Source organism: Acinetobacter silvestris (genome assembly GCF_002135235.1).
Lineage (GTDB): Bacteria > Pseudomonadota > Gammaproteobacteria > Pseudomonadales > Moraxellaceae > Acinetobacter > Acinetobacter silvestris.
This window is the reverse complement of sequence record NZ_NEGB01000004.1, coordinates 1-57,671: the sequence shown is the minus strand read 5'-3', so window position 1 is coordinate 57,671 and position 57,671 is coordinate 1. Positions and strand designations below refer to the sequence as shown.

37 protein-coding genes, 2 tRNA genes and 3 pseudogenes (1 of these 42 running past the window's edge) are annotated in these 57,671 nt (G+C 39.1%); 22 read left to right on the top strand and 20 right to left on the bottom strand.

Annotated elements, in window-relative coordinates:
- On the bottom strand, nucleotides 1–1,263 hold the 5' portion of the coding sequence (locus B9T28_RS08030; protein ID WP_086203472.1) for an FAD-dependent monooxygenase. Its footprint begins 264 nt before the window's first position; the window shows 1,263 of its 1,527 coding nt (coding positions 1–1,263); its start codon is at nucleotides 1,261–1,263; the stop codon falls past the left edge of the window.
- Nucleotides 1,264–1,695: 432 nt separating this feature from the next.
- Here B9T28_RS08030 and B9T28_RS08025 point away from each other — a divergent pair, with 432 nt between their 5' ends.
- Entirely contained in the window at nucleotides 1,696–2,055 is a 360-nt protein-coding gene (locus tag B9T28_RS08025; RefSeq protein ID WP_086203471.1) for a hypothetical protein, read from the top strand.
- Here B9T28_RS08025 and B9T28_RS08020 read toward each other — a convergent pair.
- The gene (locus tag B9T28_RS08020) at nucleotides 2,031–2,621 is read right to left on the bottom strand and encodes a GNAT family N-acetyltransferase (protein ID WP_086203470.1); all 591 of its coding nucleotides are present in this window, start codon (nucleotides 2,619–2,621) and stop codon (nucleotides 2,031–2,033) included. The two genes, B9T28_RS08025 and B9T28_RS08020, sit on opposite strands and share 25 nt — an antisense overlap.
- A gap of 591 nt (nucleotides 2,622–3,212) precedes the next feature.
- On the opposite strand from B9T28_RS08020, the gene B9T28_RS08015 reads away from it, so the two are divergent.
- The 4 genes from B9T28_RS08015 to gyrA all read left to right on the top strand — a co-directional run bounded on the left by B9T28_RS08015 (nucleotide 3,213) and on the right by gyrA (nucleotide 9,256).
- On the top strand, nucleotides 3,213–3,962 hold the full coding sequence (locus B9T28_RS08015) for an electron transfer flavoprotein subunit beta/FixA family protein (protein ID WP_086203469.1): 750 nt from the start codon (nucleotides 3,213–3,215) through the stop codon (nucleotides 3,960–3,962).
- 17 nt (nucleotides 3,963–3,979) lie between these two features.
- The gene (locus B9T28_RS08010) at nucleotides 3,980–4,912 is read left to right on the top strand and encodes an electron transfer flavoprotein subunit alpha/FixB family protein (protein ID WP_086203468.1); all 933 of its coding nucleotides are present in this window, start codon (nucleotides 3,980–3,982) and stop codon (nucleotides 4,910–4,912) included.
- A gap of 743 nt (nucleotides 4,913–5,655) precedes the next feature.
- Complete coding sequence (locus B9T28_RS15020; protein ID WP_252053562.1) at nucleotides 5,656–6,000, top strand: hypothetical protein; 345 nt, start codon at nucleotides 5,656–5,658, stop codon at nucleotides 5,998–6,000.
- Between the two features lie 247 nt (nucleotides 6,001–6,247).
- Nucleotides 6,248–9,256 carry a DNA gyrase subunit A gene (gene gyrA, locus B9T28_RS08000; protein WP_086203467.1) on the top strand — a complete coding sequence of 1,003 codons (3,009 nt, stop codon included), beginning with the start codon at nucleotides 6,248–6,250 and terminating at the stop codon, nucleotides 9,254–9,256.
- Between the two features lie 80 nt (nucleotides 9,257–9,336).
- Here gyrA and B9T28_RS15015 read toward each other — a convergent pair.
- The 6 genes and pseudogenes from B9T28_RS15015 to B9T28_RS07975 form a co-directional block, all read right to left on the bottom strand.
- Nucleotides 9,337–9,542: pseudogene (locus tag B9T28_RS15015) on the bottom strand (IS256 family transposase); the annotation flags it as partial.
- Nucleotides 9,543–9,723: 181 nt separating this feature from the next.
- The gene (gene gltP / locus B9T28_RS07995) at nucleotides 9,724–11,043 is read right to left on the bottom strand and encodes a glutamate/aspartate:proton symporter GltP (protein WP_086203466.1); all 1,320 of its coding nucleotides are present in this window, start codon (nucleotides 11,041–11,043) and stop codon (nucleotides 9,724–9,726) included.
- A gap of 234 nt (nucleotides 11,044–11,277) precedes the next feature.
- A complete protein-coding gene (locus B9T28_RS07990) occupies nucleotides 11,278–12,423 on the bottom strand; it encodes an ABC transporter permease (protein ID WP_086203465.1) in 1,146 nt (381 codons plus the stop codon).
- The gene (locus tag B9T28_RS07985) at nucleotides 12,420–13,550 is read right to left on the bottom strand and encodes an ABC transporter permease (protein ID WP_086203464.1); all 1,131 of its coding nucleotides are present in this window, start codon (nucleotides 13,548–13,550) and stop codon (nucleotides 12,420–12,422) included. Before B9T28_RS07985 ends, B9T28_RS07990 begins: the two co-directional genes overlap by 4 nt.
- Nucleotides 13,550–14,740 (bottom strand): HlyD family secretion protein, encoded by a 1,191-nt coding sequence (locus B9T28_RS07980; RefSeq protein WP_086203463.1) that lies wholly within the window; start codon nucleotides 14,738–14,740, stop codon nucleotides 13,550–13,552. Before B9T28_RS07980 ends, B9T28_RS07985 begins: the two co-directional genes overlap by 1 nt.
- Nucleotides 14,741–14,760: 20 nt before the next feature.
- On the bottom strand, nucleotides 14,761–16,251 hold the full coding sequence (locus tag B9T28_RS07975; protein WP_086203462.1) for a TolC family protein: 1,491 nt from the start codon (nucleotides 16,249–16,251) through the stop codon (nucleotides 14,761–14,763).
- Nucleotides 16,252–16,565: 314 nt separating this feature from the next.
- Here B9T28_RS07975 and serC point away from each other — a divergent pair, with 314 nt between their 5' ends.
- Nucleotides 16,566–17,648 carry a 3-phosphoserine/phosphohydroxythreonine transaminase gene (gene serC / locus B9T28_RS07970; RefSeq protein ID WP_086203461.1) on the top strand — a complete coding sequence of 361 codons (1,083 nt, stop codon included), beginning with the start codon at nucleotides 16,566–16,568 and terminating at the stop codon, nucleotides 17,646–17,648.
- A 710-nt stretch (nucleotides 17,649–18,358) separates the two neighbouring features.
- On the opposite strand, the gene B9T28_RS07965 is transcribed toward serC, so the two are convergent.
- The 4 genes from B9T28_RS07965 to pyrC all read right to left on the bottom strand — a co-directional run bounded on the left by B9T28_RS07965 (nucleotide 18,359) and on the right by pyrC (nucleotide 21,316).
- Entirely contained in the window at nucleotides 18,359–19,291 is a 933-nt protein-coding gene (locus B9T28_RS07965) for a hypothetical protein (RefSeq protein WP_086203460.1), read from the bottom strand.
- A 251-nt stretch (nucleotides 19,292–19,542) separates the two neighbouring features.
- Nucleotides 19,543–19,618: transfer RNA gene (locus B9T28_RS07960), tRNA-Glu, on the bottom strand.
- A 19-nt stretch (nucleotides 19,619–19,637) separates the two neighbouring features.
- Nucleotides 19,638–20,297: a ribonuclease T gene (gene rnt / locus B9T28_RS07955; protein WP_086203459.1), complete on the bottom strand. Its 660-nt coding sequence runs from the start codon at nucleotides 20,295–20,297 to the stop codon at nucleotides 19,638–19,640.
- Nucleotides 20,282–21,316: a dihydroorotase gene (gene pyrC, locus B9T28_RS07950; RefSeq protein ID WP_086203683.1), complete on the bottom strand. Its 1,035-nt coding sequence runs from the start codon at nucleotides 21,314–21,316 to the stop codon at nucleotides 20,282–20,284. The genes rnt and pyrC overlap by 16 nt, the downstream gene beginning before the upstream one ends.
- A 425-nt stretch (nucleotides 21,317–21,741) precedes the next feature.
- Here pyrC and B9T28_RS07945 point away from each other — a divergent pair, with 425 nt between their 5' ends.
- Complete coding sequence (locus B9T28_RS07945) at nucleotides 21,742–22,773, top strand: L,D-transpeptidase family protein (RefSeq protein WP_086203458.1); 1,032 nt, start codon at nucleotides 21,742–21,744, stop codon at nucleotides 22,771–22,773.
- Nucleotides 22,774–22,899: 126 nt separating this feature from the next.
- Here the strand turns inward: B9T28_RS07945 and argG are convergent, their stop codons facing one another.
- A complete protein-coding gene (argG, locus tag B9T28_RS07940; protein ID WP_086203457.1) occupies nucleotides 22,900–24,243 on the bottom strand; it encodes an argininosuccinate synthase in 1,344 nt (447 codons plus the stop codon).
- 739 nt (nucleotides 24,244–24,982) lie between these two features.
- Here argG and lldP point away from each other — a divergent pair.
- The 6 genes from lldP (at nucleotide 24,983) to B9T28_RS07910 (ending at nucleotide 32,988) form a co-directional block, all read left to right on the top strand.
- A complete protein-coding gene (gene lldP / locus B9T28_RS07935; RefSeq protein ID WP_171263481.1) occupies nucleotides 24,983–26,653 on the top strand; it encodes an L-lactate permease in 1,671 nt (556 codons plus the stop codon).
- A 22-nt stretch (nucleotides 26,654–26,675) separates the two neighbouring features.
- Entirely contained in the window at nucleotides 26,676–27,419 is a 744-nt protein-coding gene (lldR, locus tag B9T28_RS07930) for a transcriptional regulator LldR (RefSeq protein ID WP_086203455.1), read from the top strand.
- 2 nt (nucleotides 27,420–27,421) lie between these two features.
- Complete coding sequence (gene lldD, locus B9T28_RS07925; RefSeq protein WP_086203454.1) at nucleotides 27,422–28,576, top strand: FMN-dependent L-lactate dehydrogenase LldD; 1,155 nt, start codon at nucleotides 27,422–27,424, stop codon at nucleotides 28,574–28,576.
- Nucleotides 28,577–28,897: 321 nt separating this feature from the next.
- Complete coding sequence (gene dld / locus B9T28_RS07920; RefSeq protein ID WP_086203453.1) at nucleotides 28,898–30,601, top strand: D-lactate dehydrogenase; 1,704 nt, start codon at nucleotides 28,898–28,900, stop codon at nucleotides 30,599–30,601.
- A 176-nt stretch (nucleotides 30,602–30,777) separates the two neighbouring features.
- Nucleotides 30,778–32,811, top strand: coding sequence for an NADPH-dependent 2,4-dienoyl-CoA reductase (locus B9T28_RS07915; RefSeq protein WP_086203452.1), 2,034 nt, complete (start codon nucleotides 30,778–30,780; stop codon nucleotides 32,809–32,811).
- Nucleotides 32,812–32,898: 87 nt separating this feature from the next.
- Nucleotides 32,899–32,988: transfer RNA gene (locus B9T28_RS07910), tRNA-Ser, on the top strand.
- Between the two features lie 235 nt (nucleotides 32,989–33,223).
- On the opposite strand, the gene B9T28_RS07905 is transcribed toward B9T28_RS07910, so the two are convergent.
- Nucleotides 33,224–33,490: a hypothetical protein gene (locus B9T28_RS07905; RefSeq protein WP_086203451.1), complete on the bottom strand. Its 267-nt coding sequence runs from the start codon at nucleotides 33,488–33,490 to the stop codon at nucleotides 33,224–33,226.
- Nucleotides 33,491–33,560: 70 nt separating this feature from the next.
- On the opposite strand from B9T28_RS07905, the pseudogene B9T28_RS07900 reads away from it, so the two are divergent.
- Both B9T28_RS07900 and B9T28_RS07895 read left to right on the top strand, forming a co-directional pair.
- A pseudogene (locus tag B9T28_RS07900) lies at nucleotides 33,561–33,821 on the top strand (YqaJ viral recombinase family nuclease); the annotation flags it as partial.
- Nucleotides 33,822–34,023: 202 nt separating this feature from the next.
- Complete coding sequence (locus B9T28_RS07895) at nucleotides 34,024–34,959, top strand: recombination directionality factor (protein ID WP_086203450.1); 936 nt, start codon at nucleotides 34,024–34,026, stop codon at nucleotides 34,957–34,959.
- A 277-nt stretch (nucleotides 34,960–35,236) separates the two neighbouring features.
- Here B9T28_RS07895 and B9T28_RS07890 read toward each other — a convergent pair whose 3' ends face one another.
- From B9T28_RS07890 to B9T28_RS07875, 4 genes are all read right to left on the bottom strand, one after another.
- The gene (locus B9T28_RS07890) at nucleotides 35,237–36,085 is read right to left on the bottom strand and encodes a TauD/TfdA dioxygenase family protein (RefSeq protein WP_086203449.1); all 849 of its coding nucleotides are present in this window, start codon (nucleotides 36,083–36,085) and stop codon (nucleotides 35,237–35,239) included.
- A gap of 721 nt (nucleotides 36,086–36,806) precedes the next feature.
- Nucleotides 36,807–37,283: a 2,4'-dihydroxyacetophenone dioxygenase family protein gene (locus tag B9T28_RS07885; RefSeq protein ID WP_086203448.1), complete on the bottom strand. Its 477-nt coding sequence runs from the start codon at nucleotides 37,281–37,283 to the stop codon at nucleotides 36,807–36,809.
- 55 nt (nucleotides 37,284–37,338) lie between these two features.
- Nucleotides 37,339–38,298 carry a TauD/TfdA dioxygenase family protein gene (locus tag B9T28_RS07880; RefSeq protein WP_252053560.1) on the bottom strand — a complete coding sequence of 320 codons (960 nt, stop codon included), beginning with the start codon at nucleotides 38,296–38,298 and terminating at the stop codon, nucleotides 37,339–37,341.
- 267 nt (nucleotides 38,299–38,565) lie between these two features.
- The gene (locus B9T28_RS07875) at nucleotides 38,566–39,612 is read right to left on the bottom strand and encodes an AraC family transcriptional regulator (RefSeq protein WP_086203447.1); all 1,047 of its coding nucleotides are present in this window, start codon (nucleotides 39,610–39,612) and stop codon (nucleotides 38,566–38,568) included.
- A gap of 102 nt (nucleotides 39,613–39,714) precedes the next feature.
- Here B9T28_RS07875 and B9T28_RS07870 point away from each other — a divergent pair, with 102 nt between their 5' ends.
- The 6 genes and pseudogenes from B9T28_RS07870 to B9T28_RS07845 all read left to right on the top strand — a co-directional run bounded on the left by B9T28_RS07870 (nucleotide 39,715) and on the right by B9T28_RS07845 (nucleotide 47,593).
- Nucleotides 39,715–40,755: an alpha/beta fold hydrolase gene (locus B9T28_RS07870; RefSeq protein ID WP_086203446.1), complete on the top strand. Its 1,041-nt coding sequence runs from the start codon at nucleotides 39,715–39,717 to the stop codon at nucleotides 40,753–40,755.
- A gap of 257 nt (nucleotides 40,756–41,012) precedes the next feature.
- Nucleotides 41,013–42,641 carry a long-chain fatty acid--CoA ligase gene (locus B9T28_RS07865; RefSeq protein WP_086203445.1) on the top strand — a complete coding sequence of 543 codons (1,629 nt, stop codon included), beginning with the start codon at nucleotides 41,013–41,015 and terminating at the stop codon, nucleotides 42,639–42,641.
- Nucleotides 42,642–42,894: 253 nt separating this feature from the next.
- The gene (locus B9T28_RS07860) at nucleotides 42,895–44,193 is read left to right on the top strand and encodes an MFS transporter (protein ID WP_086203444.1); all 1,299 of its coding nucleotides are present in this window, start codon (nucleotides 42,895–42,897) and stop codon (nucleotides 44,191–44,193) included.
- A gap of 11 nt (nucleotides 44,194–44,204) precedes the next feature.
- A complete protein-coding gene (locus B9T28_RS07855; RefSeq protein WP_086203681.1) occupies nucleotides 44,205–44,519 on the top strand; it encodes a Rieske (2Fe-2S) protein in 315 nt (104 codons plus the stop codon).
- A complete protein-coding gene (locus B9T28_RS07850) occupies nucleotides 44,512–45,522 on the top strand; it encodes a YeiH family protein (RefSeq protein ID WP_086203443.1) in 1,011 nt (336 codons plus the stop codon). The genes B9T28_RS07855 and B9T28_RS07850 overlap by 8 nt, the downstream gene beginning before the upstream one ends.
- A 315-nt stretch (nucleotides 45,523–45,837) precedes the next feature.
- Nucleotides 45,838–47,593 (top strand): annotated as a pseudogene (locus B9T28_RS07845) (DUF1302 domain-containing protein).
- 97 nt (nucleotides 47,594–47,690) lie between these two features.
- On the opposite strand, the gene B9T28_RS07840 reads toward B9T28_RS07845, so the two are convergent.
- Entirely contained in the window at nucleotides 47,691–48,971 is a 1,281-nt protein-coding gene (locus B9T28_RS07840; protein ID WP_086203442.1) for a tyrosine-type recombinase/integrase, read from the bottom strand.
- Nucleotides 48,972–49,461: 490 nt separating this feature from the next.
- Nucleotides 49,462–52,182, bottom strand: a complete 2,721-nt coding sequence (locus B9T28_RS07835) for a M66 family metalloprotease (protein WP_086203441.1) — start codon at nucleotides 52,180–52,182, stop codon at nucleotides 49,462–49,464.
- Between the two features lie 560 nt (nucleotides 52,183–52,742).
- Here B9T28_RS07835 and B9T28_RS07830 point away from each other — a divergent pair.
- The coding region (locus B9T28_RS07830) for a GLUG motif-containing protein (RefSeq protein ID WP_143222606.1) at nucleotides 52,743–57,671 on the top strand (4,929 nt) is incomplete at its 3' end.

The following is a 57,671-nucleotide window of genomic DNA, read 5'->3' as shown; positions in this document are numbered from 1 at the left end:
ATTATTACTTTGTTCATATTCAATCCAAGGTAAGCGATCGCCACCTTGTAATTTACCTAAATTTTTTTGACTGAGTGGGCTGTGCCGATAATGAATACTCAGTTGTGAAATTAGGCGAAAAATGAACTGACTAAGGTGATGGTTGTTATATATTTTAGGGAGAATATACGGAATAATTTTAGTTCTGAACTGACTGAAAAAATAACCTTCTGCGGTCACCAGACTAAATATGCGATCGGTACTTTTCACCAATTTTTCGGCAAAAGCACGACGTTCAATCTGATAGCTGTCGAGTAATTGTTCCGAGGCTTGATTTTTAATGACAGCAGCTAATTTCCACGCCAAATTAATAGCATCGCCAATTCCAGTATTCATGCCTTGTGCTCCAGCTGGGCTATGCAAATGTGCTGCATCGCCCACTAAAAAGACACGACCAATACGATAATCAGACACGATACGGTGGTGTACTCGATAAGTCGAAAACCAGTTTACTTTTTCAATACTTAAGCCTAAATCTTGAATTGCAGTGTGGTGAATATCATTAAAGCTGATGTTTTGTAGAGATTCCACTTGATCTTCACGGATAATTCCAATCAGACGCGCTTGACCAAGTTCTCCATAGGAGAGAAGTAAAACAAAATCATGTTGATCGAAAGAGATATGCGCACCACCATCGACCGCAGCTCCTTTGACCACGACGTCGGCCACGTAAAAAACTTGTGAATAAGTTCCACCTGGGAAATTTAATCCAAGTTGGTGGCGAATAGGTGATTTACCACCATCACAAGCCGCAAGAAAATGGGCATGATAATTTTCTTTTCCTTGAGGTCCGATAATTTGTGCGCTGATATGATCAGGATAGTCGGAAAAACTGATGAGCTCAGTTGATCGCTCGACGATAACTCCTAATTTTTCTAAATGTCGAATTAAAATACGCTCATGTTGGTCTTGCGGATAGATTAAGAGAAATGGATAGGGCGTCAATTTTTGCCCTTGTTCTACCAGTTTTAAAATGCCACGTTTTTTACCATTGGCCCATAAATTGAGTTGTAAGTTGGCGTGACCCGCCTGAATGATTTCTTCAGCCAAATCCATTTGTTGATAGAGTTCCAAAGTATGTGCTTGTATACCCAGTGCTCTTGAATTGACGACTGGTGCTGCTGTTTTATCAATAATTCGGACTGGAATCCCTTGTTTGGTTAACCATAAAGCGAGGACTAATCCAGTAGGTCCTGCACCGACAATCAGAACATTATTTTTCATATTATTTTCCTGAAAGTGATGAATTTATTGATGAGCTAAGTATTTTGTTTTATGGGGTTTGAACGAACTGAATACTGTATTTTTAGAATAACTACTTTATTGTCTTGTTTTTGAAAAAAATTGTAGTGTTTATTTATACTCTCTATTGCAGCGTAAAATGATGTTTTTCAGCATATTTCTAGCGACATTATTATAAAAAATACTTAAAAACCTGATTGTATACAGTGGCATTTAATTAAATATCTGTATCTAAACGTTAGTATTCATGAGATTGGAACAATTTATGCTTATTTTTAGGGGGGATTAAGCTTAATGCTGAAAGGATTAAAGAACGTGGATTGCATTATAAGATCGTCGTATTTTATTATTGCAAGATAAAAATAGAATTAGGTCATTACAAAAATGACCAATGTATAGGTAAAAGTGAGTGTAATGAATAATATTAAGCAAAAATATGAACAATTAACTGAAGCACAAAAAGAAATTTTTCGTGGTTATGGGTTGAGACAAATTAAACATTTTGTGGAGCTTAGCTTACCCAAAATAGAGTCTTGTCTACCTGAACATAGCATTGTGTTAGGGCTGAATTTAGATGGACGGGTACAAGCTGTAAATCAACTGACACAGCAAATTTATCTTTGGATATCGGATCAGCAATGGCAGGAAGGGGGCGTTCAATTGAGTCAAATTGATTTAAAAGAAGATTTTATTCAAATTTGGAAAACCTTTGATTTAGAAAACCAAGATTTAATTGAATTAAGTCATATTCATCGTGATTTTTTAGGTGTGTAATGTCCATTTATATTTTTTAGTGTTGAAAATTGCTCATCATTAATTTTATAGAGTACATGTTGTTGTAATGGACTTTCATTATTCAATGCTGGATGATCAAAACTGTGTGAAAATTTCATGGCTAAACGTTGCATGACTTTTTTTGAAGGCTGGTTTTGTTTTGCAGTGAACGAGACTATTTCTTTAAGCTTTAATGTATGAAAAGCGAAATTTAAACAGGCATGAGCCGCTTCAGTTGCATAGCCTTGATGCCAAAATTCTGACGCGATGCGCCAACCAATTTCAACACAAGGTGAAAAGCTAAATTTATCGGGTTGAGCATTTAAGCCGACAAAACCAATAAATTGTCCTGTCGCTTTTAATTCTACTGCCCAAAAACCCCAACCATTTTGTGCGATGATTGTTTTAAAACGTTCGGCTAAGTCTATACTTTCCTCAGCAGTGAGCAGATTGGGGAAATAACGCATCACTTCGGAGTCAGCATTTAATTGTATAAACGTAGGTAGATCAGTTTTTTGCCATTGTCTAAGTAAAAGTCGAGAAGTTTTCAGTTGATAAATATGCATTTACAGCCTCTTTGCTATATCGTCATGAAATATTGAATGACGCAAACAGTAAATATAAAGCATCGGTGTGAATCGTGGCATTGCATAGATAAAAAATGCCAAAATTTATAACGAAGAGTAGCAACCATTAAAATAAAAAAGTTTGATTTTATCTATTCTTGAGCATTAATGCCTAGAAGGTCTTGAGAAATGGTTAAATTGTTGATCAGTTAGCGTCACTAGATTAAAATTTTTTCAATTATCTATCTTAAATGACATTTTTTTATGCAATACATTAGGTTTCATTATTAAAAATGCGAATAATGAGTTTATTTTTTAAGCCTTAAATAAAAAACCTGAACAAGGTTGAAAAATTATAAAAATCAATAATTAAATAGTTAAAGTTTTTATAGGGATTAAATAAATCTAACTTTGAATATTTTTTATGAACTGTCCGTTCAATGATTTTTGCACTTTTTTACTGCTGTTTCGATAATTGTGACTTGACCGAAATGCCAAACACATTGCAAGATAGGGCACCTAAAAATTTTAAAAGAAGAGTTATGATAACTTTTCTTAACTATTACTTTTGCTAAAACAGCCGAGGATTACATGAAGGCTCTTGTTGCTGTAAAACGTGTGGTTGATGCCAACGTTAAAGTTCGCGTTAAACCGGACAATAGTGGGGTAGACCTTACTAACGTTAAAATGTCAATCAACCCATTCTGTGAAATCGCAGTGGAAGAAGCAGTTCGCTTAAAAGAAAAAGGAACAGTTTCGGAAATCGTTGTGGTTTCTATCGGTCCTAAAGAAGCTCAGGAACAAATCCGTTCTTCTATGGCACTTGGTGCTGACCGCGGTATCTTAGTAGAAACTACTGATGAGATTGGAGCACTTGAAGTTGCTAAAATCTTAAAAGGTATTGTAGAACAAGAAAAACCAGAACTTATCCTTCTTGGTAAACAAGCAATTGATGATGATTCAAATCAAGTCGGTCAAATGCTTGGTGCTTTACTTGGTGCTGGTCAAGGTACATTTGCTTCTGTCGTGAATGTTACTGGTGATAAAGTTCAAGTGACGCGTGAAGTTGACGGTGGTTTACAAACTGTTGAATTGAATCTTCCTGCAATTATCACCACTGACTTACGTTTGAATGAGCCACGTTATGCTGCTCTTCCAAACATCATGAAAGCGCGTAAAAAACCGCTTGATGTTAAGTCTCCTGCGGATTATGGCGTTTCAGGTACAACTAAACTTAAAACAGTTAAAGTTGAGCCACCAGCAGAGCGTAAAGCTGGCGTACAAGTGAAATCTGTTGATGAGCTTGTTGAAAAACTTAAAAACGAAGCGAAAGTGATCTAATACAGAAGGATAAAATCATGAGTATTTTAGTTATCGCTGAGCACGACAATAAGACACTTAACGGTGCAACTTTAAACGTTGTTGCTGCAGCTCAAAAAATCGGTGGTGATATCACTGTATTAGTAGCTGGTTCTGGCGCTCAAGCAGTTGCTGACCAAGCGGCTAAAGTTGCGGGTGTAAGCAAAGTATTACTTGCTGACAATGCTGCTTATGCACATCAATTGGCTGAAAATGTTGCGGCTTTAGTTGCAGATTTAGGTAAAGGTTATTCACATATCCTTGCGACTACTACAACGACGGGTAAAAACGTACTTCCACGTGCGGCTGCACTTTTAGACGTAAGCATGATCTCTGACATCATTGCTGTTGAAAGCCCTAAAACTTTCAAACGTCCAATCTATGCAGGTAATGCAATTGCTACAGTTCAATCTGATGAAGCAATTGTAGTTGCAACTGTTCGTGGTACTGCATTTGATCCTGTAGCGGCTGAAGGTGGTTCTGCAGCGGTTGAAACTGTTGCTGACGTTCAAGATGCTGGCATCTCTAAATTTATTTCTGAAGAGATTGTTAAATCTGAACGTCCTGAATTAACAGCTGCGCGTATTGTTGTTTCTGGTGGTCGTGGTGTGGGTTCAGGTGAGAATTATCACACTGTACTTGATCCATTGGCAGACAAACTTGGCGCTGCTCAAGGTGCATCACGTGCTGCGGTTGACGCTGGCTTCGTTCCTAACGACATGCAAGTTGGTCAAACGGGTAAAATTGTTGCGCCTGACCTTTACATCGCTGTCGGTATCTCTGGTGCGATTCAGCATTTGGCGGGTATGAAAGATTCTAAAGTAATCGTTGCGATTAACAAAGATGAAGAAGCACCAATCAATGCTGTAGCTGACTACTGGTTAGTGGGCGACTTAAATACTGTAGTTCCAGAATTAGTTGCTAAGCTATAATTCTGTAATACGGTTTGAAAATGCTCCGAAAGGGGCATTTTTTATGCCTAGTCTTTTTATTGTTTATTATTTTTTAATCATGAGCAACGGTTATATCCAACGCATTCTATTCTTAATAAATATAATCACCATCAGCAGTCAAAAACATATTTCTTAAAATATTTATAATGCTGTGGGATCTCAATTTTGTGGTATTTTTCGAATGCTTTCTAAGGATCATTTTTGTCAATTACTTTTCTTATCCGTAATTTGGATTAACTCCTAATTTTAAATAAAATATGAATCATTTAATGGTTAATTTTAAAAATGGATTTAAATAGCAAGTTGTCTCTAGATTGGATAGTCAATTTTAAAAATTTAATTTGTTTGTTATGTTGAAATTAATATTTATTTAATGTTTTTTGTTTTAAGGCTTATTGTTTAATGTTGGTATCTAAAAGACTGACAAGTCCTACAATAGTGTTTGTTGCTCTCTGTTTTCTATTCCCTTTTTAGCCGATCTTCACGCACCTTTGCTATAAGGTGAATCTGTTAGATATATTGAAAATACTCAGGCTTTATTGCGTATTTTGGTTGCCATTTTTAGTTATTGTTATATACGTCCAGACCGATGTCCGGGTGGGAAAAAGCAATTTTGGATATGGGTTATATTTTGGTAGATTCTCCTCTTTGGTCTTAGTACAAGTTGGGGCAGAGATTATTTTCCTGAAGTGCCCAGAGTCTATTTTAAAGCACTTTCGGTTATGTTTATTACCCCTGTGGTATTGATGTTGTTTTCAGCTCAGCTTCGTCAAGAAATTATGAATAAGTTCAAAACTGTAAAATTCCCCATTTGGAGTTTTATCTTGGCTCTGACCACATTGATCATTGCCGATTCAATTGAGCATAGTCGTTTTTTATTGCCAGTATTTTTACATGACATTGCTTATAAAAATTTCATGGAAGAAATGTATGAGTTCCCGATTATTTGGGGTTTATTTGAAGTGACCTATCTGTTAATGAAGCAAGATAAACCAATCTTAGAAACTGAAAATCAGTCAACTTTAGATGAGTTTTCAGCATACCCCAATATTCATAAATATGAATAGAATGCGTTTGAATTTTAGCCTCCTTTAGCGGAGGTTTTTTATTGTTGCTCAAATGTTGGTTTTGCTTAAATTTAATACAAAAAATCATGATTATAGTGCAGATGGATTGACACAAATTTAGATGCTTTTATGCTATAGTATCCGACTATTTTTTGATTTTAACTCAGTCTTTTAGGGTTAATTTTTTGCAAGATTGATTATATAAATGAACAGTTGCAGTACGCGCTGTTTGTAATAAGGAGTATGCATGAGCGTATCGGAAATCAGACCGATTGCCATTGAGGATGAACTTAAAAGCTCATATCTCGATTATGCCATGAGTGTTATTGTATCTCGTGCATTACCAGACGTGAGAGATGGTTTAAAACCTGTTCATCGTCGTGTGCTGTTCGCTATGCACGAATTGGGCAATGACTACAACAAAGCCTATAAAAAATCTGCACGTGTCGTCGGTGACGTGATCGGTAAATATCATCCACATGGTGATTCTGCCGTTTATGAAACCATTGTACGTATGGCCCAAGATTTTAGCTTGCGTTATCAGTTGGTTGATGGTCAAGGTAACTTTGGTTCGGTCGATGGTGATAGTGCTGCGGCAATGCGTTATACCGAAGTACGTATGCGCAAATTGACCCATGAAATGTTGGCTGATTTAGAAAAAGATACAGTCGAATGGGAAGATAACTACGACGGTTCTGAGCGTATTCCGCAGGTGATGCCGACCCGTATTCCAAATTTATTGATCAATGGTGTGACGGGTATTGCAGTTGGTATGGCGACCAATATGGCGCCACACAACATGACTGAGGTTGTGAATGCTTGTTTAGCATATGCCAATAATCCGAACATTAGCATTGAAGGCTTGATGGAGCACATATCGGGTCCTGATTTCCCTACAGGCGGTATCATTTACGGTAAATCAGGAATTGTTGATGCCTACCGTACTGGTAAAGGTCGTTTGCATATTCGTGGTAAGTATCACTTCGAAGAAGATCCGAAGAATGGTCGTATCACCATTGTATTCACTGAAATTCCGTATCAAGTCAATAAAGCAAGAACCATTGAGCGTATTGCTGAATTGGTGAAAGAGAAAAAACTGGAAGGTATTTCAGAGCTGCGTGATGAGTCTGATAAAGACGGTATGCGTATTGCGATTGACTTAAAGCGTGGTGAAAACGCTGAAGTGATTGTCAATAACTTATTCCAAAATACTCAGCTTGAAAATTCCTTCAGCATCAACATGGTTTGCCTAGACAATGGTCAGCCGAAGTTGATGAATTTAAAAGATATCATCGCAGCGTTTATTCGTCACCGTCAAGAAGTGGTGACCCGTCGTACCATGTACGAATTACGCAAAGCGCGTGAACGTGGTCATATCTTAGAAGGTCTAACCGTTGCACTAGCCAATATCGATGCGATTATTGAAACCATTAAAACTTCTGCTAACCCAGCTGAGGCACGTGAGCGCTTACATGCTGGTGAGTGGTCAGCAGGTGGTGTGGTTGCCTTATTGGAAAAAGCGGGCTCGGTTTCTGTCCGTCCTGAAATTATTGAGGGTGAAGACTTATCTAAACCGTATGGTTTTGACGGTGCTGTTTATCGTCTTTCACCAACTCAAGTTAGCGCAATTTTAGAATTGCGTTTGCATCGTTTAACCGGTTTAGAACAAGACAAACTACACGCAGAATATTCAGAGATTCTAGGTCAAATTGCTGAACTTACAGCAATTTTGAATGACTTTGAGTTGTTGATGAATGTGATTCGTGAAGAGTTAGCATTGATTTTGCAACAGTATGGTGATGCACGTAAAACTGCAATCGTTGAGTCACGTATCGATTTCTCTCGTGAAGATTTAATTCCTGAAGAGCAAATGGTACTGACTGTTTCGAAAACAGGTTATGCGAAAACTCAGCCATTGTCTGACTATGCGGCACAGCGTCGTGGTGGTCGTGGTAAATCTGCGACTTCAATGAAAGAAGATGATTACATTCAACATATGATTGTGACATCGAACCATGCGACGGTTTTATGCTTTACCAACGTCGGTAAAGTATATCGCTTGAAAGTTTATGATGTGCCACAAGCATCGCGTGGAGCAAAAGGTCGTCCAATGGTGAACTTATTGCCACTAGATGCCAATGAAACCATTACAGCGATTCTTCCTGTGATTGATGCACCGAAGAAATTTAAAGATCGTTTAGTCGATTTCCAAGCATTTGTTAAAGCCAATAAAGCTAAACTTCAAGAAAATGAAATTATTAATGGTCATTTTGTTGAGCTTGAAGCGGCTTTAGCTGAACTTGAAGATGGTGCAGATGATTTATCTGATGCTTTACGTGTTCAATTGAAACAATTAGGGGTAGAACTTTCTACCACTGATCTGGATGATGAAATCATTGCTGATTTTGCTCAACAAGCTGAAGCAGTTCGTAAAAACTTTTATGTGTTTATGGCGACTGAGTTCGGTACCATTAAACGCGTTGAACTTGAACAATTTAGTAATGTTCGTTCAAATGGTTTACGTGCGATTGAGTTAAATGAAGAAGATACCTTAATTGGTGTCGCGATTACTGATGGTGAGCAGCAGATTATGTTGTTCTCCAATGAAGGTAAGGCAATTCGTTTTGCTGAAACTGATGTACGTTCAATGGGGCGTTCGGCCAAAGGTGTACGCGGTATGCGTGTCACGATTGGTGCAGCACAAGTTGAAGATGCAGAAGATACCGATGTAGAGTCTGATGATGAAGATGGTTCAGATTCAGTTCTCGTCAGCCGTATTGTATCGTTGGTCGTAGTACCTGAAACAGGTGAAGTGCTATGTGCTTCTGTACATGGTTACGGTAAACGTACCCCAGTCGGTGACTTCCCAACCAAAAAACGTGGTGGTAAAGGTGTTATTGCACTTAAGACCTCAGAACGTAATGGCGAGCTTGTTGGTGCGGTTGCGATAGACGCATCTAAAGAGTTGATGCTGATTTCTGATGGCGGTACTTTAGTGCGTACGCGTGCTTCTGAAGTTGCACAAACTGGCCGTAATGCGCAAGGTGTTCGTTTGATCCGTTTAGGTCAAGAAGAAGTACTTGTGGGTATTGTTGCTGTTGAAGCAGTTGAAGAAGAAGAGTTTGTAGAAGTGATTGAAGGTGAAGAAGTAGAGACTTCTGAAGCTTTAATTGATTCTGAAATTTTGATTGCTGACGAAATGATTGCTGATGAAACTGGCGATGAATCAGATTTAAATGAGTCTGAAGAAGAGTAAGTTTTGACGGTGATAAAAAAGGATGCTTAGGCGTCCTTTTTTTCTAGCTTTTAAACTGTTTTGTATACGTTTTAACTTTTTTATAAAAGATCTTTTAAGTGGTTATCGAGGTGAATCGTAAATCCGTTCATTGCTGCTAAAAGCTTACTTTTTTCATAGATTCATCTGATGAGAATATCTTGCACTTCTTTGTTGTATGGCGAATAACGCTATTCAGAAAATCAACAGCATTGGTTGCATAAATTGTGTAACTAATTTCAGCAAGATTGCTGAATATGCTCTCCAATAATAGACACATTAAAGTTTTCAAGAAATGCTGTTGGTAGCCATATCCTCTTAAATTAAATAAATTTGATTTAAATATCATCAAACTCAATAAATAGGAGAGGTGTGATCACGTCATTTTATGTCGCTTTATTTTATGAATAAAAAAAGGAAGCGAATGCTTCCTTTTAAAAAATCATGAATTACGCTGCATCCTGCATCTTAATATCACGATTTTTTTGCATTTCAACAGCATAATTTTTCTGTTTTTCAGTGTCGAATTGACCTTCCCATTTACTAATGACAAGAACAGCCAATGAGTTACCAATGACATTCAATGCAGTACGTGCCATATCTAAAATACGGTCAATACCTGCAATAAATGCAAGACCTTCAAGTGGAATACCTACACTGCCCAATGTTGCTAACAATACGACAAAAGATACACCTGGAACACCAGCAATACCTTTAGAGGTAATCATTAAAGTGATAACTAAAATAATTTGTTGGGTGATGCTTAAATCAATACCATAAAGTTGCGCAATAAAAATTGCTGCAATACTCTGATAAAGTGTAGAACCATCTAAGTTAAAAGAATAACCAATTGGAATTACGAAGCTGGTAATGGATTTAGGGGCGCCATAGGCTTCCATTTTTTCCATAATACGCGGTAAAACGGTTTCTGAACTCGCAGTTGAGTAAGCTAAAATCAGCTCATCTTTCAATATTTTAATGAGTGCCCAAATGCTAAAACCACAGAATTTAGCGACTGCACCCAAAATAATAAAGGTGAAGAATAAAATAGCGCCATAGACTAAGAGAGCCAACTTCACTAATGGAAGCAGAGAGCTGAAGCCAAAGTTTGCAACTGTTGCTGCAATCAGACCAAATACACCAAATGGTGCAAAGAGCATGATCATATGCGTAACTTTGAACATGGTTTCAGAAACGGCCTGTAATACATTAATTAAAGGCTGTTTGGTTTCTTTAGCTAACGATCCTAAACCAACACCAAAGATCACTGAGAAGAAGATGATTGGCAACATGTGCCCATCAGTCAGTGCGCCAAAAATATTAGAAGGGATTAACGATAAAATGGTATTAACTAGACCGTGAGCATGGCTACTCACTTCTTGTGTTGTTGCTTGGTATTTAGAGATATCGGTTTGCGTTAAACTCGACATGTCAATGCCAGCACCTGGCTGGAATACATTGGCAGCAACAAGACCAACAATAATGGCAACAGTTGTAATAACTTCAAAATAAACAATGGTTTTAAAGCCAAGTTTACCTAAATTTTGACCGTGACTTGTGTTCGCAATACCTAAAATTAGCATTGAAACGACAAGTGGAATAACGATCATTTTAATCAAATTAATAAAAATTGCACCCAATGGGCTAAGAAAATTATTAATTACAACTTCACGATATTCAGGAGAATAGTGTAAAAAAGAGCCTACAAGCACACCTAAAATGAGTGCAATTACGATTTGCCATGCAAGGCTAATCTTAATTTTCTTCATGTTAATCCCTTAAAATCAGATATTTAGTGAAAAAAAAGCTGTAAGAACGCTATCGGAATCATCACGACATGTTACTGGGAGCATGGGAATGAATAACAAAAATATTCATGAAGTTTGGAAAAACGCTATTTTGCATTGATATATGCCTACAATCTAACTTTTTTTATATAATATTTGTTCGATTGTTTAAAATTTATACAGTTTTAGTTGGATATACGATCTATTTATTAAGTTTTATTTATTAATCTTATGTTGTGTAGGAGGAATACATGATTTTTTGTGTGGTTGAGTGAGTCGAAAATAACCTAAAATCAAGAGTATTGAGCCAATTACCGCTAAATAAATCATCTTAGGAATAACGAGATCAATCGGAACACCCATTTGGTTGAGCTGTATAAACATTTGAATACCTTGGGTGGATGGTAGTGCATTGCCTAGGTATTGCATCCATTCAGGCATGGCTGAATGTGGCCATGCGGTTCCAGAGAGTAAAAACAGCGGAATGGAGGTGAAAACGATCAAATGTCCTGCACGTTCAGGTAGATCTAAGAATGAAGCAAGGACGAGGCTGAGCCCAATCACACAACTGATGAAAATAGGAACGCCCAATAGCATGCCCCAAAAATTACCACCATGTGGATAATCATAGAGCCAGAAAGTAAAGCCAAATAAATAAAAACAACCTAAACAACCAATGGTTAAAATGGTGCAGAATAAACCAAATAATTCAAGTTTTTTAGGTCGCCAATTGGATTGCCTATAGCTTGCAATGAGCATACTTAGACCTAAAACAATAGTCTGATGAATGATTAAAGGTGCAATAGCAGGGAAAACATAACTGCCATAACCCGACTGGGTATTAAACAATGGAATTTGATGAATAGAAAGTACAGGGGAGAAAGCAGAAATATGGCTAAACTTTTCAGTTTGCTCAACAATGGCTTGTTCAATCGATTTGGCTATACCTAAGCCAATTTCTTTGGTTCTTAAAAAATAAGCGGCGCTTAAATATAAGCCGACACCACCCACTTCGCCACGATGAATACTGTTGGATAAATTATGAGGCAATAATAAAATGGCATCCGCTTGCTGAGCTTTAAGCATTATTTCTGCTTCAGCAAAATTTCCAGTGACGGCTTTAATACTGACATTAGGGCTTTTTGATACTTCATTAATAATGGTGGCAGTGATCAGACTTTGTTCCTCATCCACAATCACAATGGGCAGAGATTCTGCATGTTCAGCTTTATAGGCTGTGGGATAAAAAAAACTATAGAAAAAAACCGATAAAATTAATGTGGTTAGGATTGAGCTATTCCGTGCAATATCCTTAAATGTTTTAACATAATAATGGAGAAAGTTTTTCCCGTGATTTTTCATAGCTGTACTCCTTTGACATATTTCTTAAGGAGACCAAAGGAAATACTCAAATAGAACAGTGTATATAGCATTAAAATAGCCAATGGAAAAAGAGAAGTGGAGATGGGGCTTCCAATCACCCATTGCTCAGTTTGTAATTTTGCATAAGGCGTATAAGGAATAATATTGGCCCAAAATTTAGTAAAGAGTGGGGCATTATTTAATGGTAAAGTCACACCAGCAAAGCTTAAGGATGACCCCCCATATACCGCAATAAAGCCGAACGTTTTACTTAAATTATGGGTTGCCAGTACCATCGTAGTGCTAATAAAGGCATAAGCACTGTAAAAGAAAAATTGTGCTACTAATATGATCCAGAGATGACCTGCAACAAACCAACCTCGAATCTCAATTAGCCAGAACATCCATGCCCAAGTCCATGCGGTAAAAATAAAGACATAGGTTAAATTTTTAGATAATAGTGCACCAAAGAGGTTGGTTTGACTGAGCCATTGCTTACTGGTATTAAATGTGAATTCTTGCCCAACTGAAAAAGCCACACAACAGCACAGTAATAAATGCAGGATTGCAGGAATCATAAAGGGTTCTAAATAGAATTCGTAACTTAAATTAGGATTATATAATGGTGATATTTTGACATGCGGTGTTGGAATATCTAAATAAGGGATAGTGTTTTCTAAATAATTTTGTCCCGTGAAATTAACAATAGCTTCTAGGGTGCTGACTAACATTGCTGAAGAAATAGCATTTCCAACACTGAAATAGCTTTGATTAAAAGCAATGCTAATTTCAGCATCTTGCGCTCGAACCAATCGCTGTTCCGCACCTTCAGGAATACTCACATAACCCCAAATTTGAGTTTGATTTAATAATTTTTCGACTTCATCCTGACTTTGTGAAATCATCTTAATTTTTAAAGTTGGATTATGGCTCAGATATTTTTCAATATTTTGACTTAATCCACTGTGATCTTGGTCAATAATGGCAATGGGTAAATGTTCAGGTTTGCCTTGATAAAACATGCTGGTGAATAACACAATAATGAATAATGGTGCGAGCGTGACTAAACATAAGTCCCATTTATGCGTCAGTAAATAGCGCAGTTCACGCAGCAAGCCAGACCACATTAGTTTGCCTCTTTTACTTTGAATAGAACGCTCATACCGACTTTTAAATCTGGCATAGGTTCTATAGGAACAACATGAACCTTGAAGCTTCGAATGTCATAGCCACCCGTTTGGCGAGTGGTTTTAATCGTGGCAAATTCACCTTCAGCATCAATGTTTTTAATTTGAAAGGTAGTTGTTTTATTTAGTGCAGGAATAAAACCTTGTATTTTTTTAATTTGATAGATGTTTGCGTATTGATCTTCTCGAACATTAAAACTAACTTTTAAATCATCGTCTTGAATTATGCTCACCACAGGTACGCCTATCGCGACCAATTCAGAGACTTTGCCATAGGTTTTTGATACCGTACCATTAATTGGAGCAAGTAATTTGGTTTCTGCCTCTAAAGCATTGGCTTCAGCGACTGCTGCTTGGGCAATTTGAACCTGCGCATCGGCAGAAGATTTTTGTTGTGGGGTGCTGCCTCGTTGCGCACGAAGATATTGTTGATGCGCAGCCTCTGTGAGTTCTGTTGCAGAGATTGTGGCTGCATGCATTTCATCACGTCGTTGCCGAGAAATTACACCTTCTTTAAATAGATTCTCACCCCGTTGATAGGTGGTTTTGGCTAATTGTTCTTGTGCTTTTAAACTTTGCCAGTTGGCATACAGTGTCGCAATATTTTCTTGTTGTGAGCCTCGCTCCGCAGTTGATTGTAGTGCGAGCGCCGATTGTAAAACACCTAAGGCTTGTTGCTTTTTTGCATCAACTTCAGGACTGTACAGGCGCACCAATTGCTGACCTTTCGTTACCTTTTGCCCATCATGTACATAAACTTCTTCAATTCGACTGGGAACTTTGGTGCTGACATAAATAGTTTCTGCTTCAACTCGGCCTTGTAATTCAATTTCTTTGGGTTGATAACTTTTCCATAAACCAAAAGCAATGAGACCTAACAGTAGAATTAAAGCAATGATGCCCGCAATTTTGATGAGCTTAAGTTTTTTGGATTCATTAGCTGAATTTTGTTCTACTTGCTGAGGTGTAGAAAGGGTGTTTGATACTATATCTGATTCAGTCTGAGACGGTTGTCGAGGTAGCGCAGTCGTTGTATTCTGTTCAGTCAGTCTTTGTGATTCATCTGTAGACGTTTCTTCAGATAAGGTTTTTTCTGTATCTTGATCAGGCTTGTTTTGATCTTGAGTCATCTGATTTTCCCCCATCAAAATTAACGAATATAATAAGTTTGAGATTGATTAACATAATTTTGAAATTGATCAATTGAGCCATGACTTTGCAGTAATGTGGCCAATGATATGACATATTTATAGGCATTCAGTGCCATTTCGCTTTTTAAGCCGCTGAGTGCATTTTGGGCATCAATGACTTGAGTTGCTGTACCCATGTCTTCTTTAAAAGACAAAGTTTGGATACGTAAATTTTCCTGAGCTGCTTGCATATTTTGCTGGATAAGTTGCTGACTACGTTGTGCACTGGTAATTTCGCTATAAGATTTATAAATAATATTTTCAATCTCTTGTTTAGTTCGTTCGGTTAGTAGCTCGGAGGCATAACGCTGTAGTTCAGCTGCTTGAATATTCTTATTTTTATCTACCCCTGAAAATAAATTATAGCGAGCAACCACACCGACAATCCAGTTCTGCTTTTCATCTAAGCTATATTCACCGAAAGCAAAAAGATTGGGTTTTTTTGCCGCCGATTGAACTTTGACATTGGCATTGGCGAGTTGCGTGTCCATCTGCATTTTACGAATGAGAGAGGATTGGTCTTTATATGTTTGTAATAATGTATTTAAAGATTGGCTCTGTGTCGAGTTGACAAACAAAGGTGTGGTTAAGTCGGTAATTTGACTGCTTTGCAGCAGATTATTGAGCTGAAATAGACTAGCTTTTAAATTAGAATCACTGTTTTGCTCAATACGTTCAGCATTATTCTTGGCAACTTCAAATTGCATGCGTTGGCCTTTGCTGATGAAACCTTGTTGTTCCAACTTTAGCGCATTGCTGTAATGGATTTGCATTGCTTTAAAGTTTGAATGGCTTGAATTTAATAATTGTTTTTGCAGTTGCGTATTGAAGTAAGCCTGAATGATTTCAAAGCGTTGTATATCTTGCTGTTGTTTAGTGGTGAGTTGGCTGCGCTGCGCATTGATCTTGGCGATTTCTTTGGCACTCGAGGTAAGCCCCCCAGTATATAAAGGCATAAGCACTGAGACGGTTGGACGAATGACTTGATCTTCTAATACAACATTTGCTGAATCTGGAAATAGACCAACTCCGCTATGGATAGTTTGATTGAGTCCTTCTTTTAGTGGGTCTGAAATATTGGGGGGTAAGTTAACTTGATCAATTCGATCGTTAATGCCTTGCGACAGCGTTTGTTCTAAATTGTTCTTAAACGAGTTTAAAGGAATATCCACTTCATTATGAAATGCATAAGCCCGCACATTTAAATCGATACGAGGTAGACCTAGGCCTTTAACCGCATCTGCTTCAAGTTGAGCGGCTTGTTGGAATGCTTGACTAGCCTGAGTGCTATAGGAATCTTTTAAAATGGATTGCTCTGCTTGTATATAGCTAATACTCTCTGCAAAAATTGTACTTGAGTGAGTGATACTGATGATGAGTAATATTATTTTAAAACTTGATCTAATGGGTGGGCTACATTGTTTTTGTATTTTTCTTAGTTTTATCAACATTGATTTGTCACTCAGCAGTGTTGGGTAAATTATACAGCGCAAAAAAAGAATGTGTCTTGAATTCAGTCGCTGAATTGTTTTTTATATAAGTATCTTAATTAATTTTTAGTCATTATTGCATTTTATCTGGGTTCATATAGGCATAGCCGTATTTTTATGTAAATTATTCTGCAATTAATTCAAAATGTTCATTGAAAATTTAACTTTAATTGTCCGATTATATTGAAATATTTTCAGGATAATTTACTGCAAGCACCTGCTATATGTGGTTAAATGCCGTCATTTTATTGTGTTTCACTTTGAAAGGAAAAATCATGCGCGCGTACAATTTCTGTGCTGGCCCTGCTGCATTACCCACTGCTGTTTTAGAAAAAGCTCAACAAGAGATGCTGGATTGGCACGGTAAAGGTCTTTCGATTATGGAGATGAGTCATCGTAGTGATGACTATGTCGCTGTTGCAGAAAAAGCGGAAGCCGATTTACGTCAATTGATGAATATTCCAGAGAACTATAAAGTCTTGTTCTTACAGGGTGGTGCATCATTACAATTTTCTGCGATTCCTTTAAACCTTTTAGGTAAAAATAGTAAAGCAGATTATATCCATACAGGAATTTGGTCTGAAAAAGCTTTAAAAGAAGCACAACGTTATGGCGATATTAATGTTGTAGAAGCGGGGACGAGCATTAACGGTAAACTTGCGATTACAGAGCAAAGCACATGGAATCTATCAGCAGATGCTGCTTATGTGCATTATGCAGATAACGAAACGATTGGCGGTTTGCAATTTGCTGGAATTCCAGAAGTGAATGCACCACTGGTTACTGACTTGTCTTCAAGTATTTTATCGGCACCGATTGATGTCTCAAAATTCGGTTTGATTTATGCGGGTGCACAAAAGAATATTGGTCCAGCGGGTTTAACTTTAGTTATTGTGCGTGAAGACTTGCTTGATCAAGCTAAAACTGAAATTCCAAGTATTTTGAAATATTCAGCACAAGCAAAGAATGATTCAATGGTGAATACACCATCAACGTATGCTTGGTATTTATCAGGGTTGGTTTTTGAATGGTTGCTTGAGCAGGGTGGTGTGGATGCTATACATAAAGTGAATCTTGAAAAAGCTCAACTTTTATATGGCTATATTGATTCAAGTGATTTCTATGCCAATCCAATTTTTGAAGCGAATCGTTCAATTATGAATGTACCGTTTACTTTGGCGAATGCAAATCTCGATAAATTGTTCTTAAAAGAAGCAGAAGATAATCATTTGCTTAATTTAGCAGGTCACCGTTCAGTTGGTGGTATGCGTGCCAGTATTTATAACGCTGTTCCATTGGCAGGCGTACAAGCATTGGTAAACTTTATGGATGACTTTGCAAAACGCCATCAAGGTTAAGTATTTTACATAAATCAAAAACCCTCGGCTGAGGGTTTTTTATTGGGTACATTTTGTCAAAAGGGTAAAATGCTGCGGATGACAGGATTAACTTGTTGGAAATAGACCTAAATAGTGGAAAATCATTGCAGCAAGAAACATACCTAAAATAAAAAAGCAAAAAGCCCCTTTATCCAAGCTTAAGCGAAAATTGCTTTCTTGATTAATTAGACTGGTTGATTGTTCAGGTATAATTTTCATCATTGAGCCTAGAACTTTAAATTATTATTAAATCCTGTTGAGTTTTTATTTTTAACATAAAACTTTGATTAAATAAAGTACTATTTTACATGGTGATGTACATTTAAATAGTATGTCATGTATTGAATATGAATTATAAAAGCGATGTATTCAATGATTGGTCAGTTTGGAATGCTATGGAATTTAGAATGCTGGATTATTATCTGTTGTGTTGAATCATGACTTAATCATTTATTTTATTCGCATCCTCAGTTTTAAGTTTACGACCTACATTTATCATCGCATATTATAAAAATTAGATTTTAGTCATACCGAATCATGATGAAACTTGAAATTAACACTTTAAATATTAATCACAATTATTTTATTGCATGATGATTTATTTAAAAATGGATGTTTTTGCTCTAAGTTGTGGATTAAAAATGATTTTAATCCACAACTTAGAGAACCTCGCATATATAATTTAAAACTTAGTCAGCATTTGAGAAAATATTGGCTTGAATCCAAATATTGCCACGAATATATTGACCAATTTCAAAGTTTTTATAGGCCGTATCTTTGCTTGCAATACGAATAAGTGTCGCAGGTTGATTCTCTTCTAAAATCAAAGTGACATCGTAAAGGGTATAGTCTTGTTGCATAAATTGTATTTGAGTTTTACCGACGATTTTACCTTGGAACCAAGCTTCATCTTCCTGACCTATAGTTTCTCCATATAAGTAAGCCACCATTTTGGAAAAGTCGACGGTCACTGGTGCTTTATCATCTTCCGATTTTGGTTCCCATGCATCAATCAGTTCTTGTAAATTAGGTGGTGTAATTCCGTTATTCTCGAACAAAATATCATTTAATGCACGATGATGTTTAATTGATGCAGGATCATCCACAATAATTTGTTCATGGTCAGATACTTTTTCTAATTCATACGCCCAAGCGTTAAATTGCACTTTGTATGTTTGATCTTTCTGATATTGATCATGATTGACCGAATACAAGTTATCAAAAGCATATACCGTGCTGTTTGGACTGAGCTGTAGGCATAGAACTGCTTGAGTATTGGACTGGCAGGTAATGATCCGATTAATGCTGGCATGAATCACATATGGGCTTTCAAATGTTGGAAAAGCTGTTTTGACCGCTTTGGGTTTGCCATTTTCAACGGCAATGACTTGCGCTAACTGAATGCTAGCAGAGCTTGGTCCCTGAATAAGCCAAGATGAAGTATCCATATCTGATTCTTGTTTACATAGACCCATGGGCATAATCGGGTCATTTAAAGCTAAACCTAACCATTTTGGCACTTCTGTTGTAGGATCGTCTGTTAATAAACTCCAATGCTCTACATGGCTGCCAAAATTTTGATCATTAATGGTTATAATTTCAGGCTTGTTTTGATTGTTCATATTCACAGTTATAAATAGAATTCATTTAATCTATTAAATCGAGGGTGATTCTTATATTTCAAGTCTAGCGCAATAAATTTACGATTTAAAACGACAATTTATGTACCGAATGAAGATGTAATTATCAATTAAGAAATGAAAGAATTTAAAAAAACTTAAATATAATAAATATGGAATCGAAAGAATGTGTATGGAATGAAGTTTTAAGAAAATAAAAAGATAATTTGAATATTATTGGTATGAAAAATATATGGCGACCCTACGGGGATTCGAACCCCGGTTACCGCCGTGAAAGGGCGATGTCCTAGGCCTCTAGACGATAGGGTCGTTAGAAGATGGCGGTATCTTATTGATCCGCCGCCAATGTGTCAAGTAGGTGAGGTGCGAGTTTGTTCAAAATATAGCAAAACAGTTCAGCAGTCTTTTGAGTGTCATATAAAGCAGAGTGTGCTTCCTTACCATCAAACTCTATTCCAGCTTGAATACATGATTTTGCGAGTACCGTTTGTCCAAACATCACAGCACTTAAGGTCACAGTATCAAAAACAGAAAAGCTATGAAAAGGATTCTGATTTTTAGTGCCTGTACGTGCAATTGCGGCTTTGACAAAGCCGAGGTCAAAATGGGCATTATGACCAACAAGTACGGCATGCGTACATTGCTGCTGCTTACGAACTTCGTTGACTGATTTAAACATACGTTTTAACGCAGATTTTTCATCTTCAGCCATTGCTATACGCATAGGATTAAATGGGTCAATCCCAATAAAATCTAAAGAGCGTCGATCTAAGTTTGCACCTTCAAACGGATTTATATGTGCATGATGTGCCTCACCAGGAACAAATTTTCCTTCAGCATCATAAACAATTGGAATACATGCAATTTCTAGCAGTGCATCAGTTTCGGCATTAAAACCTGCGGTTTCGACGTCAACGACAACAGGTAAAAAACCACGGAATCGTTGGCCAATTGCAGATTGTATTTCAGTTGTCACACTTTTCTCCATTGAATGGTTTTTCCAGCATACAGTGGAATAATTTTCTCACCATCCAAATAATCCAAACTTTCAGGAATAACTTGATTTTCTTTTACCAGCGTAATGGTATTGGTATTACGTGGTAAACCATAAAAGTCTGCACCAAAATGACTTGCAAAACCTTCTAGTCGTTCAATTTTACCGATTTGATCGAAAGCTTGAGCATAGAGCTCGATCGCTGTAGGTGCACTATAACATCCTGCACAACCACATGCATTTTCCTTCGCGTTTTTAGAATGTGGCGCGCTATCTGTGCCTAAGAAAAACTTAGGACTACCACTGGTGGCGACTTCCAATAATGTCTGTTGGTGTGTTTGACGTTTTAGGATCGGTAAACAATAGAAATGAGGTTTAACACCACCCACCAGCATATCATTACGATTAAACAGTAAATGTTGCGGTGTAATGGTTGCAGCTACATGACGATCATGTTCAAGCACGAAATGTGCCGCTTCACTGGTCGTAATGTGTTCTAAAACTAATTTTAGTTTAGGAAACTGTTTTAATAATGGGGAAAGAACCTCATCAATAAAACGCTTTTCGCGATCAAAAATATCAACATGTTGATGTGTGACTTCGCCGTGTAGTAATAATGGCACTTGATGTTCTTCTAGCTGTTCGATAACAGCGTAGACTTTACGAATATCACTCACACCATTGTCAGAATTCGTCGTTGCGCCAGCAGGGTAGAGCTTAATTGCATTGACATGCGCAGATTCTTTAATTTTTTTGACTTCACTTGGTGCAGTATGATCCGTGAAATAAAGGACCATGCGTGGGTCAAAGTGTATCCCTTCCGGAACATGCGCTAAAATACGTTCACGATAGGCATTTGCTTCTTCAACCGTTTTTACTGGCGGAACCAAATTAGGCATACAAATAGCGCGGGCAAATTGCTTTGCTAAATCAGGTACAGTACGTTGTAGTGCGAGACCATCACGAAGATGTGCATGCCAATCATCAGGTTGAAGTAAAGTAATCGTATTCAAGGTCATTCTTACAAGCAAATAAAATAGATAATAATCGATTAAGGCTCAAAATGGTAACTGCTATTTAAAATTAAGCACGATAATGGGACGATCATCACCATTAATTTGATCTGAAAATAAGCTATTTGGGGGTGGTAAACATAAGTTTGTTATTTGGAATAATATATTTAAGTTAAGTTGTTGTTTTATCTTTTTTATATGTGTTTAATTTTTTACTATGTTCTAGTCAGCTGATGCTGAATTAATTTCTTTTTCTTTAAATATGACTTATGCTTTTATGACGAATGAGAAAAGATAATGTGGGATTATTTATTTAAACCAGATTCAAATGAGAAACGTTTTAACTGTTAAAATTAAAATTCAGTGCAGTTAATTGAATAACGTTATGAAAGATTCAATATTAAGATAAATTTAGAGAGTGTGATATGGGCAAGTTGCTGCCAAAATTTTTATATGTTGCGTGTTTTATAATATTGAATTTACCTTCCCAATCATTTGCACTTCAAACAGTAGATGCAACTGTAAAAAATAATCTTGCAGTTACAGAAGTGAAACAGGTCTGGACGCTGGAGGATATAAATAAAGCGAAGTGGACGATAGACCTAGGTCGAGGGCAATTTCCAGCCTATGCACGTGCGCAAGTAATGTTAAATAATTTACATGCCTCGCCAGGTGCAATAGATGGTAAAAGTGGTAAAAACTTTCTCAAAGCGCTTTCAACCTATCAGCAAATTCAAGGTTTCCCAATTACTGGGCAACTGACTCAGCAAACTTGGGATAGCTTAATTTCAAAACAGTCTAATCCTGCTTTTGGGGTCTATGTCATCACTGCACAAGATCTAAAAGGACCCTTTGCAAAAAGTATTCCCCGGAATTATGCATTACAAGCCAAAATGCCGGGATTGTATTACCTGAGAATAACGGAGATGTTGGGTGAGAAGTTTCATATTGATGAAGAGTTTTTACGTCAACTCAATCCGAAAGCAACCTTTAATCAAGTAGGTGAAAAAATTCTAGTCCCTAATGTACGCAATGATTTGCCACACGATGTGAATTTAATTATTGCCCATAAGGGAGCTCGCCAGCTTTATCTATTTAATGGGAAAAATCATTTAATTGCATCCTTTCCTGCGACAATTGGTGGATCAGAGACACCATCACCCAAAGGAACGCATAAAGTAGTCAAGGTTGCAGCAAATCCTTATTATGGTTATTCACCGAAAAACTTTGTGCAGGGTGGTAATAGAAAGTCATTGGTTTTACCTCCTGGGCCAAATGGACCAGTTGGTAATATTTGGATTGCATTAAGTAAGCCATCTTTTGGTATTCATGGAACGCCAAATCCGTCATTGATTTCTAAAACAGCTTCGCATGGCTGTATTCGCCTAACAAATTGGGATGCTAATGATTTAGGTCGTAAAGTACAACCCGGTGTGGTGGTAAAATTTCTTGAATAATTTTTTTAGTTAGATTGGACTGCTTTAATGGGTGATGTTATTTTCTGTTCACCTAAAATGAAACTTTAAATTATGACATTTAAAAAAAACCGCCTCAGCAGGCGGTTTTTTTAACTTTAAACAAACTTATTTATTTTTGTCTTTTAACTGTGGAACAGCTGAACCCGTACCTACTGCAAGTAAGCCAGTTTGGGTATAAATACCTAATTTAGCGCGAGTATCGGTAATATCTAAATTACGCATAGTCAATTGACCAATACGATCCATAGGAGAGAACATTGAATCGCCTTTCTCCATGGTTAAACGCTCAGCTTCATACGTGAGGTTTTCAGACTCAGTGTTCATGATGGTGTAGTCATTACCACGACGCAGCTCTAAAGTCACAGTACCTGTAATGGCTTTCGCAACCCAGCGCTGTGCAGTTTCACGAAGCATAAGCGCTTGAGAATCGAACCAACGACCTTGGTACAATAAGCGACCTAAACGTAAACCGTTAATGCGGTATTGTTCAATGGTATCTTCGTTATGAATACCTGTTACTAGGCGTTCATAAGCAATATGAAGCAGAGCCATTCCCGGAGCTTCATAAATACCACGAGATTTTGCTTCGATAATACGGTTTTCGATTTGATCCGACATACCTAAGCCGTGACGACCACCGATACGGTTTGCTTCAAGAATGAATTCAACCGGATCTTCAATACGTTGACCATTTAAAGCAACTGGCATACCTTCTTCGAAAGTAACAGATACTTCTTCAGCTTTAACTTCTACGTCATCTTTCCAGAAGGCAACGCCCATGATTGGATCAACAATTTTGATGCCTGCATTGAGGTATTCAAGATCTTTCGCTTCATGTGTTGCACCCAACATATTTGAATCTGTTGAGTAGGCTTTTTCTTTTGACATTTTATAGTCAAAACCGTTGTCGATGAGGAACTGTGACATTTCTGCACGGCCACCAAGTTCATCAATAAAGGTTTGGTCTAGCCAAGGTTTGTAAATTTTAAGTGCTGGGTTGGTTAATAAACCATAACGATAGAAACGTTCAATGTCGTTTCCTTTATAAGTAGAACCGTCACCCCAAATATTAACGTCATCTTCTTTCATTGCGGTAACAAGCATTGTACCTGTTACTGCACGACCTAGAGGCGTCGTGTTGAAGTAAGGAACGCCACCTGTGCTGATATGGAATGCACCACACTGAATTGCAGCAATACCTTCAAGCGCAAGTTGTAAGCGGCAGTCGATTAAACGTGCTTTTACCGCGCCATAAGCTTCAGCTTTCTTTGGAATGGCATCATAGTCGTCTTCATCTGGCTGACCTAAGTTTGCTGTATAAGCATAAGGTTCAGCGCCTTTTTGTTTCATCCACAATAAAGCAGCTGAAGTATCTAGACCACCAGAGAAGGCAATCCCAACTTTTTTGCCTACGGGTACATGCTGCAAGATGGTTGCATTATCAGTCATTGCTCGTCCTAACTATTTTAAATAGGCACCACATAGCTATTGGTGGCCAAGGAGAATTTATAAACGCTGTATTGTAACACTTTTGATTCGGCTTGTTTTCTTAAAAAAGGACATTCAATAAAAATATTCGTTAAAGTTAAAATTATTGTAAGTTCAGTGAGAGGGATGATTTCTATTGCATAAAAAATTTAAAACCTATCTTCTATTTAGATCAAAAAATGCACCGTAACAGAGTGAAAACACAGATTGAAGATATTAAACCTCATGTAGTAGCAAGTTGGAGTGCTGTGCTTAATTGTGAGTACGAAGCATAGTATTCAGCCGATTTAGTTATTGAGAGTGCTTTATATTTAATCGATAAGTCTGTGGAATTCATTGTTCACAGTCTTAAATTAAGTGGGAAAGGGATGAAAATAAAACCATACGACTAAAGTCGCATAAGATAACTGTGGCGAGATATTCTTTGACTTAAGTTGTAAAAATAAAAAAGTAAATCATATTGTTAACTTTATTTGGTCTGAATTTTAAACTGGAATTATCAACGAATTATTCTGATTATTGGTATGACCAATATAAAATAAATTCAGACCAATATTGATCTTTAAATCAGCAGAAACTAATATAAAGGCATATTATCTGGATTAATTCTTGGTTTTAATAAAATTGGTATTACCAATATTGATTTTCAGATGAATGATAGCCAAACCACTCTTAACATCCTCGCAAGCATTTCAAGGAGATGACAATGCTGCAACATTGGCAACAGAATTACGATCCTATGGGCAATATCTGGATTTCCAGTAGCGTTGCGCTTATTCCAATTATTTTTTTCTTTCTGGCACTTGCCGTATTTCGTATGAAGGGTAGTGTCGCAGGAACAATCACTGTTGTTTTGGCATTGCTTGTTTCTCTTTTTGCATACCAAATGCCCGTTGCGATGGCATTTGCATCCATGGCTTATGGCTTTTTATATGGTTTATGGCCAATTGCTTGGATTATTCTTGGCGCATTGTTTCTATATAAAATTTCAGTAAAAACGGGTCAATTTGACATTATTCGTGCTTCGATTTTGTCTATTACTGAAGATCAGCGTTTGCAAATGCTGTTGGTGGGTTTTGCCTTTGGTACTTTCCTTGAGGGTGCGGCAGGCTTTGGTGCACCAGTCGCAATTACCGCCGCTTTATTGGTGGGATTAGGATTTAAACCACTCTATGCAGCAGGGCTATGTTTAATTGTGAATACAGCACCCGTTGCCTTTGGTGCTATGGGGATTCCTATTATTGTCGCAGGTCAGGTTTCTGGTGTAGACACCATGGAAATCAGTCAGATGGTGGGTCGTCAATTACCATTTATGGTACCGATTGTATTGATCTGGATCATGGCGATTATGGATGGCTGGCGTGGGGTGAAAGAAACATGGCCCGCAATTTTTGTGGCAAGTCTTTCATTCTCTTTAGCGCAATATTTAACCTCAAATTTTGTGGGTCCAGAACTACCCGATGTTACCGCAGCAATTGCTTCATTGGTCAGCTTAACCTTGTTATTAAAATACTGGCAGCCAAAGCATATTTTCCGCTTCCAAGATGAAGATATTAAAGTGGATGAAAATGTTGTTGCTGAAACACGTAAGCAATACAGTTTGGGTCAAATTGCTAAAGCATGGTCTCCATTTGCAGTGTTAACCGTCATGGTGACGATTTGGAGTATTAAGCCGTTTAAAGATTTGTTTGCGAAAGGTGGTGCACTGAATGACTTGGTATTCTCAATAAAAATACCGTATTTGCATCAAATGATTCAGAAAATGCCACCTGTGGTTCCTGAAATTAAGGACTACGATGCCATTTATAAATTTGATTGGTTCTCTGCAACAGGTACAGCAATCATGATTGCTGCCATCATCACCATCATTTACTTGAAAATGAAACCACGTGATGCATTAAAAACCTTTGCTGAAACGTTTAATGATCTTAAAACACCGATTTATTCGATTGGTATGGTGTTGTCTTTTGCATTTATCGCGAACTATTCAGGAATGTCTGCAACATTGGCTTTGGCACTGGCGCATACGGGTCAAGCGTTTACTTTCTTCTCACCCTTCTTAGGTTGGATTGGTGTATTTTTGACGGGTTCAGATACATCAGCCAATGCATTGTTTTCTGCACTACAGGCCACGACTGCGCAACAAATTGGTGTGCCAGAAGTCTTATTGGTTGCTGCAAATACTAGTGGTGGTGTGACGGGGAAAATGATTTCTCCTCAGTCGATTGCCATTGCCTGTGCAGCGGTAGGTTTAGTCGGTAAAGAGTCGGATCTGTTTCGTTTTACCGTTAAACACAGTATAACTTTTACGGTGATGATTGGTATTATTGTGACCTTACAAGCCTATGTGTTCCCATGGATGATTCCATAACACGCAATTGAGTACAACCAGAATGAAAGTCTCCGATAAAGTGGTACAAAACCTTCGCATGTTGATCGAACAAACCAATATGCAGATCGGAGACCGTTTGCCTGCGGAACGGAAATTATGTGAACAACTTGGCGTGTCGCGTTCTTCTTTACGTGAAGCGATTCAACAATTGACCAGTACCGGTATGTTGGTGAGTAAAGTTGGCGCGGGGAATTTTTTGCAGCAATTGCCGACTAATTGGTCGCAATATCAAATTGTGCAACCTTTAAGTATGTTGATTGATGAAGATCCTGCCTATCGTTTTGATGTGCAGGAAGCGCGCATCATTCTAGAAGGTGGCACAGCATGGTATGCGGCACAACGTGCGACCAAAGAAGATTTGGTGAAAATTCGCCATTTCTATGAAGAAATTACCCATTTCCAGTCGTTAGCTGACGATGAGCAAGCCTCTATTGCCGATGCTCAATTTCATTTGGCGATTGCTGAAGCTTCCCATAATTTGGTTTTGATCCAAATGATGCGGGGCTTATTTGATTTATTAAAATTTAACGTGGTTTTGGGGCGACGAAAAGTCTATTCAGAATCGCATCGTTTTGATCAATTGCATGATCAACATTATCAAGTGATGGATGCAATTGAACGTAAAGACCCAGAAGCTGCTCGAACAGCAGTCTGTGGACATATTGAGTTTGTAGTTCAACAAGTGCGTATGATTGATGAGGAAGAAGCCCGTCGTCAGCGTGCCAGTCGATTAAACAGGATATAACTATGATTATTTCTTCTGCTAATGATTATCGTGAAGCCGCGAGACGTCGTTTACCGCCTTTCTTATTTCATTACATTGATGGTGGTGCGAATGCGGAATATACACTGCAACGTAATGTAGAAGACTTATCAAAAATTGCGCTTAGGCAACGTGTTCTAAATGACATGTCACAATTGAGCTTGGAAACCAAGCTTTTTGATGAAACCTTATCGATGCCTGTTGCATTATCACCTGTGGGTTTAACAGGCATGTATGCGCGTCGAGGTGAAGTTCAAGCCGCTGTTGCTGCGGATAAAAAGGGCATTCCATTTACCTTATCCACCGTTTCAGTCTGTCCCATTGAAGAAGTCGCACCTGCAATCAAACGTCCAATGTGGTTCCAATTATATGTACTGCGTGACCGTGGCTTTATGAAAAATGCCTTGGAACGTGCTAAAGCAGCAGGTTGCTCAACTTTGGTTTTTACCGTTGATATGCCAGTTCCGGGTGCACGTTACCGTGATGCACATTCAGGCATGAGTGGTCCAAATGCAGCGATGCGTCGTTATATGCAATCGTGTATGCATCCACACTGGGCATGGAATGTTGGTTTGCTTGGTCGTCCACATGACTTAGGTAATATTTCAAAATACTTGGGTAAACCAACAGGTCTTGAAGATTATATTGGCTGGTTGGGAAATAACTTTGATCCATCTATATCATGGAAAGACTTAGAGTGGATTCGTGAATTCTGGGATGGACCAATGGTCATCAAAGGCATTTTAGATCCTGAAGATGCTAAGGATGCGGTGCGTTTTGGTGCCGATGGGATTGTGGTTTCAAACCATGGTGGTCGTCAGTTAGATGGTGTTTTATCTTCTGCTCGTGCGTTACCTCCAATTGCAGATGCGGTGAAAGGCGATATTAAAATTCTAGTCGATTCAGGCATTCGTAATGGATTAGACGTCGTTCGTATGTTGGCGATGGGTGCCGATACTTGTATGTTGGGTCGTGCATTTGTCTATGCCTTAGCTGCTGCGGGGGGTGAGGGTGTTTCTAATTTATTGGATTTAATTGATAAAGAAATGCGTGTTGCGATGACATTGACAGGTGCAAAAACCATTGCGGATATTAATTCTGATTGTTTGGTGAAGTTGAATAAAGAGTTGCTTGGGTGATTTATATTCTGAATGAAAATGAAATACAAACTTAATCGCTAAGTTTGATACACGAAAGTGTCATCTGCAATGGTTTGAGGCAGGACTACATTATTCAAAATAATGTTTCTGCGAAGAATGTATTGAAAAGAAAGATGGTCTTTGCCGAGTTTTGCGGATGACAATGGTTTTGCCTGCTTTTCCTGAAATGAGAAATATATTTCGCAAGGTAGGTCGAACCGAAGTTTTATCCAGAAATATAAATAATATTAAAAAGCCTCCGTCGTAATGAATGCCTTGTTGATTGATATTGAATAAGGATTCGTAAACAGGATATGGAATATGCAATCCCAATCAGATTCACAGCAAACCATTTATAAACTCATCAATATCGTGGGTAAAGCACACGTTTTGACCGATGATCATGATACACGCTTATACCGTCAGGGTCGTCGCTATGGTTCAGGGCAGGTTTTGGCTGTCGTTGCTCCGGGTTCTTTAATTGAGCAATGGCATGTTTTACAAACCGCAGTCGACGCAGATTGTGTTGTGATTATGCAAGCTGCAAATACTGGACTCACGGGTGGTTCAACACCTTTTGGCGATGATTATGATCGTCCAGTCGTTTTAATCAGTACCCGCCGTTTAGCAGGGATTCAAGTGATTAATGACGGTCAGCAAGTGATTTGTTTACCAGGTGCAACACTGGATCGACTGGAAAAAGAATTGTCACCATTTGACCGTGAACCTCATTCAGTGATTGGTTCATCATGTATTGGTGCATCAGTTTTGGGTGGCGTTTGTAATAACTCGGGTGGAGCATTGGTACGTCGTGGGCCTGCTTATACTGAGCTAGCACTGTATGCACGAGTCAATGAATTCGGTCAGCTAGAACTGGTGAATCATTTGGGTGTGGATTTAGGTACGACGGCTGAAGAAATTTTATCTAAATTGGAAAATCAGCAATATCAAATCAATGATATTCAACATGATTCAAGCTGTTGTGCATCGGATCAGCGTTATGCACATGATGTCAAACAGGTCGATGAAAATACCCCAGCACGTTTTAATGCAGATCCATCGCGTTTATTTGAAGCATCGGGTTCAGCAGGGAAAGTGTGTGTTTTTGCAGTACGCCTCGATACTTTTGAAAAAATCCCAAGTCAAGTGTTCTATGTCGGTACAAATTCGCAGGATGATTTAACCGAAATTCGTCGTTTTTTACTCAAAGATTTACCACGCTTGCCCATCGCAGGCGAATATATTCACCGTGTGGCTTATGACATTGGTGCGGAATACGGTAAAGATACTTTCATGTTTATTGAAAAGTTTGGTACAGCTAAAGTGCCAGCAGCTTTTGCCATGAAAGATAAGGTTGATGGTTATCTTGAAAAATTTGGCATGAAAGGACTGTCAGATAAGGTTTTACAACTCATCACCAAATTTATGCCAAACCATTTACCGAAGCGCATGAATGAATTCCGTGATTTGTATGAACATCATTTAGTCATTCGAATTGAAAATCAAGATGTTGATCAGGTTGAGCAATTTTTAAAACACTATTTTGCTGCACAATCTTCAGGTCATTATTTTCTCTGTACTGAGGATGAAGGTCGTAAAGCCTTTTTACATCGCTTTGCGGTTGCTGGCGCTGCCATTCGCTATCGGGATACCCATCGTAGCGAAGTTGAAGATATTGTGGCATTGGATATTGCTTTGCGCCGTAATGACCGTGAATGGCTAGAAACTTTACCTAAAGACATCGATGATTTGATGATTCATAAACTTTACTATGGTCATTTTCTCTGTCACGTCTTTCATCAGGATTATATTGTTAAAAAGGGCGTTGATCCTCTAGCGATAGAACATCAAATGTGGCATCTACTGGATGAGCGTGGTGCAGAATATCCAGCAGAACATAATGTGGGGCATTTGTATGTGGCGAAGCCTGCATTGAAAAATCATTATCAAAAATTAGACCCAACCAACAGTTTTAATGTTGGTATTGGACATACATCAAAATTAAAAAATTGGAAATCTTCATAAACTGAAGTGAATTATGATCCTGTGCAATATAGGAAGTGTAGCTTGAATAGCACACTTTTTTTATGTCAAATTGACAGTTATTTGCGGACAAATTATTTAAAAAGTCATAATAAAAATATGAAAAGTCGGTAAAGTAGTATGCAACTTGTTGCAAAGCCAAATATAAAGGATCTCTCATGACAACTAGCTATGCAAATATTTTGAAACCGCTACATTTAGGCTTTACGACCATTAAAAATCGTGTCGTGATGGGGTCTATGCATACAGGTTTAGAAGACCGATTTTATAATTATCCAAAACTTGCGGCATATTTTGGGGAGCGTGCTAAAGGTGGTGTCGGATTAATTATTACTGGGGGTATTTCGCCTAATCGCCAAGGTTGGTTATTACCTGCTGGCGGTACCATGAATACTCTAGGCGATGTTGCTCCGCACCGTTTAGTCACACATGCCGTACATAAGCATGGTGCAAAAATTTTAATGCAAATTTTGCATGCAGGACGTTATGGTTATCAACCTTTTGTTGTATCTGCGAGCCCAATTAAATCACCTATTTCACCCTTTAAACCGCGTCAAATGAGTGAAAAGCAAATTTTAGATACTATTGCTGATTTTGCTAAAACAGCGAGTATTGCCAAAAAAGCAGGCTATGATGGCGTGGAAGTTATGGGTTCAGAGGGATATTTACTGAATCAGTTTTTAAGTCGCCATGTCAATCAACGTGATGATCGTTGGGGTGGCGATATTCAAAATCGTATGCGTTTTGCAGTAGAAATTGTGAAAGCAATACGTGCCACCGTTGGTGAAAAATTTATTATTTGCTTCCGTCTATCTTTGCTTGATCTTGTGCATGACGGTAATACCATGGACGAAGTCATTGTCGTTGCTCAAGCTTTGGAAAAAGCAGGAATTACTTTATTAAATACTGGTATTGGCTGGCATGAGGCACGTGTTCCTACTATTGTAACTTCTGTTCCCCGTGCTGCCTTTGTAGATTATACCGCGGAAGTGAAAAAGCATATTAATGTGCCAGTCATTGCATCGAATCGTATTAATATGCCAGAAACTGCTGAAGAGATTTTAGCATCAGGCAAAGCTGATATGGTACAGATGGCACGACCACTTTTAGCTGATGCGTTCTGGGTCAATAAGACTGCAACCAATCGTGTGGATGAAATTAATACCTGTATTGCGTGTAATCAGGCTTGTCTTGATCATACTTTTAAAAATAAGCGTGCTACATGTTTGGTTAATCCACGTGCTGCGTATGAAACCGAATTGGTTTATCTCAAAACTAAAAAACCGAAAAAAATTGCGGTTGTGGGTGGAGGCGTTGCAGGGATGTCAGCTGCAACAGTGGCTGCAACTCGTGGTCATCAAGTCACTTTATTTGAAGCTGCGAAAGAGGTTGGTGGTCAGTTTAATTTAGCTAAAGTTGTGCCAGGCAAAGAAGAGTTTCACGAAACGATTCGTTATTTCAAAGTTCAAATTGAAAAAACGGGCGTAGAACTACGTTTAAATACCAAAGTGAATCGTGAGCAGTTAGAGCGCGAAGGCTATGATGAGGTGATTGTTGCAACGGGGGTCATTCCACGAGGATTGAAAATTGAGGGTGCTACGGCTCCTCAAGTACTATCTTATGCTCAAGTACTACGTGGTGCACCTGTTGGGAATAAGGTGGCTGTAATAGGTGCAGGCGGTATTGGTTTTGATGTATCTGAATTTTTATTGAAACCTGAACATCAGCCACAACCTCAACCACTCGATCATTGGAAACGAGAATGGGGGGTAGACCAAAATCCAAATTATATGACAGAGGGTGGTTTTGTTCCGGCAGAAGTTGATGTACCAGTTCGCCAGATTTATTTATTGCAACGTAAAACCACACCATTAGGTATTGGTTTAGGTAAGACCTCAGGTTGGGTGCATCGTGCTCAATTGAAAAAGCATGCGGTTAAAATGATGCGTGGGGTTCAATACAAGGCCGTGACCAATGAAGGTTTATGGATTGAAACTAATGGTCATGATCAATTACTACGTGTTGATACTATTGTGGTTTGTGCAGGGCAAGAATCGGTTAAGGATTTAATGCCTGCTGATGGGGAAAACACACTAGCTAACTATCATATTATTGGTGGTGCAAAACTTGCTGCAGAGCTCGATGCGAAGCGAGCTATACGTGAGGGTGCTGAATTGGCAGCCAAATTATAGAAAACTGGTGAAACAATATGCACTTGAATGCTTTAAGCTTATTTTTTCCTTGTCATCAATATAAAAGCTTAGTATTCTTGCGCACATGGAAGCGTGGCAGAGCGGTTTAATGCACCGGTCTTGAAAACCGACGAGGGTTTACCCCCTCCGTGAGTTCGAATCTCACCGCTTCCGCCAAATTTTGATCTAAGCCCTTGTATTTGCAAGGGCTTTTTTCTTGTCTATGGTTTTACCCCACAACCTACCCCACATAAAATTTTGGATTAGATCATATCAATTAGGTACATTTAGGACGTTATAGGAATGAGCATTAAATTAGTTTAAATTCACCGAAGCTCTTATAACTATTTTTAACGAATAAAAAAGCCCAATAAATAAGTATTGGGCTGTTGAAAATTCGAGTCAAATACAATTAGTAAACGATGTACTCAAATTTTGCTGATATGACTTTGGATTGGTAATAGTAATACTTCACAGGATAGAGCATGCTGTTAAAAATTACTTTCCACTCTGCTAAATTGGTGCCCTGAAAATTATCACGTTCAATTTTAATATTCTGAGTCAAAACATTAGATAAATCTAATTTAATGGTTTGCTGTTCATCATCGAAAGCATGTGATAACAGGTTTTGATCCTGAGGCAGTTGCAACTGATATTGATCATCATGATAGACCAACATATTCAGGTAATACTGGCCATATAATGTTCTTTGAATACGCCATTGGATGCAAAACAGTTTTTCCTGATTAGAGCAACTGATTCAAGCGCGCAATCAAGTTGAAAAGCATCAACAGCAATTTGATCAACTCAAGCATCAACTGCAAGCCCAAATGCAAGAAGCAGAACGCGCGACTTTTAAGGCAGGATCAGTGACATGGAAAAAGGCCAAAGATTCGATCAGCTTAGACAGTAAAGCCTTATTAAAAATGCACCCTGAAATGTTGCACCAGTTTCCGCAAAGCAAGCAGGGTACACGGCGCTTTAACATCTATAGCCATGATGATGAATAAACAAATTTCATCTTAACCCTAATCCAATCTAAGCGCATATCTGCAAAAAATCGCAAAACAGCCCCCGTTCCCTGTAAGCACCGAAGTACCTACAGAGAACTAAATGGACTGAATTGCGAAGATTTATATGCATTTTAAAGTTGATTGGTTTCTTACATATCAACCAGACAAACGTAAAAAATAACTGAATGAGGAAAATAATATGATTAAAGGTTTAGTAATTACGCCACCGATATTGGGCAGAATCAGCATTGGTAAGATGGTCGAGAAGAACGGTAAACGCCTACCTGAAAAAGATGACCAATTTACCATTACCAGCCAAATCCAAAATAAAGAAGGTTGGATTAAGCATCCTTTAGATGAACAGCTTCGAGCTAAAGCGCCCAATCAAAACCAGAAACTTAGAACCATTCCAGTACGGATGATCTTCAATGATCCTGAACTCAATCTACGCGCGGAGTACAGTTTATTTGACAGACAAACAGGGCGACCAGTGTGTGTGGGTAATGGTGAAACTTGTCAGCGTCTAACTAATCAAGGTATTGAACATCACCCATGTCCATCGCCTGATTTATGTCCCTTGGCACAAGGCGGTAACTGTAAACCGTATGGCCGTTTGCACGTGAACTTAGATGAATCGGATGAATTGGGCACGTTTATTTTTAGAACCACAGGTTTTAATAGCATCCGTACCTTGGCAGCACGTTTATCTTACTACCATGCTGCATCCAATGGTCTCCTTTCATGTTTGCCGTTACAGCTGACACTTCGAGGTAAGTCCACCACACAAAGTTACCGAACCCCCGTGTATTACGTCGATCTCACTTTACGCGAGGGTGTTAGTTTGAATGATGCCATTGTTCAAGCCAAACAGATTGATGAGCAGAGTAAGGCCGCAGGGTTTTATCAAGAGGCTTTAGATCATGTGGCAAGACAAGGTTTTGCGAATGCACGGTTTGAGGTCAACAGTGATGAGGGGTTAGATGTAGTTGATGAGTTTTATGTGGATGAAAAAATTGAATCTGAACAAATACAGCCTGAATCAAAAACTAAGGTTAAGCCTAAATTTAATCAGGGGGATGGTTTCGTGCAAGATATTCATCAGGGATTACAAGAAAGTGTGAGGGCAGTAAATTAATTAGGTTAGGAAAATTCAGTCTTACAGAGTGCGCTGTCTCTAATTTGTATTTAGTTTATGGTAATAAAACTATCATAGATTAGATATTTTTTGGTTGAAATATAGACGCCTCAAATGTGTTCTAACATAAGTATTTTGCGTAATATGCTGATTTTAGGAAAAATAAAGATAAATTCCGTAGAGCTCATAATTTGAGCTCTACGGAATATTTGGTGAAATTTAATAATTTATAGATATTCTGTAGAACGGATTGGGTGGAGCAAATAAACATATAAATTTAGTATGTTCGATCACCAATAATAGCTGCTCGTTCCATTTTTCGATGACAGGCAGGGTAGTCCATAACTGCATAATGTTGTGTACTGCGATTATCCCAAATTGCAATACTATTAGGCTTCCAACGCCAACGGACTTGATATTCAGGAATAGCTGCTTGTGATATTAAGTAACGCAATAGGTCTGCTGCACCAGGATTAGCATCCTGCCCAAATCTTACACGTTCAGGTGTGTGATAATTACTGATATGAGTCGTGTAGCTATTAACAAACAAGACTTTTTCACCTGTTTCAGGATGAATACGAACTATAGGATGTTCAGCATCTGGAAACTTTTCCTTTAGTGCTAAACGCTTTTCAATAGGCATTGCAGCACCAAAACTAGCCTCAATACTGTGACGTGCACGAAGACCATCAATTTTTATCTTTACATCTTCAGGTAAATTTTCATAAGCCTGTACCATATTTGTCCACATTGTATCACCACCCACTGGTGGACACTCAACACAACGTAACACTGCCCCCATCGGTGGGGCATCACGCCAAGTGGCGTCCGTATGCCATGCGTTCTCATAACGATCTTGTGGCTGATCAGGTCTTTTATAAATTTGTACCAATCCGGGGTTTTCTGGGTTGTTTCCAAGTACAGGATGGTCTTCTAGTTCCCCAAAACGTTTTGCAAATGCAACATGCTCAGCCCCAGTCAATGGTTGATCTCGTAAGAATAAAACACGATGCTTAAGAAGTTGTGTACGAATTTCAGAAAATAAATCATCATCATGAATCGCATCTGCCAAGTTAATACCACTCAGTTCTGCACCTATATGGCAAGTTAATTGTTCAATTTGCATAAAAATCCTTTCATATTACAAAAGTGATAGACTTATCGTTCTATGTATTTTTCAACCTTGATGTGCCTGTACGACATCTTTAAAATCCATGTTTTGTATTTTGTTTAGGGTGTGAAAAACAATAGCTAAAACTACAATACTCAAGGTACAAATCACTTTTCATATGACGACAGATATTTATCCTATAACGACAAAGGTACTCTTCGAAGTTTATTACTAATGATCATTAGTAATAAATTAACTCTAGAATGATCAGATTAAAATAGAAATAGGTAAGTTTTATACTTTACCTTTTTAGTGTTTTAATACTATTGGGCTTACTACCAATAGAACTAGTAGTGGCGTTGGCGGGACTGGTGCGGTTGGGAGAAGTTACTACTAATATTGCTGTGGCAATTAAGGAAGAAGTTCACTGCTAGAGTGGCCTAATTACTTTTATTATTAAAATGTCAGGAATGATTTTTTTAGGGCTAAGTTTTGTATTTAGGGGCATCTGTATTGGCTTGCCATCGTATGTTTATTTTAACTAAACGTGAAAAAACATTAAAAATTCATGGGCAATTAAAAGCCTAAAAAATTAGAAAACTATCAGATAAAACCTGTACTGTTGATTTTTATTTAACGTGAATCTTTGATATGAAATAAAGAATGGAAGCTGCGCTTCCATTCTTTATTAATATTTTTTTAATTTTTTCAGCATTGCATTAAATAGAATTACACATTAATTGAATGCTGTGAGATCTTTCGGTGTGATGTTATGTTGTTCACAATAGGCAAGGTAACGATCTAGTGAGGTCTTCCAGTTCTCGGATGCAATGATATTCTCATTTTCGTCGAGGAACAATAGTTCACCACTCACTTGAACCAATGTGGTCGAATATCCGCTTTCACCTACTTCAACGACTTCAAAAGTATGACTTGATGCAGCAGTCTCAAAAACAATACTGCCTGGAGTAGCTACCCAATCATGTTCTATATATCTCCACTTACCTTCGATAGTGTAAACCATGACTGTACCAGTATGATGATGTTTGGGCATGGATACGCCGAATGGCACCTTCATCATAACGATCCATTCGCCTCGAATTGGATCGAGCTTGAAATATTTCAGTAATATTTTGTCTGAAAAGGGAATTAATGGTACCCAAGGCAGTGACTCACCATCGATAACTGCGGTTTCTATTTGTTGGTATAGCATATCTATCTCCATTGATTTGCTTAAGGTCTTTTAGGTTGAAAATGATTAAATATACTTAGGCCAGTGGTTTGCCTGCGAGGGTAGCGCGTAACATTTTTCTAGGTGCATTGCCGTAATCAGCGACTGCGTAATGTTGAACTTGTAAGTTGTCCCACATGGCAACTGTGTTGGTTCTCCACTTTAGACGGACTTGGTATTCTGGAATCGCAGCTTGTGAGGTGAGATAGTTCATTAGATGATGGGCTTCTGGCATGAAATCTTGACCGTAACGAACATCTTCAAAGTTGTAAAAGTTTGAAAAATGGGTAGTGAATGCAGAATTGACGAACAATACTTTTTCACCCGTTTCTGGATGGGTAAGCACTACTGGGTGCTCAACGTCAGGATTCTTTGCTGCCATTGCATGGCGTTGTTCACGTGGTAATTGGGAAGCAAATACATGCTCAGAGCTATGTTTAGCATATAGACCATCAATTTGTTGCTTGATCATTTCAGGTAGCTTTTCATAAGCCATCACCATATTGGACCACATCGTATCGCCACCCGTTTCTGGGCCCATTTCACAGCGTAATACCGCACCACGTGGCGGCGCCTTTTTGAACGTGACATCAGCATGCCAAAAATTTTCGCGACTGAATTTTTCAACAAAATTTGGTTTATCTCGGTCAAGATTACGATATAGCATCAATAGCTTATCTGCTTCTGGATGGCTTGGTGCTAGAGGATGTGCTTCTAGTTCAGCAAATTGCGTAGCGAAATTTTGTTGTTCCATCGGAGTGATATTTTGGTCGCGGAAAAATAGTACTTTGTGTTTGAGCCAGAGCGCACGGATTTCCGCAATCATCTCTGGATCATGCGCTGCATCAGCCAGATTGATGTTACTGAGTTCTGCACCAATGGAGGGTGTACAAATTTCAACTTTAAAAGAATGTTGAAGCACCGATGGGCGAATGATTGCTGGTGCGACAGGCTTTGACTGTGGAATAGTATTTTGCATTACAGCGTTAGATGTCATTGATATCTCCGATTTGTTATTGTGCGCTGGCGAGCGTTTAAAGCCTTTAAGTGGGCTGAGAGGGCACCATTTCCTTGGCTATGAGATCTAATATACGCATTACAATTGTATTTTATTTGGTTTTTTAGGACGTATTTTTAACATATTGAGACAGTTAATCCGATAATTACGCGAAAATAGCATTCGTATACTTCTAGAAAGTATGTGAAGAGTCGGGTAATGGGTGAAATTGGGAGCTAGTTAGTTAGTGAGTTAAATTTAATAATCCTATTTTGTATCTTCTAGTTTATGTGAAAAAGGCTTTGCCTTGTTTTTACGATATTGAGTCGCCCAATTCGAAGGCGTTTTACCGAATTGACTGCGGAACCAACGCGAAAAATCTGCGGAAGAGGAAAAGCCGAGAAGCTCGGAAACTTCATATAATCGGCGTCTGCTGGTGGTCAGATATTCTTTGGCGAGATCAGCACGTACAGCATTAATGATAGTAGTGACATTTTCACCTTCTGCTGCTAGATGTCGGTTAAGAGTACGTCGATGCATGCCTAGATGCTGAGCAATTTGATCAACGGAGCAAAGTCCGCTTGGCAGCAGCATTCTGACGATCTGGCGCGTCCGTAATACAGGTTCGTCGTGGAGTTTAACCAGTTCCATGTCCAACCATCGCTTCACTTCACGATGCATTGTCGGATCGGCTTTAGGGATAGGTAGGTCCAAGTCGCGTTTACGGTAAACGATGGCATTGTATTCTTGTGAAAATTCAATATTAGTACCTAACACGCGATGATGTACTTCAAGATTCGCGGGTGGTTCATGTGTGAAAGTCACTCTGACTGGTCGAAAGGTATTTCCGCTCAGTACTTGGAAAATCTTCAATAGGATGCCGGTTGACATTTCTATTGTCTGCCGCCAAATGCCATACCCTCCTTGCATATTGGCACCCATATGTAGTAGTACGACATCACCTATATCCTGAAGATGTAAGTGCACGCCGGCATTATGTAATCGCATATAGCGGATGCCAGATTGCATCGCTGCGCGTAATGTGGACTCATCTCGTAATACCAGCGCTAACATTCCTAAGTTGGCTAAGCTTCTTGTTTCTGCCAGCAAGAGTCCGAAAGATTCTTGAGCGGATAGGCGTGCCGACTCCTCCAACAGCCATCCGACTGAGGTTGCACTGATCATCAGATTTGGATCATCAAAGACTGTAGTTGGCAGTTGAGCAATCCGAAGCATATGGAATGGATCTAATCCCAATGACTGGGCCACGTGTTCAAAGTTAGTGAGACTGGCACTTCGCGTTAAGGTATACACAGGTCTGTCCTAATTTTACAAAATTATGTCCTATTAAACATAATATAAAATAGTCAATTCACGCTACCTTATATTCCATAAATTAAAAAATGGAGATAAATAATGAACACTAGCACTGTAATAGACATTGATCAGTCCCAAGCAACATTTGCTAAAGTCGACGTGGATGATCCCGCTACATTCAAACATTGTTTTGCCGAAGTTAACGGCATCCGTCTTCATTATGTCGACGAAGGGCAAGGACCACTCGTTATTCTACTGCATGGTTTTCCGTATCTTTGGTACATGTGGCGAAATCAGATCAAGGTGTTAGCTGATGCTGGCTTTCGCGTGGTTGTCCCCGATCAACGAGGATTTGGTCAAAGTGATCAGCCAGATTCCATTGATAACTATGATATTAGCCAGTCAGTTGGTGATGTGGTTGGATTAATGGCCGCTTTAGGTGAAATCTCAGCGGTAATTGTTGGACATGACCTAGGTGCGTGGGTCGCTCAAACAGCAGCTATGCTGAGACCAGATTTGTTTCATGGCTTAGTGATGCTCAACACACCCGTGCCACCGCGCGGAAAGGTTAAACCAACTGTTGGTTTAAAGAAAATGGCAAAAGGTAGGGTGTTTCATCACTTATACTTTCAGCAGGTTGATAAGCCTGATCGTGAGTTTGCTTTGGATCCGCGTAAGACATTACGCAGTATTTACTATTCGGTTTCTGGAAGTGCTGTTGGCAACGAACGCTGGCGTCTGTTTATCGAGGCAGGTGAGCCTATTCTTAATTCGTTCACGGAGCCGAAGGAATTTCCATCATGGTTGAGTGCACAAGCAATTGATTATTATGTTGATGAATATACACGTACGGGATTTACCGGTGCTATTAATCATTACCGTTGTCGTGATCGAAACTGGGAAATAACCTCTTTTCTAGACGGTGCGGTGGTTCGCCAACCAAGTATGTTTATCGGGGGTGCTGCCGATCCTTCTATTGAACCAATAGAAATTCGCAGTGTTTACGACGGACTTGATACTTATCTACCCGGACTTCAGAAGAAAGTACTACTAGCAGGAGTAGGCCATGCCGCAGCGGAAGAAAGCGCTGAGAAAGTGAGTGAGTTGCTACTGGAATTTTTGAAGCAGTTTAAGGATTAATATTTAGTTTGTGTGGATACGATGCTTGAGTCAAGGCTTTCAGGGAGATTCCCATTTGTAGATAAGGACAGTTGTATTTCCTCTCAGATTCAAGGGTGAATCCAATGCATACCACTGCGAATGCAAGCGTTAAAATAGGAAAAAGAATTGGTAGTAAAAAGTAATTCAGTTCCATTTGTACACCAGTATCAATTTAAAAGTCGTCATCTACTGATATGAAAAATGAATTTATAAAAATTGTAAGTAAGGATACAACAATGAATGGAAATATGATGTTTCAGCCACTTTTGATTAGTAGCCTAATTGAACATGCTGAAATGTATCATGGAGATACTGCCGTTATTTCTAAAAATACAGATGGCAGTATGACTCACAGTAATTGGGCACAGGTTGCAAAAAACTCAAAACGATTTGCGAATGTTTTACAATCTTTTGGATTGTCCTTAAGTGATCGCGTAGCAACTGTTGCATGGAATAACCATCGTCATTTAGAAGCATGGTATGCCATCTCAGGAAGCGGATTGATTTGTCATACCATTAATCCACGTCTTTTTCCTGAACAATTGATTTATATCATCAATGATGCGCATGATCGCGTGGTCTTGTTTGATAAAAATTTTGTTCATTTAATTGTGTCAATCAAAGAATATCTGCCGAATGTTGAACATTTTATTTGTTTGGATGCCTATGATTCAGCCATTGTAGATGCATTTCCAGAAGTGAAATTCTATGATCAATTGCTTGACACTCAATCTGACCAATATGTGTGGCCTGAGCTTGAAGAGTCATTGGCCAGTTCACTGTGTTATACCTCTGGCACCACTGGGCATCCAAAAGGCGTCCTTTATAGTCATCGTTCAACGGTATTGCATAGTTATGCGATTAGCATGCCAGATTCATTGAATTTTTCTGCGATGGATGTTGTCATGCCGGTGGTCCCGATGTTTCATGTCAATGCTTGGGGAGCACCGTACACAGCAGCGATGGTTGGCTGTAGTTTAGTTCTGCCGGGGCCGATGTTAGATGGCATCAGTTTAGTCAATTTGATTGATCAGTACCATGTAACGAATGCATTAGGTGTTCCAACGATCTGGCAAGGATTGTTAACCGCAGCACATCAGTTGGGCAGTCAGTTACACAGTTTGAAACGCAATGTTGTTGGTGGCGCCACGTGCCCACCTTCGATGATTAAAACATTCCGAGACGTGTATCAATGCGAAACTATTCATGCTTGGGGAATGACAGAAACCAGTCCAATTGGTTCGGCTAATCAGCTCAAAGCGAAGCACGCAGAACTTTCAGAAGCTGAACAGTTTAATTTACGTTTCTCGCAAGGTCGTCCGCCATTTGGTGTGACACTCCGCATTAGTGATGAAGAAAATGGTCAGCAGGAATTGCCACGTGATGGCCAAACCACAGGTCATTTACAAATCAAAGGGCATTGGATTGTTGACACTTATTTTGGCAAAAATAGCAATACGTTAACTGAAGATGGTTGGTTCGATACCGGTGATATTGCAACCTTAGATGCAGATGGCTATTTATACATTCGCGATCGCTCTAAGGACTTAATTAAATCAGGTGGTGAGTGGATTTCCTCAGTAGAACTTGAAAATATTGCCATTGCGCATCCTGAAATTGAGAATGTTGCGGTGATTGCAGCCACCCATCTCAAGTGGGATGAACGTCCCATCTTAATCGCTAAAAAATCTGCTACGAGTCAAATGACTGAAACTGACCTGTTGGATTATTACACAAATAAAATTGCAAAATGGCAGATCCCAGACAAGGTTATTTTTGTAGATACGATTCCAATGGGGGGTACAGGTAAGGTGCTTAAGAAAGATTTACGTGAACAATTTGGAGCGATTTTGCTCGAGCGTTAAGTGTGTTAAATGACGATGATTTCAATATTAGATATGTGATGTTTGATATTGAAAATATCCGATTTAAAGAAACGGGGCTTAACGTTGAATCTTATTACTCTAAATCGTTATTGTAAGATTTTATAGAGCAATATTTATTGAAAATGGAAAGGAATTCCTCTAAGTCTATAGTTTGTTGGGACTAAATATCTTGAGTCCTAACAACGTGCCTGTAGAAATAGAATTAAGAGTATAAAAATATAGGGAAGTTCATATGGGCGTACAACAACATATAGCCAATACAAATAGTGTGGATACCTCGATCAGTATTCCGCGTCGTTACGCATGGGTCGTTTTTGCTTTAACCTTTGGTTTACTGATTTCAGATTACATGTCACGTCAGGTACTTAATGCAGTTTTCCCTTTACTTAAAGCGGAATGGTTACTCAGTGATAGTCAACTAGGTTTACTCAGTGGCATTGTAGCCTTGATGGTAGGCCTATTAAGTTTACCTTTGTCTTTGTTAGCAGATCGTTTTGGCCGTATTAAATGCTTAACTGCGATGGCAGTATTATGGAGCTTAGCGACTTTAGGCTGTGCAATCGCAGAAAATTATCAACACATGCTGTTTGCTCGATTTATAGTGGGTGTTGGTGAAGCTGCATATGGCAGTGTGGGAATGGCAGTTATTGTTGCAGTTTTCCCTAGAGATATGCGTGCAACTTTGGCCAGTGCTTATATGGCGGGTGGCGTGTTTGGTTCGGTACTTGGGATGGCATTAGGCGGACTATTGGCCGAGTATTTAGGTTGGCGTTGGGCATTTGGTGGTATGGCTATATTTGGTTTGGTGTTAGCTATTATTTATCCAGTGGTTGTCAAAGAAAAACGAGTGAGCTCAGTACGTTTAACCGATGCCGAAGACAAAGCAAGAATGAAAGCACAGCGTCCATTGCGGACGTTATATTCGAGCCGCTCCGTTGTTGCAACCTATATTGGTAGTGGATTGCAATTGTTTGTTGGAGGTACAGTTGTTGTTTGGATGCCGAGCTATTTGAATCGTTATTATGGTATGAGCACAGATAAAGCAGGTGCGATGGCAGCAGTCATTGTGTTGTGTGGTGCCGTTGGTACTATTTTGTGTGGCATGTTATGTGACCGTTTAGGACGTGAGCATCCAGATCGTAAAATTAGTTTGGCGATTGTTTATTGTCTAGTCAGTTGTGGACTATTGTTGCTGGCTTTTACTTTGCCAGTAGGTAGTGCACAACTGGTTTTAATTTGTTTAGGAGCTTTTATTGTATTTGGTAGTAATGGCCCAGCTACTGCGATGGTAGCTAATCTGACGCATTATTCAGTACATGCGACTGCTTTTGCAACCTTGACATTAGCCAATAATTTACTGGGTCTAGCACTTGGGCCTCTGGTGATTGGTAAGATTTCTGATGTGATTGGTTTACACAATGCGTTTCAGTTAATGCCATTGGTGAGTATTATATCGGCAGCGGTATTCTTTTATGCAAAATCTCATTATCACCATGACATTAAAAGATTAAATGTCCAAAAAGTAGTATGAGGGCAGGTGTAATGATAGCTCGATTTCAGCCTCCAATTGAAAAAAATCTTACACTAAGCGCACGTGTCTTTCTCCAAATTGAGAATAAAACGCCTACTCTATTTCATGTGGCTCGACAATTTTATGCGATTGATGAGAGTTACCTACATAAGGGTACTTCATTAAGGTGCGGCAAGTTTGAAGGATGCGTGCTCCAATGCTGTGTGCATGGTTTAGCCAGTGGGTATCTGTTGAACTCTACACAGCTTAAAGTTGCTTCATATCCTGTTAAGGTCATTGATGATCAAGTATTTATTATAATGGATGCTGGAGAGCAGCATGAATAGTCCGATGCTAATGAATTGGAATCAGCGTACACGTGAGTTGCTGCCGGGTTTTGTGGTGAGCTTAATTGTTGCCGCAGCAGCAGGTTTCTTATCGGAGCATTACAGCGCTCCAGTGATGTTATTTGCTTTATTGTTAGGAATGGGGCTGAATTTTCTCTCCTCAGAGAGTAAATGTAAGGCGGGAATTGAGTTCACTTCACGTACCGTATTACGTATTGGTATTGCCCTATTGGGGATGAGAATTACGTTAGATCAAATTGCTGCACTGGGTTGGAAGCCTGTGGTTTTAGTGATTACCTTAGTAGTGGTGACGATTGCAGTTTCAGTCATAGCCGCCAAAATAATGGGTTTTCAACGAGTATTTGGCATGTTGACAGGCGGGGCAACCGCTATTTGTGGTGCTTCTGCGGCACTTGCATTGTCGGCGGCACTGCCGAATCATCCACATAAAGAAAAAGCCACTCTGTTTACAGTGATTGGTGTTTCAGCACTGTCTACTTTAGCAATGATTGTCTACCCGATGATTGCGAACTGGTTTGAGTTGTCACCACAGGCTGCGGGTATCTTTTTGGGAGCCACCATTCATGATGTCGCACAGGTAGTGGGTGCTGGTTATAGCATGTCGACGGAAACGGGAGATACGGCAACGGTTGTTAAATTGATGCGTGTCGCGATGTTGCTTCCCGTAATTATTTGTGCCGCGATGATTACACGTTTGCAGGGCCCAAGCAGTACTGGTAAACAACCGCCATTATTGCCGTGGTTTGCTGTTGGTTTTTTACTCTTAGCGTGTATTAACAGTACGGGATGGGTACCTGTTGTTGTGCAAGGCGGATTGAATGAATTGTCACGTTGGTGTTTGATTATTGCGATTAGCGCATTAGGCATGAAAACGCAGTTAAAAGAACTGGCTTCTGTGGGTATTAAACCTATTTTACTGATGGTCGGTGAAAGTGTCTTTTTAGTTGCCTTGGTATTAATGGTGATTCATTGGTGGTTCTGAAATTTATAATATTAACAATGCTATGCAAACTCGGTGTAGATGAAACTATACAAAAACAATGCACATCTGAGTCCTCTCAAGTTTAGACAATAGAAGTTAAAAACCATTTTTTGAATAGAAAAATAATGAACACAAAATGGGCTGGTCGAGGATGCCTAGTTCAATATAAATGAAGAGAGTCATCTTCTTATTGTAAGTGACATAAGAGGGTAAATTAAAAATAAATCATATCGATATGGAGATGATATGGTCAATAAATATATGGGCCTGAATGGCATAAAGAATAATATTTTACTGGTACAACGAGTAAGTATTATGTGTGGCTTAGCTCTTTCTGTGTCAAAAACCTCGGCAACGAGTTTTGATATCAATGAAGATTGGAAGTTTGAAACCAATACCAGTTTAAGTCTGGGGGGAGTTGGAGTACACAAGCACCATCGGCATCATTATTGTTCAAACCAGATGCCAATCTGATTGGAAAAGAAGGTTCTGGCCAAGATGTTAATGGCGATGACGGTCGAATGAATTTCAGTAAAAATGATGCAATTTCACAAATTGTGAAAGGTCTGACTGAATTTAAACTCAATGGTAAACAGCAGGGTGCGGTGATTAGTGGCAAGTATTGGTATGACCATGCTTATGAAACAGGACACGGTAATTTAAAACCCTTCGATGATTCAGAATGGCCTGCATTAGCCAAGTTTAAGGGCATACAATTATGGGATGCTTATTTATGGAAAAATTTTGCGTTAGACAATGGTCAAGCACTCAATGTAAAACTGGGTAAACATGCGTTAAATTGGGGTAAATCACAGTTTTTCCAAAATGGTTTAAATGCTGTGAGTGCATTTGATTTTGCAGCAATGAATCGACCGGGGGGGATGTTAAAGAAAGAATCATCCCTGTTGAAATGTTTTCGTTTAGTGCTGGAATTAATGACAAATTAAAAGTAGAAGGATTCTATCAGTTTAAATTTAGACCTTCTGTTGTGGATGGCTGTGGTACATTTTTTGGAATTTCAGATGTTTTCCCAGAAAATTGTGGGCCATTGCTGATTGCTGGTGGGAATACTTCAGAGCATGCAATAGATACCAATAGCTTTATCCCCCGAACTGCAAGTCAGTATGCTAAAAATAGTGGTCAATATGGGCTTGCACTGAAGCAAACTTTATCGAATTTAAACAATGCTGAACTGGGTGTGTATTATGCGAATTATCATAGCCGAATTTCGCACTTTGCAGGCACGAGCGTCACTGTGCCTGGGCCAGCCAACTTTAATACCGCCACGATTTTTTCAGTTTATCCTGAAAATATAGATATGTATGGATTGAGCTTGAGTGGGAAAGTTGGAACAACCAATATTTTTAGTGAATTGAATTATAAACCCAATCTGCCTTTACATTTTACTAGTACAGATATGGTGTATTCACAAGTGTTATTTGATGATACGCCTTTTACACCTGCTGGTGAGCGTTTAGGTCTCAATGAGCATGTAGATGGTTATGTACGTTTACCTGTTACGCAGTTTTCTATTGGCGCAATGGATAGTATTCCAAATGTTTTGGGAGCCAATGCATTGACATTGGCTGGGGAGTTTGGAATTAATCATATTGCAGATATTGGTAATCATCGGCTGGGCCGAAGTGGTGCATTTGGTCGGAGTGAGCTGTCTAAAGGTGCTTATAACCCTGAAACGGGTGATTTTAAATGTACGCCATATGGCAATGCCAGTCTTCCAAATGCAGACATTGATAGCATGAATGAGCGTTTTTGTAATAGAGATGGCTTTTATACCAAATGGTCATTGGGTTATCGCGTGCGTGCCGCCTTGAATTATAATGATCTGTTTGTTGCGACAGTGATTACACCAAGTTTAATCTTTCGTCATGATGTACATGGTTATGGTCCAAATTTTCAAGAGGGACAAATGGTGATCGGTGCGGGATTGTCTGCGACCTACCAGAAAAAGTATACAGCTGAGATTGCTTATAATAACTTTTTTGGTTCAAATGAATTTAGTGTGTTAGATGATCGAGACTTTGCTTCATTGACATTTAAAGCCAATTTTTAAATAACCTAGACAGTACGTTCATTTAGCCTTGGAGTTTTGGCAGATGAACGTGCTGTTTTTTGTTTGGCTGCACAAGCAGATAAGAAAGATGTTAAATTTATTCTGATATAAAAAAGTTACAAAAATTGGCCCAATCAGCCATCAAACTTTTACGTTTTTCAAGGTAAGCACCACGTAAATAAGCTGCTTCAACTTCATCAGGCAACTTATGTGCAAGAACATGCTCACAGACCTCACGTGGGTAATCAGTTTTATCAGCAGACCAATCACGGAAAGTCGAGCGAAAACCGTGTGTTGTAATCACTCGGTTTTGTTTCGGATCAATATAGCCTAAGCCATTTTCTTTAAGCTTTTGTTCATGCATGCGCTTAATCAAAGTAGTCAGGGACATATCAGAAAGCATTGAACCATTCCGAGGTGCAGGGAAGATGAAATCTTGTAGTTGAGTATATGGTTTAATTGATTCAAGCAAAGTAAGTGCTTCATTAGATAAAGGAACACGATGCTCTTTTTCAGCTTTCATCCTTTCTTTGGGAATGATCCAAACTTTATTTTTAAAATCAATTTCCTGCCATGTTGCTCCAAATATTTCACCAGAGCGACAAGCCGTTAAAATTGCAAATTCAAGTGCTTTAGGCGAAATCCCTTTTTTCTGTCTTAAATGCTGGATAAACTCAGCGACCTGCTCATAAGGTAGGGATGGGTGAGGGCGTGATTCCTGCTTTAAGTTACCTAAGATTGGCTCAAGATTGCCTTTCCATTCAGCAGGGTTATCACCAATAAAATATTCCATTGCTTTAGCATAATCGAAAATCGTTTCAATGCGACCACGAAGGCGTTTCGCAGTTTCATGCTTATCAGTCCAGATTTTTTCCAGTGCTGTGGCAATATCAATTTTAGTGATTGAACCAATGACACGATCACCTAAAGTTGGATAAATGTAAGTTTCTAATGTGGTAGACCATTGAGCAATATGCTTTTGATTTTTAAGCTCACGAGACTTATTAGCAATCACAATTTGAGCACATTCACTAAATGTACGTTCACGGAGCTTCTGGACACGTAAAGCTTGAAACTTTTCTTGTTTATGAGCAATTGGATCAATCCCATTTCGAATCTGTAATCTAAGCTCAATCGCTTTAGCACGAGCTTCAGCTAAAGAAACTTCAGGATAGGGCCCAAGACCGATATCACGGCGATGGGGTTTTAGTTTCCCATCTTTATCTAGACGCTTGCCTACAATAGCACGCAAAATCCAGACGCGAGAACCACCTTCGACATTTAGACATAAGCCATCAACGCCGCCTACGGAATATCGACCGGTCTCTTTGATTTTTGCTACACTGAGTGCAGATAGTTCTTTAGACTTCTTTGGCATATCATTATTTACCCCACAACCTACCCCTCATAAAATACTGGAAATAGTTGGATTAGACAAGATGGGGTTGGACTATAAATATATTAAGTGATTGAAAAATATATTTTTATAATATTGGATTGGATTGCTTAGGACTGCTGTTAGACGGACACCGCTTCCGCCAAATTTTGAAAAGACCCTTGATAATCAAGGGTCTTTTTTTTATCTCTGATTTTGTCTCATTTAGTAACCCACATAAAAATTTGGATTCAAAAAGCCTTAAATAATTTAGATGGACGAGATTGGATACTCAATAAGTTTGAGTTTTAATCATAGTCAGTTTTATCACTACGCAATATTCAGGCTTTTATTTCAGAATGTATATTCTAAGCCTCTATGAATTTTATTTAGTTCAAAATTTATTAATTTTTGGTTATTTTGGTTTGCTGATAATAGAAAAATCGGCAGGAAACGGATGATGTTATCTGCCGATTTTATAGCTTATATCGATTTAAGGTTGTAGGCTGTTAATCATCAGCACCAAGTTTTGTGCTTGTGCTGCCGCTAAAACAAAACTTTGGTTTTGAGTGGGTAAAGACCATTGTTGATTGACACTACCTGTACAGCTGTAACGAATAATCGTTGAACGACCATCGGCACTTGGGGTAAAACCACCGCTTAAATCAAGACACTGATTACCTTGATGAATGGCTTTGGTGGTTGGATTGAGGCTCCATGCTTGTCCAGCATCATCATTGCTACATGCTGTCAGTGTCATTGAGCTGGTTAGGCATTGATTAACGTATTGGTGGTTATGTAGTTTGCCCATGGCGTCATAAATCCATTCTGAAGCAGCAACATTACAACCATTGACACCACTAGCATAGACTTCAAATGTACCATTGCCGAGTTGCCCCGCTTTTAAGCAAGCATTACCTTTTGAAGGTAAACGTAATTGAGTCACATTGGCTAAAGGCTGGTCATTCTGCAAACCTAATTGCGTAGCAAAAGCTTTAAATGCTGAAACCGCATCAGCATTGGTAGCAGCTAGGTCAGTACGATAGGTATTTACCCAGCGGTTTAGACGATACAATTTGGTTTGTTGCTCGCTATAACGTTGTAACTCAGTTTGTGCGGCACTTGTGAACTCAGATTTATAACTTGCGTAAGAGTCGTAGAGTACTTTGGCATTGGGCGATAGGTTGGCAATGGCTTTGCCTTGATTGCTGAGTAAAGCTTGTTCCAATTGTGGTAATTCAACTTGACGTAGTGCTTTAAAGCCTTGTTGCTTACCAATGACCACCGCAGCAGGTAGTGCTGTGGCATAGTTTGGAATGTCAATCGATGATAGTTTAACGGCTTGCTCATTGGCTTTTTTGCAGTATAAATCGACACTGCGTGGTGCATCACTTTGGGCGATATTGATATGCAGTTTATTGGCATTGCTTCCCATACGGCTCGGTGCAAGGGCAATATTTTCCTCTGCTTTGTTTGCATATTTGACGTTAATCCAACAGCTTGCATTAGCCAAACTGGTTTGCGCCTGAGGTAGGGTAAAGACATTACCCCAGTTACCGCGCGCTGCAGGGTACAATAAGCCCACATTGTTGACAGGGTCATAACCACCTAAAATGGTAAAAACGGGTACCCCAAATTGGGTTGGTTTTAGGTAGTTACCATCGGTACGGTTGTACCAAACGTTATTTGAATTAGGGACTTTAGGTTGTACAACATCCATTTGACGCGTGACTGCATTCCACTTTTTATAGCCTGTTGATGAAGTTGCATCCCATACTGCACGGTCAAATGCAGGTTGAATTTTTGTTTTGGCGCTATAACCTGTGTAATGAGTAAATCGTGAAAGCGAACTTGAGAAGGCACCACCGGCCATAGCGTCAGGAGCATAGGTATATGCATTGTTAAATAATGGCGTACCACCTAAACGGTTATCAAGGTTACTATTATTCCAATTTAAGTTACTACGCATTCTTTTTCGGTACGCAATATATCCCCAACCACTATCGGCATGGTGAGATGCCCAAAAATAATTTTCCCCATTTTGCCCAGGGTAGTGCCCAAGTCCATAGTGGTGTCCAATTTCATGGCTAAATTCGTTTCCAGACGAATCAATCAGGGTTAAAATTCCGTTACCACCGCTTAAACCATGACTGACATCACCATTTTGATATTTACCCCATGCATGATGAATTACTGCACTTTGCGTCAACTGCGGTTGTTCTTGGCTGGACATACCTGCACTGGTTATACCCCAGTTGGCAAGGTTGATGCCTGTGCTAAAGGTTGATTTAGCAGTATCACCACGCATATCTCCGCTATAAACATCGCCATCCGTTGCACTTTTTTCATCATAAATCACACCGCTTGCGACCATGACTTTATTGAGTTGCATATCATCATATTGGCTAACGATCATACGAGCAGCAGGAATCGTTTCGAAATAATCCGTTCCTGCTTTTTCAGGTTCATTGAGCATGTAGTGCCCATTGGACGTGCGAGGTGTCGTGAGCATACCTAAGCGAATGCTTTGTACCAATAGCTCGGCAGGTGGAGCAAAATCAATTGCGGTAGCAGCCAAACGGCCATTTTGACGTGATACAGGGTCAACAATACGAATGTTTAAACCGGGTTGAATTTCATCCCAATTGAGTGCAGCCGTCCATGTGCGTTTTGAATATTGTACTCGTGGGCGGCCATCTGAATTGGTTTGATCTGAAGCGGGAATTTGAGAAGGTTCTTGTAATGCCACACGACGAATCAGGCGACTATTTAAATAAATTTCAGCGTTGAGTTGCTGAATATCACCCATTTCTGCGGTCGGTGTTACCAGTAACAAACCATCTTTTTCACTGGTTAAACGCGGCATGTTTTTGGCTTCATTGCCGCTTGGGTCAACGGTATGATCTTGTGCAAACTGAATCATGGCAGCAAAGTTGCCTGTTAAATCATTACGCACGCTACGCACGTTACCGTCTTGATCGGTGTCATAAAAACCTAAGCTGGCTTCATCAGGAATATCTTTGATCGGTTCTGGATAAGCGCGCATGAATGCAAATAGCGGTTCTCTGGAATCAGCATTATTAGGCGTTCTGGAATCAGCATCATTAGGTGTTCTGGAATCAGCATCAGGGGTATTTCCCCCGCACGCAGCAACTAAGACTGATAAAACACATATGGTTAATGTGTGTATTGGGAATTTAGTCACAATTTTCATATTATAAATGACCTGATTTGCAATGTATTAAACTGGGATTCTATTTGTAAGATAATATATTAAATTAATTATGGTGGTATATATTAAATATGCCTGATGGGATTTTTTAAGCTTGTTAATATAATTTATAATGACAATTATTGGTTTATATGTGGTGTTGATATTGTTATTAAGTGACATTTTTTGTCATTATAATGGGTGTTTTTTGTTTTGGTTGTCTATATATTAACTAATATGATGTTTTATAATAATTTTATTTAAATATTTAATTGTCATTAAAATAAAAAAATTAAATATTTTTCCTTGGTTGGATAATGAGTTAATGATGAATTGAGTTGATTGTTTGTTATGTAGTGTGGTTTTAAAATAAAGATAAATATTGTATCTTGGTGCAGGTTTTATGGATCGAGTTTTTTATTTTTAGGACAGTTGTATTTTAATTTGATTGATTTTTATTACTGTTTTTTTTATAAATAATACTTGCATCACATTTTTATAATGATGAATGAAATGAAAATTAAAAATTCAGCGTTAATATTTAATTTTAAGGTGGGGTAGCGATGAATAAAGTATATAAAACGGTGTGGAATAAAAACCTTGGTTGCTGGCAAGTGACTTCAGAGTTGGCCAAAAGTCATGGTAAAAGTGCCCAAAGTGCAACGGTAACAGGGCAAATCAAACAAGTCGCTCAAGGTATATTGCATTTTGCCCGTTTATCTTTATTGAGTTTGGCGCTATTACCGATTTCGATTTGGGCGGGAGTGCATGATGTGCAACTGCCGACCAATGGCATAGTGACGGCTGGTTCAGCACAAGTTACGCAAAATAATAATACCTTAAATGTGCAGCAAAATAGCCAAAATGTTGGCATTCAATGGGATAGTTTTAATATTGGGAAAAATGCCACGGTTAATTTTTACCAACCCAATTCATCTTCGATTGCAGTCAACCGTGTGCAAGATAGCAATGCCAGTCAGATTATGGGTAAACTCAACGCCAATGGTCAGGTGTTTTTACTCAATCCGAATGGGGTGATTTTTTCTAAAACCGCACAAGTCAACGTTGGGGGGATCGTAGCATCGACTTTAAATGTCACTGATGGTGATATTATCAGTGGTAATTTTACCCTGAAAAATCAAGGTGCTGCGGGTAAAGTTGAAAACCATGGTTCGGTGATTGCCAATGGTGGTGTGGTAGCATTTATTGCACCGACGGTTATCAATACAGGTGAAATTCAGGCGCAGGGTGGCATGGTGCATTTAACCGCAGCCGATCAAGTGACTTTGCGTTTACAAGATGGTCAACTGACCGAATACCAAGTGGAAATTGGCACGTTACAGGGTTTAATTGATAATAGTGGCGCAATTTTAGCCAATAATGGTGCGGTGTATTTAACTGCCAAAGCCAAAGATAGTTTAAGCAAGGCGGTGGTCAATCATAGCGGTATTATTGAAGCCAGTCGTTTAAGCCAAAATGGTAAAGGCGAAATCATTTTATTGGCGGACATGCAATATGGCACCACCAATGTCAGTGGTGTGCTTAAAGCCGAAGGGAAGAATGGTCAAAATGGCGGTTTTATTGAAACCAGTGCAGCACAAGTAAAAGTAGCTGACACGACCCAAGTCTCGACGTTATCGGATGGGGGTAAAACAGGGACATGGTTAATTGACCCGACCGATTTTACCATTAGTGCAGGTTCGGCAGTACATACAGGCAGTGGCATTGGCGCAACCACCTTAGAAAAGAATTTAAATAGCACCTCGGTGACTTTAGAAACTCAAGCCACAGGCGCAGAAAAAGGTGATATTCATGTCAATGCTGCGGTGACGTGGAACAAAGACACCACGCTGACCTTAAAAGCGCACAATGACATCAATATCAATGCCAATATCACCGCACAACACCAAGATGGTAAAGTTGTATTGCTGTATGGACAAAATGGCAGTCAAGATGCCAATTATCACCTTAAAAATAGCGCAAAGATCAATCTACAGGCGGGGCAAAATTTTAGTACCCAAAAAGGCAGCGATGCCAACAAGCGTATAGATTATAACGTCATTACCGATTTAGATGCCTTACAAGATGTCAATAATCAGCTGTCAGGCAATTTCGTCCTTGGGACGGATCTTGATGCAACGGAAACCAAAGATTGGGGGGCGGGCGATGAAAAAGGCTTTAACCCACTTGGCAATGAATTTGATTACTTTACTGGGCGTTTTGATGGCTTAGGGCATACCGTTAGCAATATCACCATCAACCGTCCAAATAGTTATGATGTGGGTTTGTTTGGACATATTGATGGGGCGATTGTTCGTAATATTGGTTTAATTGGCGGTTCCGTGATTGGGGACAGTTTTGTCGGCGGCTTGGTTGGACAAAGCACTAATCACAGCCTGATCGAAAATGTATTTAATACAGGTACAGTCACCGGTTATGGTACGGTTGGCGGTCTGGTGGGGGGGAATTTTGATGGCGGTATCATCAAAAATGCCTATGCCACAGGCAATGTGCACGGTGAGCAAAACTCGACTTATGTCGGTGGTTTAGTCGGTGGTAACGATGCTGGAAGCCTCGAAAATGTCTATGCCACTGGCAATGTTGACGGTAGCGAGATTGTTGGCGGTTTGGTCGGGGACAATAATCACGGTGCTACGGTCAAAAATGCCTATGCCACAGGTACGGTCACGGGAACGAAAAACGTCGGTGGTTTGGTTGGTAATAACTACTATGATGCCCAAATTAAAAATGCTTATGCCACAGGTGCGGTCACAGGTAGTGAGCGTGTCGGTGGTTTAGTGGGTGAAAACCTTGCTGCAAGTATTGAAAATACCTATGCTCTAGGCAAAGTCACGGGAACGAAAAACGTCGGTGGTTTACTGGGCAATAATGTGCAAGGCACAGTCACCAACGGCTATTGGGACAAAAATAAAACTGGGCAAAGCACCAGTGCAGGCAGTGCCAATAGTAATGGCTTGACCAGCGATGAAATGTTTAAAGCGGATAAGTTTGTTGGTTTTGATTTTAAAAATATTTGGGGAAATGCTAATAATCAAACCACACCATATTTACAGAATCACAAAGGCAATAATCAAGTCATTAATAAAAATGATGCAACAGGTGGTTTTTATGGTGTTATTCAAACTATTCAACAACTACAAGCAGTCAATAATCAACTCGATGGTCGCTATCTCATCGGCAATGATATCGATGCTCAAATAACAAAAACGTGGAGTGATATCGATGGTGAAGGTTTTAAATCATTAGGTGATAGCGCGCATGCCTTTACAGGAAAATTGGATGGCTTAGGTCATACGGTTTCGAATTTGTATATTTACCGTGAACAAGTCGATAACGTCGGGTTGTTTGGCTATATTCAAAATGCCAGCATTAAAAACCTTGGGTTGCTCAACAGCAATATTACCGGTAAAAATCAGGTCGGTGCTTTGGTTGGAACCAGTGCTCAAAATTCACAATTGTATAGCGTGTATAGCACAGGAACTGTAACAGGTACAGGGAGTGCTATGGGCGGTCTGATTGGGCAACAGCAAGAGGGTTCAAAAGTTGAGAGTGCTTACTCAACCAGCCAAGTGACAGGTAAAAACCATGTCGGTGGTTTGGTGGGAATGAACCAAAACGCAACCATTAAAGATATTTATGCCACAGGTGCGATCACAGGTGAAACGAATGTTGCAGGTTTGGTCGGCAGCAATACCGCTCAAGCCAGTATTCAAAATGCCTATGCTACAGGTCGTGTTACAGGCAATAGTTCAATTGGCGGTTTAGTCGGCAGTAATAATAATGCAACCGTCAGCAAAGGACATTGGAATAAAGACACTACGGGACAAAATAACAGTGCAGGCAGTGATGCAAGCTTTGCGTTAAGTAATGCAGATATGAAAGATGCCTCTAAATTTACGTTCCTCGATGTCGATAGTAAGCTAGGCGGTAAAGACACGGCATGGCGTATTTATGATGGTTTAAGTGCACCTTTACTGCGTAGTTTCCTCACCACTGTGGATTTATCCGTGACTGATAAAACCACAACTTATACAGGCAAAGAACAAAATTTTGCTGATGTTTGGGGCTTGGATAGTCAAAAGTATATTGTTAATGGGACAACCAGTGCTACCAATGCTGGAAATTATAAAGCGACATATTATTCAAATGATCAACAAGGTTATGATTTTATTGGTAATGAAGGTACATTAACTATTAATAAAGCTCAAGTGACTGTAACAGGCTCGAGTGAAAATGACAAAATCTATAATGGTCAACAGCAAGCTATGAATCATTCAAGCTACACGGTTAGTGGGATGGTGAATGGTGAAGATGAATCGTTACTGGGAAATATCATGGCATCAGGTGCTAATGGTAAAAATGCAGGTCATTATGTCAATAAAATTACAGGTGAAAATAGTGCAACAGGAAATTACGACATTCACTATGTGGATGGTCAATTTACCATTAACAAGAAAAAAATCACAGTAACGGCGCAAGATGAAACCCGTGAATATAATGGCTTTAATCAGCAAGTGACTGGGTTTAACGCGGATGGTTTAGTTGCTGGTGAGAATGAAAGTGTGTTATCAGGATCTGTGAATGCGTTGGCTACTCGTAAAGATGCAGGGACTTATACTCATGCTGTTGGATATAAAAACAATGGGGTAGGTGATCCAAACTATGATATTACTTTTGTGAATGGCACTTATACCATTACTAAAGCAACAGCAACGGTCACAGGTAAAAATCAGAATACAATTTACAATGGTAATGTGCAAAATGTAGATGGATTCACTGTTTCTGGATTAAAAGGTCATGATGGAAATGCGGTTTTAGGGAGTATTGATAATACAGCAGCAAGTGGTAAAAATGCGGGTCATTATGAAAATGTAGTGACTGGCGCGGAATCGAGTGCAAATTATAATATCGTGTATAAAAATGGTTCACTTGATATTGCCAAGAAACAAATCACAGGCAATATTAGCGCCCAAAATAAAGTCTATGACGGCACGATCAATGCGGCTGTGAATGGAAGCCTAGAAGGTATTATTCAGGGTGATGTGGTTGATTTCACTGCCCAAGGACAATTTGCCGATAAAAACGCAGGTCAAGGCAAAGATGTAAATGTATCGGGTAGCTTAAGTGGTGCTGATGCAGGCAACTATGAGGTCAATAGCAACTCAACCGCCAAAGCCAATATTGCCCAAAAACAGATTACAGGTGCAATTACAGCGCAAGACAAAGTCTACGACGGCACGACCAATGCAACTGTGAATGGCAGCTTGAATGGTGTGATTACCGGTGATCAGGTCAATCTGAATGCTCAAGGTCAATTTACCAATAAGAACGCGGGTCAAGGCAAAGATGTAACTGTATCAGGTAGCTTAACGGGTACCGATGCAGGCAATTACCAAGTCAGCACCAACAGTAGCGTTAAAGCCAATATTGCCAAGAAACAACTGCAAGGTACGCTGACTGCCCAAAACAAA

Coding starts and splice junctions, on each gene's coding strand:
- B9T28_RS08025 (WP_086203471.1), top strand. CDS start 1,696: ATGAATAATATTAAGCAAAAATATGAACAATTAACTGAAGCACAAAAA.
- B9T28_RS08020 (WP_086203470.1), bottom strand. CDS start 2,621: ATGCATATTTATCAACTGAAAACTTCTCGACTTTTACTTAGACAATGG.
- B9T28_RS08015 (WP_086203469.1), top strand. CDS start 3,213: ATGAAGGCTCTTGTTGCTGTAAAACGTGTGGTTGATGCCAACGTTAAA.
- B9T28_RS08010 (WP_086203468.1), top strand. CDS start 3,980: ATGAGTATTTTAGTTATCGCTGAGCACGACAATAAGACACTTAACGGT.
- B9T28_RS15020 (WP_252053562.1), top strand. CDS start 5,656: ATGTTTATTACCCCTGTGGTATTGATGTTGTTTTCAGCTCAGCTTCGT.
- gyrA (WP_086203467.1), top strand. CDS start 6,248: ATGAGCGTATCGGAAATCAGACCGATTGCCATTGAGGATGAACTTAAA.
- gltP (WP_086203466.1), bottom strand. CDS start 11,043: ATGAAGAAAATTAAGATTAGCCTTGCATGGCAAATCGTAATTGCACTC.
- B9T28_RS07990 (WP_086203465.1), bottom strand. CDS start 12,423: ATGAAAAATCACGGGAAAAACTTTCTCCATTATTATGTTAAAACATTT.
- B9T28_RS07985 (WP_086203464.1), bottom strand. CDS start 13,550: ATGTGGTCTGGCTTGCTGCGTGAACTGCGCTATTTACTGACGCATAAA.
- B9T28_RS07980 (WP_086203463.1), bottom strand. CDS start 14,740: ATGACTCAAGATCAAAACAAGCCTGATCAAGATACAGAAAAAACCTTA.
- B9T28_RS07975 (WP_086203462.1), bottom strand. CDS start 16,251: ATGTTGATAAAACTAAGAAAAATACAAAAACAATGTAGCCCACCCATT.
- serC (WP_086203461.1), top strand. CDS start 16,566: ATGCGCGCGTACAATTTCTGTGCTGGCCCTGCTGCATTACCCACTGCT.
- B9T28_RS07965 (WP_086203460.1), bottom strand. CDS start 19,291: ATGAACAATCAAAACAAGCCTGAAATTATAACCATTAATGATCAAAAT.
- rnt (WP_086203459.1), bottom strand. CDS start 20,297: ATGGAGAAAAGTGTGACAACTGAAATACAATCTGCAATTGGCCAACGA.
- B9T28_RS07945 (WP_086203458.1), top strand. CDS start 21,742: ATGGGCAAGTTGCTGCCAAAATTTTTATATGTTGCGTGTTTTATAATA.
- argG (WP_086203457.1), bottom strand. CDS start 24,243: ATGACTGATAATGCAACCATCTTGCAGCATGTACCCGTAGGCAAAAAA.
- lldP (WP_171263481.1), top strand. CDS start 24,983: ATGACAATGCTGCAACATTGGCAACAGAATTACGATCCTATGGGCAAT.
- lldR (WP_086203455.1), top strand. CDS start 26,676: ATGAAAGTCTCCGATAAAGTGGTACAAAACCTTCGCATGTTGATCGAA.
- lldD (WP_086203454.1), top strand. CDS start 27,422: ATGATTATTTCTTCTGCTAATGATTATCGTGAAGCCGCGAGACGTCGT.
- dld (WP_086203453.1), top strand. CDS start 28,898: ATGCAATCCCAATCAGATTCACAGCAAACCATTTATAAACTCATCAAT.
- B9T28_RS07915 (WP_086203452.1), top strand. CDS start 30,778: ATGACAACTAGCTATGCAAATATTTTGAAACCGCTACATTTAGGCTTT.
- B9T28_RS07905 (WP_086203451.1), bottom strand. CDS start 33,490: ATGTTGGTCTATCATGATGATCAATATCAGTTGCAACTGCCTCAGGAT.
- B9T28_RS07895 (WP_086203450.1), top strand. CDS start 34,024: ATGATTAAAGGTTTAGTAATTACGCCACCGATATTGGGCAGAATCAGC.
- B9T28_RS07890 (WP_086203449.1), bottom strand. CDS start 36,085: ATGCAAATTGAACAATTAACTTGCCATATAGGTGCAGAACTGAGTGGT.
- B9T28_RS07885 (WP_086203448.1), bottom strand. CDS start 37,283: ATGCTATACCAACAAATAGAAACCGCAGTTATCGATGGTGAGTCACTG.
- B9T28_RS07880 (WP_252053560.1), bottom strand. CDS start 38,298: ATGACATCTAACGCTGTAATGCAAAATACTATTCCACAGTCAAAGCCT.
- B9T28_RS07870 (WP_086203446.1), top strand. CDS start 39,715: ATGAACACTAGCACTGTAATAGACATTGATCAGTCCCAAGCAACATTT.
- B9T28_RS07865 (WP_086203445.1), top strand. CDS start 41,013: ATGAATGGAAATATGATGTTTCAGCCACTTTTGATTAGTAGCCTAATT.
- B9T28_RS07860 (WP_086203444.1), top strand. CDS start 42,895: ATGGGCGTACAACAACATATAGCCAATACAAATAGTGTGGATACCTCG.
- B9T28_RS07855 (WP_086203681.1), top strand. CDS start 44,205: ATGATAGCTCGATTTCAGCCTCCAATTGAAAAAAATCTTACACTAAGC.
- B9T28_RS07850 (WP_086203443.1), top strand. CDS start 44,512: ATGAATAGTCCGATGCTAATGAATTGGAATCAGCGTACACGTGAGTTG.
- B9T28_RS07840 (WP_086203442.1), bottom strand. CDS start 48,971: ATGCCAAAGAAGTCTAAAGAACTATCTGCACTCAGTGTAGCAAAAATC.
- B9T28_RS07835 (WP_086203441.1), bottom strand. CDS start 52,182: ATGAAAATTGTGACTAAATTCCCAATACACACATTAACCATATGTGTT.